General features: G+C 67.9%; 59 protein-coding genes and 1 tRNA gene (1 of these 60 only partly in view). 28 read left to right on the top strand and 32 right to left on the bottom strand.

Translation table 11 applies throughout. The features are described 5' to 3' along the window. The 5 genes in view from ROY82_12910 to ROY82_12890 are tightly spaced (each overlapping or abutting the next) and all read left to right on the top strand, a layout consistent with a single transcriptional unit that may run on beyond the window. A protein-coding gene (locus ROY82_12910; GenBank protein ID MDT3683361.1) for a monovalent cation/H+ antiporter subunit D crosses the window boundary here: on the top strand, positions 1 to 687 show its 3' end. The gene continues 984 nt to the left of window position 1, outside the view; the window shows 687 of its 1671 coding nt (coding positions 985-1671); its start codon lies beyond the left edge, outside the window; the stop codon is at positions 685 to 687. Next, complete coding sequence (locus ROY82_12905; protein ID MDT3683360.1) at positions 684 to 1166, top strand: Na+/H+ antiporter subunit E; 483 nt, start codon at positions 684 to 686, stop codon at positions 1164 to 1166. Before ROY82_12910 ends, ROY82_12905 begins: the two co-directional genes overlap by 4 nt. Further along, a complete protein-coding gene (locus tag ROY82_12900; protein MDT3683359.1) occupies positions 1163 to 1447 on the top strand; it encodes a K+/H+ antiporter subunit F in 285 nt (94 codons plus the stop codon). The genes ROY82_12905 and ROY82_12900 overlap by 4 nt, the downstream gene beginning before the upstream one ends. Beyond that, positions 1444 to 1908: a monovalent cation/H(+) antiporter subunit G gene (gene mnhG / locus ROY82_12895; GenBank protein MDT3683358.1), complete on the top strand. Its 465-nt coding sequence runs from the start codon at positions 1444 to 1446 to the stop codon at positions 1906 to 1908. The genes ROY82_12900 and mnhG overlap by 4 nt, the downstream gene beginning before the upstream one ends. After that, on the top strand, positions 1905 to 3137 hold the full coding sequence (locus ROY82_12890) for an MFS transporter (protein ID MDT3683357.1): 1233 nt from the start codon (positions 1905 to 1907) through the stop codon (positions 3135 to 3137). Before mnhG ends, ROY82_12890 begins: the two co-directional genes overlap by 4 nt. Positions 3138 to 3236: 99 nt before the next feature. Here the strand turns inward: ROY82_12890 and ROY82_12885 are convergent, their stop codons facing one another. The 5 genes from ROY82_12885 to ROY82_12865 all read right to left on the bottom strand — a co-directional run bounded on the left by ROY82_12885 (position 3237) and on the right by ROY82_12865 (position 9611). Further along, positions 3237 to 4007, bottom strand: a complete 771-nt coding sequence (locus ROY82_12885) for a PKD domain-containing protein (GenBank protein ID MDT3683356.1) — start codon at positions 4005 to 4007, stop codon at positions 3237 to 3239. Between the two features lie 143 nt (positions 4008 to 4150). Continuing rightward, positions 4151 to 5683, bottom strand: a complete 1533-nt coding sequence (gene nagZ, locus ROY82_12880) for a beta-N-acetylhexosaminidase (protein MDT3683355.1) — start codon at positions 5681 to 5683, stop codon at positions 4151 to 4153. Between the two features lie 4 nt (positions 5684 to 5687). After that, positions 5688 to 6803 carry an ABC transporter permease gene (locus ROY82_12875; GenBank protein ID MDT3683354.1) on the bottom strand — a complete coding sequence of 372 codons (1116 nt, stop codon included), beginning with the start codon at positions 6801 to 6803 and terminating at the stop codon, positions 5688 to 5690. After that, complete coding sequence (locus tag ROY82_12870) at positions 6796 to 7767, bottom strand: ABC transporter permease (protein ID MDT3683353.1); 972 nt, start codon at positions 7765 to 7767, stop codon at positions 6796 to 6798. Before ROY82_12870 ends, ROY82_12875 begins: the two co-directional genes overlap by 8 nt. Positions 7768 to 7844: 77 nt before the next feature. Then, complete coding sequence (locus tag ROY82_12865) at positions 7845 to 9611, bottom strand: ABC transporter substrate-binding protein (protein MDT3683352.1); 1767 nt, start codon at positions 9609 to 9611, stop codon at positions 7845 to 7847. Between the two features lie 208 nt (positions 9612 to 9819). Between ROY82_12865 and ROY82_12860 the strand changes: the two genes are divergently transcribed. The 3 genes from ROY82_12860 to ROY82_12850 are packed head-to-tail and all read left to right on the top strand — an operon-like array spanning position 9820 to position 12511. Next, complete coding sequence (locus ROY82_12860; GenBank protein MDT3683351.1) at positions 9820 to 10566, top strand: GntR family transcriptional regulator; 747 nt, start codon at positions 9820 to 9822, stop codon at positions 10564 to 10566. After that, positions 10563 to 11564, top strand: coding sequence for a GNAT family N-acetyltransferase (locus ROY82_12855; GenBank protein ID MDT3683350.1), 1002 nt, complete (start codon positions 10563 to 10565; stop codon positions 11562 to 11564). Before ROY82_12860 ends, ROY82_12855 begins: the two co-directional genes overlap by 4 nt. Positions 11565 to 11590: 26 nt before the next feature. Then, on the top strand, positions 11591 to 12511 hold the full coding sequence (locus tag ROY82_12850) for an N-acetylmuramic acid 6-phosphate etherase (protein MDT3683349.1): 921 nt from the start codon (positions 11591 to 11593) through the stop codon (positions 12509 to 12511). Positions 12512 to 12519: 8 nt separating this feature from the next. Here the strand turns inward: ROY82_12850 and ROY82_12845 are convergent, their stop codons facing one another. The 3 genes from ROY82_12845 to nirK all read right to left on the bottom strand — a co-directional run bounded on the left by ROY82_12845 (position 12520) and on the right by nirK (position 15607). Next, on the bottom strand, positions 12520 to 13578 hold the full coding sequence (locus tag ROY82_12845; GenBank protein ID MDT3683348.1) for an SCO family protein: 1059 nt from the start codon (positions 13576 to 13578) through the stop codon (positions 12520 to 12522). Beyond that, positions 13575 to 14357 carry an SUMF1/EgtB/PvdO family nonheme iron enzyme gene (locus ROY82_12840; GenBank protein MDT3683347.1) on the bottom strand — a complete coding sequence of 261 codons (783 nt, stop codon included), beginning with the start codon at positions 14355 to 14357 and terminating at the stop codon, positions 13575 to 13577. Before ROY82_12840 ends, ROY82_12845 begins: the two co-directional genes overlap by 4 nt. Before the next feature lie 80 nt (positions 14358 to 14437). Further along, entirely contained in the window at positions 14438 to 15607 is a 1170-nt protein-coding gene (gene nirK, locus ROY82_12835) for a copper-containing nitrite reductase (protein ID MDT3683346.1), read from the bottom strand. Between the two features lie 219 nt (positions 15608 to 15826). Between nirK and ROY82_12830 the strand changes: the two genes are divergently transcribed. The 4 genes from ROY82_12830 (at position 15827) to ROY82_12815 (ending at position 21194) form a co-directional block, all read left to right on the top strand. Then, positions 15827 to 16318: an Rrf2 family transcriptional regulator gene (locus tag ROY82_12830; protein ID MDT3683345.1), complete on the top strand. Its 492-nt coding sequence runs from the start codon at positions 15827 to 15829 to the stop codon at positions 16316 to 16318. Between the two features lie 22 nt (positions 16319 to 16340). Then, a complete protein-coding gene (gene mgrA / locus ROY82_12825) occupies positions 16341 to 17399 on the top strand; it encodes an L-glyceraldehyde 3-phosphate reductase (protein ID MDT3683344.1) in 1059 nt (352 codons plus the stop codon). 2 nt (positions 17400 to 17401) lie between these two features. Next, positions 17402 to 19057: a glucose-6-phosphate isomerase gene (pgi, locus tag ROY82_12820; protein MDT3683343.1), complete on the top strand. Its 1656-nt coding sequence runs from the start codon at positions 17402 to 17404 to the stop codon at positions 19055 to 19057. A 127-nt stretch (positions 19058 to 19184) separates the two neighbouring features. Beyond that, positions 19185 to 21194, top strand: a complete 2010-nt coding sequence (locus ROY82_12815; protein ID MDT3683342.1) for a S8 family serine peptidase — start codon at positions 19185 to 19187, stop codon at positions 21192 to 21194. A 138-nt stretch (positions 21195 to 21332) separates the two neighbouring features. Here ROY82_12815 and ROY82_12810 read toward each other — a convergent pair whose 3' ends face one another. Beyond that, positions 21333 to 21809: a hypothetical protein gene (locus ROY82_12810; GenBank protein MDT3683341.1), complete on the bottom strand. Its 477-nt coding sequence runs from the start codon at positions 21807 to 21809 to the stop codon at positions 21333 to 21335. A gap of 193 nt (positions 21810 to 22002) precedes the next feature. Here ROY82_12810 and ROY82_12805 point away from each other — a divergent pair, with 193 nt between their 5' ends. Next, positions 22003 to 22674 carry an HTH domain-containing protein gene (locus ROY82_12805; GenBank protein ID MDT3683340.1) on the top strand — a complete coding sequence of 224 codons (672 nt, stop codon included), beginning with the start codon at positions 22003 to 22005 and terminating at the stop codon, positions 22672 to 22674. A gap of 26 nt (positions 22675 to 22700) precedes the next feature. After that, a complete protein-coding gene (locus ROY82_12800) occupies positions 22701 to 24050 on the top strand; it encodes a hypothetical protein (GenBank protein ID MDT3683339.1) in 1350 nt (449 codons plus the stop codon). Between the two features lie 194 nt (positions 24051 to 24244). Here ROY82_12800 and ROY82_12795 read toward each other — a convergent pair whose 3' ends face one another. From ROY82_12795 to ROY82_12780, 4 genes are read right to left on the bottom strand one after another with little or no spacing between them, the layout of a single operon-like run. Continuing rightward, positions 24245 to 25141, bottom strand: coding sequence for a cytochrome c (locus ROY82_12795; GenBank protein MDT3683338.1), 897 nt, complete (start codon positions 25139 to 25141; stop codon positions 24245 to 24247). Positions 25142 to 25154: 13 nt separating this feature from the next. Beyond that, on the bottom strand, positions 25155 to 25415 hold the full coding sequence (locus tag ROY82_12790; protein ID MDT3683337.1) for a hypothetical protein: 261 nt from the start codon (positions 25413 to 25415) through the stop codon (positions 25155 to 25157). Then, on the bottom strand, positions 25412 to 26683 hold the full coding sequence (locus ROY82_12785) for a cytochrome c (protein MDT3683336.1): 1272 nt from the start codon (positions 26681 to 26683) through the stop codon (positions 25412 to 25414). The genes ROY82_12790 and ROY82_12785 overlap by 4 nt, the downstream gene beginning before the upstream one ends. Continuing rightward, positions 26680 to 28122 carry a cbb3-type cytochrome c oxidase subunit I gene (locus tag ROY82_12780; GenBank protein ID MDT3683335.1) on the bottom strand — a complete coding sequence of 481 codons (1443 nt, stop codon included), beginning with the start codon at positions 28120 to 28122 and terminating at the stop codon, positions 26680 to 26682. The genes ROY82_12785 and ROY82_12780 overlap by 4 nt, the downstream gene beginning before the upstream one ends. 290 nt (positions 28123 to 28412) lie before the next feature. On the opposite strand from ROY82_12780, the gene ROY82_12775 reads away from it, so the two are divergent. Continuing rightward, positions 28413 to 28631 (top strand): hypothetical protein, encoded by a 219-nt coding sequence (locus tag ROY82_12775; protein MDT3683334.1) that lies wholly within the window; start codon positions 28413 to 28415, stop codon positions 28629 to 28631. On the opposite strand, the gene ROY82_12770 is transcribed toward ROY82_12775, so the two are convergent. Further along, positions 28628 to 28819: a hypothetical protein gene (locus ROY82_12770; protein MDT3683333.1), complete on the bottom strand. Its 192-nt coding sequence runs from the start codon at positions 28817 to 28819 to the stop codon at positions 28628 to 28630. The two genes, ROY82_12775 and ROY82_12770, sit on opposite strands and share 4 nt — an antisense overlap. 38 nt (positions 28820 to 28857) lie before the next feature. On the opposite strand from ROY82_12770, the gene ROY82_12765 reads away from it, so the two are divergent. Beyond that, positions 28858 to 29535, top strand: coding sequence for a hypothetical protein (locus ROY82_12765; GenBank protein MDT3683332.1), 678 nt, complete (start codon positions 28858 to 28860; stop codon positions 29533 to 29535). Positions 29536 to 29793: 258 nt separating this feature from the next. Here ROY82_12765 and ROY82_12760 read toward each other — a convergent pair whose 3' ends face one another. The 4 genes from ROY82_12760 to ROY82_12745 form a co-directional block, all read right to left on the bottom strand. Continuing rightward, complete coding sequence (locus tag ROY82_12760; protein ID MDT3683331.1) at positions 29794 to 30015, bottom strand: helix-turn-helix transcriptional regulator; 222 nt, start codon at positions 30013 to 30015, stop codon at positions 29794 to 29796. Between the two features lie 2 nt (positions 30016 to 30017). Further along, entirely contained in the window at positions 30018 to 30470 is a 453-nt protein-coding gene (locus tag ROY82_12755) for a hypothetical protein (GenBank protein ID MDT3683330.1), read from the bottom strand. Between the two features lie 216 nt (positions 30471 to 30686). After that, positions 30687 to 31259, bottom strand: a complete 573-nt coding sequence (locus tag ROY82_12750; GenBank protein ID MDT3683329.1) for a DUF5655 domain-containing protein — start codon at positions 31257 to 31259, stop codon at positions 30687 to 30689. After that, positions 31256 to 32128 (bottom strand): helix-turn-helix domain-containing protein, encoded by an 873-nt coding sequence (locus ROY82_12745; protein MDT3683328.1) that lies wholly within the window; start codon positions 32126 to 32128, stop codon positions 31256 to 31258. The genes ROY82_12750 and ROY82_12745 overlap by 4 nt, the downstream gene beginning before the upstream one ends. Positions 32129 to 32358: 230 nt before the next feature. Here ROY82_12745 and ROY82_12740 point away from each other — a divergent pair, with 230 nt between their 5' ends. Further along, positions 32359 to 32724, top strand: a complete 366-nt coding sequence (locus ROY82_12740) for a VOC family protein (protein MDT3683327.1) — start codon at positions 32359 to 32361, stop codon at positions 32722 to 32724. A gap of 22 nt (positions 32725 to 32746) precedes the next feature. Here ROY82_12740 and ROY82_12735 read toward each other — a convergent pair whose 3' ends face one another. Further along, positions 32747 to 34012, bottom strand: coding sequence for a crosslink repair DNA glycosylase YcaQ family protein (locus ROY82_12735; protein ID MDT3683326.1), 1266 nt, complete (start codon positions 34010 to 34012; stop codon positions 32747 to 32749). 243 nt (positions 34013 to 34255) lie between these two features. Between ROY82_12735 and ROY82_12730 the strand changes: the two genes are divergently transcribed. Continuing rightward, positions 34256 to 34762 carry a hypothetical protein gene (locus ROY82_12730; protein MDT3683325.1) on the top strand — a complete coding sequence of 169 codons (507 nt, stop codon included), beginning with the start codon at positions 34256 to 34258 and terminating at the stop codon, positions 34760 to 34762. Between the two features lie 28 nt (positions 34763 to 34790). On the opposite strand, the gene ROY82_12725 is transcribed toward ROY82_12730, so the two are convergent. The 7 genes from ROY82_12725 to ROY82_12695 all read right to left on the bottom strand — a co-directional run bounded on the left by ROY82_12725 (position 34791) and on the right by ROY82_12695 (position 41626). Next, a complete protein-coding gene (locus tag ROY82_12725) occupies positions 34791 to 35138 on the bottom strand; it encodes a hypothetical protein (protein MDT3683324.1) in 348 nt (115 codons plus the stop codon). Beyond that, positions 35135 to 35923 carry a galactokinase family protein gene (locus ROY82_12720; protein MDT3683323.1) on the bottom strand — a complete coding sequence of 263 codons (789 nt, stop codon included), beginning with the start codon at positions 35921 to 35923 and terminating at the stop codon, positions 35135 to 35137. Before ROY82_12720 ends, ROY82_12725 begins: the two co-directional genes overlap by 4 nt. Beyond that, positions 35920 to 36981 (bottom strand): UDP-glucose--hexose-1-phosphate uridylyltransferase, encoded by a 1062-nt coding sequence (locus ROY82_12715; protein ID MDT3683322.1) that lies wholly within the window; start codon positions 36979 to 36981, stop codon positions 35920 to 35922. Before ROY82_12715 ends, ROY82_12720 begins: the two co-directional genes overlap by 4 nt. A 6-nt stretch (positions 36982 to 36987) precedes the next feature. Further along, positions 36988 to 37836 (bottom strand): carbohydrate ABC transporter permease, encoded by an 849-nt coding sequence (locus ROY82_12710; GenBank protein MDT3683321.1) that lies wholly within the window; start codon positions 37834 to 37836, stop codon positions 36988 to 36990. Continuing rightward, positions 37833 to 38951 carry a sugar ABC transporter permease gene (locus tag ROY82_12705; protein MDT3683320.1) on the bottom strand — a complete coding sequence of 373 codons (1119 nt, stop codon included), beginning with the start codon at positions 38949 to 38951 and terminating at the stop codon, positions 37833 to 37835. The genes ROY82_12710 and ROY82_12705 overlap by 4 nt, the downstream gene beginning before the upstream one ends. A gap of 236 nt (positions 38952 to 39187) precedes the next feature. After that, positions 39188 to 40420, bottom strand: coding sequence for an ABC transporter substrate-binding protein (locus ROY82_12700; protein ID MDT3683319.1), 1233 nt, complete (start codon positions 40418 to 40420; stop codon positions 39188 to 39190). Positions 40421 to 40492: 72 nt separating this feature from the next. Further along, entirely contained in the window at positions 40493 to 41626 is a 1134-nt protein-coding gene (locus ROY82_12695) for a hypothetical protein (GenBank protein ID MDT3683318.1), read from the bottom strand. Between the two features lie 308 nt (positions 41627 to 41934). On the opposite strand from ROY82_12695, the gene ROY82_12690 reads away from it, so the two are divergent. From ROY82_12690 to ROY82_12670, 5 genes are all read left to right on the top strand, one after another. Then, the gene (locus ROY82_12690) at positions 41935 to 42468 is read left to right on the top strand and encodes a hypothetical protein (GenBank protein ID MDT3683317.1); all 534 of its coding nucleotides are present in this window, start codon (positions 41935 to 41937) and stop codon (positions 42466 to 42468) included. 53 nt (positions 42469 to 42521) lie between these two features. Continuing rightward, positions 42522 to 43313 carry a nuclease-related domain-containing protein gene (locus ROY82_12685; protein ID MDT3683316.1) on the top strand — a complete coding sequence of 264 codons (792 nt, stop codon included), beginning with the start codon at positions 42522 to 42524 and terminating at the stop codon, positions 43311 to 43313. Positions 43314 to 43612: 299 nt separating this feature from the next. After that, positions 43613 to 44125: a hypothetical protein gene (locus ROY82_12680; GenBank protein MDT3683315.1), complete on the top strand. Its 513-nt coding sequence runs from the start codon at positions 43613 to 43615 to the stop codon at positions 44123 to 44125. Between the two features lie 1165 nt (positions 44126 to 45290). After that, positions 45291 to 46220 carry a restriction endonuclease gene (locus ROY82_12675; GenBank protein MDT3683314.1) on the top strand — a complete coding sequence of 310 codons (930 nt, stop codon included), beginning with the start codon at positions 45291 to 45293 and terminating at the stop codon, positions 46218 to 46220. 789 nt (positions 46221 to 47009) lie between these two features. Beyond that, positions 47010 to 47645, top strand: a complete 636-nt coding sequence (locus ROY82_12670; protein ID MDT3683313.1) for a hypothetical protein — start codon at positions 47010 to 47012, stop codon at positions 47643 to 47645. A 160-nt stretch (positions 47646 to 47805) separates the two neighbouring features. On the opposite strand, the gene ROY82_12665 is transcribed toward ROY82_12670, so the two are convergent. Next, a tRNA-Ile gene (locus ROY82_12665) sits at positions 47806 to 47881 on the bottom strand. 276 nt (positions 47882 to 48157) lie between these two features. Between ROY82_12665 and greA the strand changes: the two genes are divergently transcribed. The 4 genes from greA to ROY82_12645 all read left to right on the top strand — a co-directional run bounded on the left by greA (position 48158) and on the right by ROY82_12645 (position 51120). Beyond that, positions 48158 to 48613 carry a transcription elongation factor GreA gene (gene greA, locus ROY82_12660; GenBank protein MDT3683312.1) on the top strand — a complete coding sequence of 152 codons (456 nt, stop codon included), beginning with the start codon at positions 48158 to 48160 and terminating at the stop codon, positions 48611 to 48613. Positions 48614 to 48719: 106 nt separating this feature from the next. After that, positions 48720 to 49286: a hypothetical protein gene (locus ROY82_12655; protein ID MDT3683311.1), complete on the top strand. Its 567-nt coding sequence runs from the start codon at positions 48720 to 48722 to the stop codon at positions 49284 to 49286. Then, positions 49283 to 50257: an LptA/OstA family protein gene (locus tag ROY82_12650; GenBank protein MDT3683310.1), complete on the top strand. Its 975-nt coding sequence runs from the start codon at positions 49283 to 49285 to the stop codon at positions 50255 to 50257. The genes ROY82_12655 and ROY82_12650 overlap by 4 nt, the downstream gene beginning before the upstream one ends. Next, complete coding sequence (locus ROY82_12645; GenBank protein MDT3683309.1) at positions 50254 to 51120, top strand: LptA/OstA family protein; 867 nt, start codon at positions 50254 to 50256, stop codon at positions 51118 to 51120. Before ROY82_12650 ends, ROY82_12645 begins: the two co-directional genes overlap by 4 nt. Positions 51121 to 51127: 7 nt before the next feature. On the opposite strand, the gene ROY82_12640 is transcribed toward ROY82_12645, so the two are convergent. Continuing rightward, entirely contained in the window at positions 51128 to 51520 is a 393-nt protein-coding gene (locus tag ROY82_12640) for an Hsp20/alpha crystallin family protein (protein MDT3683308.1), read from the bottom strand. Between the two features lie 47 nt (positions 51521 to 51567). Here ROY82_12640 and miaA point away from each other — a divergent pair, with 47 nt between their 5' ends. After that, positions 51568 to 52641: a tRNA (adenosine(37)-N6)-dimethylallyltransferase MiaA gene (gene miaA, locus ROY82_12635; protein MDT3683307.1), complete on the top strand. Its 1074-nt coding sequence runs from the start codon at positions 51568 to 51570 to the stop codon at positions 52639 to 52641. Between the two features lie 107 nt (positions 52642 to 52748). On the opposite strand, the gene dnaJ is transcribed toward miaA, so the two are convergent. The 4 genes from dnaJ to ROY82_12615 all read right to left on the bottom strand — a co-directional run. Next, complete coding sequence (gene dnaJ, locus ROY82_12630; protein ID MDT3683306.1) at positions 52749 to 53921, bottom strand: molecular chaperone DnaJ; 1173 nt, start codon at positions 53919 to 53921, stop codon at positions 52749 to 52751. 92 nt (positions 53922 to 54013) lie between these two features. Then, positions 54014 to 54400 (bottom strand): DUF2089 domain-containing protein, encoded by a 387-nt coding sequence (locus ROY82_12625; GenBank protein ID MDT3683305.1) that lies wholly within the window; start codon positions 54398 to 54400, stop codon positions 54014 to 54016. Positions 54401 to 54494: 94 nt separating this feature from the next. After that, complete coding sequence (locus ROY82_12620; GenBank protein ID MDT3683304.1) at positions 54495 to 54914, bottom strand: hypothetical protein; 420 nt, start codon at positions 54912 to 54914, stop codon at positions 54495 to 54497. Next, positions 54907 to 55674 (bottom strand): DUF4097 family beta strand repeat-containing protein (locus ROY82_12615; GenBank protein MDT3683303.1); only part of this gene is annotated, 768 nt, incomplete at its 5' end. The genes ROY82_12620 and ROY82_12615, both read right to left, overlap by 8 nt.

The raw sequence follows: 55674 nt of genomic DNA, 5'->3' as shown, positions 1-55674 counted from the left end.
ATCGCCTCCGGCGACGCCACGGTCGTCTCCGGCGCGCTCTACTACCTCGTGGGCTCCACCCTGGGCATCGGCGTCGTCTTCTTGCTGTGCGAGCTGGTCACCCGCCAGCACGGCGAGGCCTTGGCCACGTTCGAGCCGGTGTTCTCCGACGATTACGAGACGCAACTGCGCGACGAGTTCGAGGGGGTGGAGCGCGGCGTGGCGCTGCCTCTCACCACCACGTTGGTCGGGGCGGCCTTCTTCTTCGTGGCGCTGCAGCTCGTGGGCCTCCCGCCCCTCTCCGGCTTCATCGCCAAGTTCGCGATCTTCAAGGCGGCGCTCGAGACCGGCGCGGGCGGCTACGGCAACGCGCCGGCCGCGCTGGCGTGGTGGGTCATCGGGGTCGTCACGCTGGCAGGCTTCGCCACGCTCATCGCCCTGATGCGCGAGGGCGTCAACCGGTTCTGGGCGGACCCCGACCTCGCTCCCGCCGCCGTGCGCCCGTTCGAGGCCGTGCCGGTCGCGCTCCTCGTGGCGCTTCTCGTGGCCCTGGCGGTGTTCGCCCAGCCCGCAATGCGCTACACCGCTGCCACGGGCCTGCAGGGCCCCGCGGGTTACGTGGAGGCCGTCCTTGGCTCGGGCGGCCCCGAACGGCCGGGCGGCCCCGGACTGCCGGGCGGCCCCGAACGGCCGGGTGCCGAGCCATGATGAGGCGCCTGGTTCCCTACCCGCTACTGGCGCTCGGCCTGGCGGCGACGTGGCTGCTCCTGCAGGAGTCGTTGGCGCCCCTCGACGTGGCCACCGCCTTGGTGCTCGGGCTGCTCCTCTCGCGCCTCGCGGTCCAGGCACCGCCTCGCATCAGGCGGCCGCTGGTGGCGCTGAGGCTCCTCTTCCTCGTCTTGTACGACGTCACGCGCTCGAACTTCGCGGTCATCGCGATAACGCTCGGCCGCAGCCGGAACGGACTGCGCTCGGAGTTCGTCAACGTGCCCCTCGACATCAGCAGCCCGGCAGCCCTGGCGGCCCTGGCCGCCATCATCACCGCCACCCCTGGCACTTTCTGGGCGGCCTACGACAAGCAGTCGAACGTCGTGACCATCCACGTCCTGGACCTGCTCGATCACGACGCTTGGGTTCACACGATCAAGCACCGCTACGAACGCTGCCTGCACGAGGTGTTCGAGTGACGGCCGCCGGTCTGCTGCACTGGGGGCTCGTGGTGGCGCACGCGCTACTGAGCGTCGCGTTCGTGTTGGCGGCGGCGCGTTTGTTCAGAGGGCCGCGCGCGCAGGACCGGGTGTTGGCGTTCGACGCCCTGTACCTGAACGGCGCCCTCCAGGCGGTCCTGTTCGGCGTGCGCGTGTCCGACGCGGCGTACCTCGAGGCCGCCCTGGTCATGACCCTGCTGGGGTTCGCGAGCAGCGCGGCGCTCGCCAAGTTCCTCATGCGCGGCGAGGTGATCGAGTGACCGGCGCCGATCTGCCCCTGTGGGCCGCCGCGCTGGTGGTCGCGCTTGCTCTCCTGGGCGGCATGCTAGTCGTGATCGGATCGTTCGGCATGCTCAGGCTGCGCTCGTTCTACGAGCGTGCGCACCCCGCCACCATCGCGCCCACCATGGGAGCGTCGAGCATCCTGCTCGCGAGCCTCGTCTACTTCTCCCTGGTCGAGGGGCGGTTCATGCCCAAGGCCCTGCTCGTCATGGTCTTCATCCCGCTGGTCAACCCCGTGACGGCCATGCTGCTGGCACGCGCCGCGCTCTCTCGCGACCGTTCGTTGGCGTTCGGCGCCCGCGTGCAGGTCGGGGACGCGGACATCGAGCAGCAGCGCAAGGCCCGGGAGCTTGCGGAGGCGATGGAGGAAGCGGCGCGGCGCCCGCCCGGTCGTGGCTCGGCCGCGAGGCCACCCGACCCCAGCGAGGACACCCCTTGAAGCGGCCTTACACGGGCCTCAACCACTGGCAGCTGCTCGGCCTCGGCGTGGGGGCGGCCAGCCTCGCCATCACCTGGGGCCTCTACAACATCTTCATGCCGCTGCTGCTGCGCGAGTTCCTGGCCTCGAGCGGCATGCGCGGGGCCATCATGGGCCTCGACAACGTCTTGGGCCTCATCCTGGTGCCCATCATCGGCGTCTGGTCCGACCGGATCGACGGGCCGCTGGGCCGGCGCCTGCCGTTCCTGCTGGTGAGCATGCCACTGGCGGCCGTTCTGTTCGCTGCCCTGCCCTTCGCGAAGGCCTCGTTCTGGACGCTCATGGCCGTGGACGTCGTCTTCCTGCTGGCGATGACAGCGTTCAGGGCGCCCCTGGCGGCCCTCATGCCCGACCACGTGGCTCCGGCCGGCCGGCCGCAGGCCAACGCCGTGCTGGTCATGCTGGGGGCGGTCGGCGGGGCCCTGGGGCTCCTCATCCTGGCGCCAATGGCCGAAATCGCGCTCTGGTTCCCCTTCGCCGTGGCCGGCGCCGTCACGCTGGCGGCGCTGTTCGCCGTGTGGGCGTCCACGCGGTCGCACCCGGCCTACGTCGAGGCTGGCGTCATTCAGGACGATGCGCCGGTGCTCGGTGCCCTCCTGAAAGACGTCGCGAGCCTCTTCCGCCAGCGGCAGGGCGGCGTGTTGCTCATCCTGACAGCCGTGTTCTTCGCGTTCTTCGGCTACTCCGCTCTCGAGGCGCAGTTCAGCACGTTCGCCACCGAGGAGTTCGGCTTATCCGGAGGCGACTCGGGGATCATCATGGGCATCACCATTGCGGGGTTCGTCGTGATGGCGCTGCCCGCCGGCCGGCTCGCCAGGCGCTTCGGCGAGCCCAACGTCATGCGCGTGGGCGCCGCGCTGCTCGCCCTCTGGATGCTGATAGCCGCGTTCACCGCCGTGCCCACCAGCCTGTCTATCTGGCTGGGCCTTGGCGGCGCCTCCTGGGCGCTCGTTCTGGTGCCCGCCTACCCGTTGGTCGTCAACAAGGGGGGCGACGAGCACGTGGGTTTCTACACCGGCATGTACTACCTTTTCGGCGCCGCGGCCGCGATCCTGGCGCCGGCCACCGTGGGCGCCATCATGGACCTCCTCGGTAACCGCGTGCTGTTGCCGGCCGTGGCCGTGAGCATGGTGTTGGCCACCGTGTCGCTGAGCATGGCGCTCAGGCTGCCGGTAGCGAAGGCCGCGTGAGACGCTGATCGTCTCACGCGGCCTTGGAGGTTGAAACCTTTTGCTTTCAGCGGCTCGCTTGCGCTAAGACCCGCCACGGACCTTCGCGCTCTGGGAAGTTCAGGGAACGCGGCACCTTATGTCGTAGCTCCACTTGGTTGCGGGGTCGGGGCCGAAGACCGTCACCTTGAACTCGTTCGACGCCGTCTTGCTGAAGAACGCATCGACGCTGCCCTTGCCACCACCGGCGAGGCCACCTGGGTACAGCTCGCTACCGTCGAAGTTGGGGGCCCCACGCCAGCCGGTATCCAGCACCTCGGTTCCGTCCGGGTACTCGACCACGATCTTGTCAGGGATCCGGATGGTGTCGTACTTGATGTCGAAGACGGCGCCGACCGGGACGCCGCTGATGTCCCAGACGTCGACGGTGACGCCGTAACCGCCCTGGGTGCTCGAACGCCACCCGTCGCACGACCCGAACGGCAGCTCGCGCTCGGGGTTGGCTTCGATGCCCACCGTTACCGACTTCGAGGCCAGCACGCTGCCGCCCGACTGCTTGGCGAGCACCGTGAGGCCGTAGACGTTCTTGGCGGAGTAGGAGTAAGTAACGGAGTAGGAGGCGGCACCGTTCACGACGTCCACCTGCTTCGCGCCCACGCCCTTGCCGTCGCCGAAGCTCCACTGGAACGTAACCTGGCTCACGCTGGCCGGGATGCTGGTGGCCTTGAACGTGAAGTCGTAGGCGACGTCGACCTTGCCGTCGGCGATCCCGTCCGGGGTGACGCTCAATACCGCGCTTTGCCGCGGTACCAGGCCCGGTTCACTGATGCCGCAAGAAACAACTAGTAGACCTGCGAACAACACACTGAATAGCAAAGCTAACTTTCTCATGGCAACTCCTTCGGTACGCAGCGGCGGATTCCGCTTGCTCGCGTTCGTTGCGCCGAATATAGCCGTCCAGGACTCACGCCGTCCTTATGCAAAACTTACGGGATTCTTTCTCGAACCAATAGTTCGTGCGCCGCTCGCCGCCCCTAGGCGAGGGAGCTGATGGGTGCCGGTAACGTGCCCACCGTCGCCTCGCCCATGAGCGCGTCCGCCACGGCCGCCGCCGCGCTGCCCCGGTAACCGAAGGCGAGCAGCGCCGGCCCAGGCAACAACTCCGCCGAGTACGGGTTCCACAGCGCGACGTGCGCGTAGGGCACTCCGGTGTGCCGCGCCCAGGCCGCCGCGCGCCGGGCCGTGGCCGCCTCCGCGGAGGCCAGGCGGGTGCGGCTGGTCGAGGCGTACAAGACGACCTGCGGCAGTGGGCTCATGCCGCCCAACCACGGCGTGGGGTCGCTCGTCTCGCCTGGCGCCAGCTCGAGCCGCGAGACGTCCACCCCTCGGCGCAGCAGCTCGGCGACCAGCTCGTCGGCCGGTTTGGCGCTGACCTGGCTGGCGGCGCTGGCACGCACTTCACCGCTGGAGAGGAACGCCACGCGCGTTCCCGGGCCGAGGCGCGGCAGGCGGCCAAGCGTGACGAGCCCCGTCTTGGTGGCGCGGGCCATCACAGCGCGGTCGGCAGCCTCGACCCCCTCGTCCATGCGGCCGCCAGTCGGCAACGCTGGGAACTCGAGCGCGAAGCGTGCCAGCCGCGCTCGGGCCTCTGCGAGCCCGGTGCCGGAGAGCTCGCCCGAAGCCAGCGCACCTTCGACCTTTTGCAACACCCTTCGATGTTCGTCGACGGGCCCCAGCGTGAGCGGCAGATCCACGCCCGCCTGCAGCGCCATGACAGCGGCCGTACCGGCGTCGTAACGCTCCGCGATGGCCCGCATGTCGAGCGCGTCGGTGACGCTCACGCCCTCGAAGTCGAGCTCCTGGCGCAGGAGGCCGTACATTGCCCGGCGCGAGAGGGTGGCGGGCAGGCCGGGGTCCAGCCGCGGTAGCACGATGTGCGCGCTCATCACGGCCGCCGCACCGGCGGCCACCCCGGCGCGAAACGGCACGAACTCGGTGGTGCGCAGCTCCTCCAGGGAGCGGTCCACGACGGGTAGGGCGAGGTGGGAGTCGGTGCTCGTGTCGCCGTGGCCCGGGAAGTGCTTGAGCGTCGCGCCCACGCCGGCCGACTGCAGGCCGCGCACGAACGCTGCCACGTGGCGCGCGGCCAGGGCTGGGTCGGCGCCGAATGAGCGGTCGCCTATGACTGGGTTGGCGGGGTTCGAGTTCACGTCGGCAACGGGCGCGAAGTCGAGGTTGATGCCGACCGCGGCCAGGGCCCGGCCGGTGGCGGCGGCCACCTCCTCGGTAAGGCCCACGTCGTCGGCCGCCCCCAACGCCATGGCGGGCGGCGGGAAGGGCACGTCGAGTAGGCGCAGCACCCCGCCGCCCTCCTGGTCGACGGCCACGATCAGGTCCTCGCCCGCAAGCCGGCGCACCTCCGCAAGGTAGTCGGCCAGGCGGTAACGGTCCGCCACGTTGCGAGCGAACAGGCAGATGCCGGCCACGCGCCGCTCGGAAAGGAAGGCGCGCTCGTCGGGCGTGAGCTCGGTGCCCGAGAGGTCCGTCATGAGGGGCAGCCGCGTCACGGGGTCACCTCGACCTGACGTCCGCGGCGTCTCGCAGCGCGTCGCCCACGAAGTTGAAGGCCAGCACGGAGACGACGATGAGCGCCCCCGGCGCCAGCAGCCACGGGTAGAGCCTGAGCGACTCGAAGTTCTGCGCGTCCTTGAGCAGCAGGCCCCACGAGGTCATGGGCTCCTTGACGCCCAGGCCCAGGAACGACAGCGCGCTCTCGCCGAGGATGTAGCCGGGCAGCGCGAGGGTGGCCGCCACCACCAGGTAGGAGGTGAGGTTGGGCACCACGTGCTTGACGATGATGCTGAGGTCGCGCACCCCGAGCGCCCTGGCGGCGGTGACGAACTCGGTCTCGCGCACGGCGAGGACCTGGCCGCGCACCACGCGTGCCAGTCCGGCCCAGCCGATGGAGGCAAGCACCACCACGATGCCTAGGTAGACGTACGTAGAGGGCCAGGTGCTGGGGATCACGGTGGCCAACGCGAGCAAGATAGGGATGCGCGGGAAGCTCAGGAGCACCTCGATGAAGCGCTGCAGCAGCTGGTCCAGCCAGCCGCCGTAATAGCCGCTGATGCCGCCGATCAATATGCCGATCGTGAAAGAGATGATGATGCCGATGAGCCCCACGGTGAGCGAGACCTGCGAGCCGACCAGCATGCGCGACAACAGGTCGCGGCCGAAGCGGTCGGTGCCCAGGGGGTAATAGTCGCCGCCGACGGCGCCGAACAGGTGCAGGTCGGTGACGAACAGTCCCAGGAAGCTGTATTTCTCGCCCTTGACGAAGAGCCGCAGGGGTAGGGGCTGGTCGAAGTCGGGCTCGAAGATCCGCCGGAAGGTGACGGGGTCGCGCTGCTGCTGCATGACGAAGGTGTGCGGCCAGGCCGGGCGCCCGTCCTGCCAGACCCTCACGGGCTGTGGGGGTTGGTAGACGGCGCGGTGCTGCGTGGTGATCTCGAACGGGGCCAGGAACTGCGCGGTGAGGGCCACGAAGTAGAGCACCAGCAGGATGACCCCGCCCAGCAGGCCCGTACGGGAGCGCGAGAAGCGCCGCCACGCCAGGCGCCACGGGCCCGGCCCGACCTCGTACTCGGTCGTCTGCACCAGCCCGCCCGCTGCGGTGGCGTCAGTCATAGCGGATCCGTGGGTCTATCCAGGCCAGGGCCAGGTCGGCGAGCAGGTTGCCCACGATGAGCAAGGCGCTGGCCAGGAGCAGGAGCGACATGGCCACGTACTGGTCCTTGGCGAGGAGCGAGTCGTAAAGGAGCGGGCCGATGGTGGGGAGGTTGAGGACGATGCTCGCGATGATGGTGCCGTTGATGAGTTCGGGCAGGCTCAGGCCGAGCATCGAGACGAGCGGGTTGATGGCGGTGCGCACCGCGTGGCGGTTGATGACGCGCCGCTCCGACAGCCCCTTGGAGCGTGCGGTGCGGACGTAGTCGGCGTTCAGGACGTCCAAGAGGTTGGCGCGCATCTGCCGCATTACCGAGGCCACGCCCGAGGTGCCGATGGCGAGGATCGGGATCCACATGTGGTTGAGGAAGTCGAGGAACTTGTCCCAGCTCCACGCCGCGCCTATGTACTTGGGGCTGAAGAGCCCGCCCACCTGCGTGCCGCCGGTCTGGAGCACCAGGGCTATCAGGAGCAGGGCGATGAGGAAGTCGGGCACGGCTAGGCCCACGTAGCCGATGAAGCTCGCGATGGCGTCCGTGAAGCCGTTGCGCCTCAGGGCCGTGAAGATGCCGAGGGGCACGGCCACCAGCCACGAGAACAGCATGGTGATGCCGGCCACGACGATGGTCCAGAAGAGCCTCTCGCCGATCACGGTCGATACGGGGCGGTTGGCGAAGAAGCTGTAGCCGAAGTCGAGGCGCGTGACGATGCCGCCCACCCAGCGGAGGTACTGCTCGTAGAGGGGCCTGTCGAGGCCGAGCTGGGCGTTGATGCGCGCCACCGCGTCGGGGCCCATGCGCGGGTCCTCCAGGTAACGGTCGGTGAAGGAGCCCGGCGCCGCCTGGATGACCACGAAGCACACCACCGACACGAGCAGGATCGTCGGCAGCATCATGAGCACGCGCCTGAGCAGGTAGGCGAACATCGGCTGGTCCCCAGTCTAGATGGACCGGGCCGGCACAAAGTGCGTGCCGGCCCGGAGCGCTGCTTGTCTCGCTGCCGCTACTTGACGAAGTAGAGCGGCACGGGGTTGTAGCCCGGGATGACGCCCAGGTTGTAGACGAAGTTGCCCACGCTGTTGTGCACGGCCGCGATGTTGGCCGGCTTGGCGATCATGATGACCGGCACCTTCTCGGCGTTGATGCGCTGCCACTCCTTGTAGAGGGCCACGCGCGCGTCGCGGTCGACGAGGGTGGTGCCCTGGTCGAAGATGTCGTAGATGCGCTTCTCCCAGTCGGCCATGGCGGCGAAGTTGGGCGGGCCGCCCGGCTCGGCGGGTTGCGTGGAGCGGTGCCAGTAGTACAGCGAGCCGCCAGGCTGCCAGATGGGCTTGCGCAGCTCGGGGTCGGGCTGGTTGCCGAGCGCGATGATGATGGCCTGGTAGTCGCCGGCGAGGCCGGTGGAGAGGAGCGCCGAGCCCTGAACGCCGACGAGGTTGGCCTTCACGCCGATCTTGGAGAAGTCGTTCTGCAAGATGGTGGCCATGTCGGTGTAGGTGCTCGAGTCGGAGTTGTAGGTGAGCGAGAACTCGAGGTCCTTGCCCGAGGGCACGTTGCGCACGCCGTTGCCGTCGGTGTCCTTGATGCCGAGGGCGTCGAGGGCCGCGCCCGCCTCGGTGAGGTCGAACGGCAGCATGAGGCTCTTGGTGTCCTCGTAGAAGGTGCCGTCGGCCGGTGCCGTCGGGGTGCCGGGTATCTCGGCGAGGCCGTTGTAGACGTCGTCGATGATGCGCTGGCGGTCTACCGCGCGCTCCATGGCGCGGCGGAAGGCCACGTCGGAGAACACGGCGCTGAACTCGGGGTCATCGAAGTTGAAGGCGAGGTGAGGCGGCGAGCCGAAGAGGGCGGGGCTAGTCACCACGCGGAAGTCGGCGCCGGCCACCTCGCGGCTCTTGAAGTCGGGGAACTGGGCGCCCGAGATGTTGAGTGTGGCCAGGTTGCCCGCGAGGAACTGGGCGGCCTGCGCCTCGTTGCCACGCACGATGAGGTAGTCGAGCCGGTCTGCGTAGGGCAGGGAGGTGCCGGCCGCATCGACCTTCCAGTAGTTGGGGTTGCGAACGAGGCCGACCTTCTGGCCCGGCACGTAAGTGTCGTACATGAAGGGCCCGGTGCCGACGACGTCGGAGAGCGGGGTGGCGGTCGACCAGGCGTTGTTGATATCGGCCTGCTCCGCGCCGCCCTCGACCGAGAAGGGCAGGAGCTTGTGCTTCGGCAGCATGGGGAAGCGCTGCTGCAGGAGGAACGCCGCCGCCGGTGCCGGCAGGGTCATGACCACGGTGTTGTCGTCGGGCGCGGCGAAGGTAACGGGGCGCTGCTCGCCGTCGACCGTGAAGACGAACGCGGCGGCGTCACCGGCGCGGGCCTCGGGGTTGGCGATGATCTGGGTGTACGTGAAGACCACGTCGGCGGAGGTGAAGGGCGTGCCGTCGTGCCACGTGACGCCCTGCCGGAGGTGGAAGGTGTACACGGTGCCGTCGGGGCTGACGTCCCAACTGGCGGCGAGGGCGGGCTCGATGGCGTAAGTCTCGAGGTTGAACTCCACGAGCGGGTCGAACACCACGCCCGTCAGCGTCTGCGTGTTGTTGTCGATCTGACCGTAATACAAGAAAGTAGGCGGCGAGTCGGCCAGCCCAAGGGTCAACGTGCCCCCGACCTTGCCCGGGGTCATGCCGAGGCCGGGGTAGTCGACCGTCTTCGGCTGCGCGAAAGCAGCCCCGGCAACGGCCAAAGCGGCGGCCAGGACTAGCGTGACTATCGTCTTACGAGCCATTCGTGCCTCCTCTGTCGAACGTCTTCAGTATGCGCCACCAGAGTAGACCACTGCAAGACCACTCGGATGAGACGCGGCGCACGGCGCCGGGAAACGCCCTGACGGCGCCGGGCCGCCTCGTTGACCCAGTGGTATAGGAGTGGTACATATAGGTGCGTCTTAATGTACCCGCTCGGGCGCCGCGCGCCGGAAGGGACCGTCAGAGGCCATGAAGCTCAGCGACATCGAGATCGATAGAACGCTGCCTACACCCGCGTACCTCCAACTCAAGGAGCGCCTGGCACGCGCGATCGAACTCGGCCTGCTGCGCCCCGGCAGCGCCCTGCCCTCCGAGAGGAGCCTCGCTTCGTCCCTCGGGCTCTCGCGCATGACCACCAGGCGCGCCTTCAAGGAGCTGGAGGAGGCCGGCCTCGTTCAGCAGCGGCAGGGCTCCGGCACCTACGTCAAGGGCCAGCCCCTCCTGCAGATCATCGACCGGGTCGTCGGCTTCACGGACGAGGCGCGGCACTTGGGGCTGCGGCCCGGCTCGAGGCTGCTCGGGGCCAAGGCGGTGGCCGCGGACGATCAGGCCGCGGCCGCGCTGGGCGTGCGGCCGGGTGAGACCGTCTTGTGCGTCAGCCGCCTCCGCACTGCCGATGGCGAGCCGCTCGCCCTGCAGGACGCCTACCTCCCCACCCACCTGCTCGAGATCTCGATCGAGGAACTGGAACGCTCCGGGTCGCTTTACAAGACGCTGGAACGGCAGTTCGGCATCAGGCCGCGGCGCGCGCGGCAGACCATCAGCGCCCGCCTGCCCACCAGGCACGAGGCGAAGGTCCTGGGCATCGGCCGCGAAGTGCCCGTGCTCGCGCTCGAGCGCACCACCTACGACGCCGACGAGCGCCCTTTCGAGTACGTGCGCAGCGCGTACCGCGGCGACCTCTACCGCATGGCCCTCGACCTGAGGGCCCAGTGACCGCGGCCGCGCCCAACGCTGAGGAAGTGACGCTGCGCACCCTGAACGGCGCCGCCGTGGCCTTGGTGCCGGAAGTATGGCGCTCCGCCTGGGAGGGCCTGGGGCGCGAGCCCTACCCGCTCGAGGACCGCGTGTGGCGCGAACGCCTTGCGCGCCACCACCAGCCCGAACTGCTCATAGGCGCCTTCGCGGACGAGCACCTGGTGGGCGCTGCCTATGGCCGTCTCCCTGACGGGGTGGCGTGGCTGCCGGCCGACGTCGGGTGGGTCTCCCTGCTGGCCGTGGCGGGGCCATGGCAGGGCAGCGGCGTGGGGGGCCGGCTCCTGTCCGAACTCCTCGCACGTTTGCGCGCCGGTGGCGCCAAGCGCTTCCGCCTCGGTAGCGACGCCAACCACCTCCTTCCAGGCCCACCGCAGGAATCGTTCGCGGCCCTCTGGCGCCTGGCGCGGCGTGCGGGCGCGCGGTTCCTCGCGTCCGAGCACGACCTGCACGTCGACCTGCGCCTGCCGCTGCCCCCAGCCCCGTTGCCGCCGGGCTGGACGGTGCGCGCCGACGAACCCGCGGCCGCCCTCGAGTTCGTGGCGCGCGCCTTCCCCGGCCGCTGGGCCCACGAGGTGGAGGCCTACCTGGGGGCGGGGGCGACCGTCCTCACCCTAGCGAAGGCAAGCCCGGGAGGCACCGGCCCTTCGGCCCTGGCCGAGGGCTTCTGCGCTTTGTTCCAGGGCGACGAGGCCCTGGTCGCCCCCAGCCTCTACTGGCGCAGGGCCGTCGCCGCGAACGGTGGGGCGGCCAACGTGGCGGGCATGGGGCCCCTGGGTGTGTCGGAGTCGGCCCGTGGGCTCGGCCTCGGGCTGAGCCTGGTGCGCGCGGGCGCGGCCTGGCTGCAGGACCGCGGCGCCACCGACCTGCTCATCAACTGGACCACGCTCACTACCTTCTACGGCAAGCTCGGCGCCAGGGTCTGGCGCACCTACCAGCGCGCCGAGGGCCCACTGTGACGGCTCCGGGCGAGGAGGAAGCGAACATGCGGCCTGGCGACTCCGACGCCACTCCCCTGCCAAGCACCACCGAGGCCGCCGTCGCCGACTACTCCGGCCTCGATGCCTGGCCGGCGTCCGACATCCTCGCGGCCATCGTCGACTCTAACCGGCGCGCGGTCGAGGCAGTAGCGCGGGCGCTCCCCGACCTGGAGCGGGCGACGGCCGGCGTCGAGCGGCAACTGCAGCGCGGCGGCCGCCTGGTGTACGTGGGAGCCGGGACCTCGGGGCGCCTTGGCCTGCAAGACGCGGCGGAGCTGGCGCCGACGTTCGGCTTCGACCGCGCCGTCACCCTGTTGGCGGGCGGCGCCTCGGCGCAGAGCACGGCGCAAGAGGGTGCGGAGGACGACGAGGCGGCCGCGGCCCGCGAGGTGGACGCTTTACGCGTGAGCGGTAACGACGCGATGATCGGCGTGGCCGCGAGCGGCGGCACGCCTTACACCATCGCCGCCCTCAAGCGCGCCCGCGAGCTGGGGGCCTTCACCGTGGGCATCGCCAACAACCCGGGCGCCCCCCTCCTGGAGGTGGCCCACGTCGGGGTATTGCTCGAAACGGGTCCGGAGGTTCTGGCCGGTAGCACGCGGCTGGCGGCCGGCACGGCGCAGAAGGTAGCGCTCAACGCCCTCTCCACCACCGTGTTGGTGCGCCTCGGCGGCGCCTACGAGAACCTCATGGTGGGTATGCGCGCCGTGAACGCGAAGCTGCGCGCGCGAGCCGTGATGATCGTGTCCCAGGGGGCGAACGTCAGCGAGGCGGTGGCCGCGAAAGCGCTGGAGGCGGCCGGCGGCGACATCCGCAACGCCATCGTCGCTTGCAAGGCAGGCGTGAGCTCGGAGAGAGCGGCCCTGGCGCTGGAAGAACACGACGACAACGTGCGCGAGGCGCTGCGCAGCTTGGGCGCGCAGTAGCCCCGGCGTCAGTTCCTGAAGGCGCGGATGGCGTCGACCGCCGGGTCGAGCGCCGCGCCGAGCCCCTCGATGCGAGCCTCGGGCACGCCCTGCTCGTCCAACACGGTCACGAGGTTGCTGTGGGCGAACATCCCGTTGCCCGCGTCACGGTACTGCACGCCCAATAGGGTCGCGAGTTGGCGCGTGAGAAGCGGGCTGCCCACCAACCAGTGCCAGCGGCCCTTGTCGAGGCCCCGCTCCTGGGCGTAAGCGCGGAGCTTGGCGGGCGTGTCGCGCGCCGTGTCGAACGACACCATCACGAACTGCGTCTGCTCGGCCACTTCGGGGGGAAGCGCCGCCTCGATGTCCTGCGCCGACTTCACGAGCAGCGGGCAGGCCGTCGTGCAATCGCCGTAGAACATCACGATCACGGTAGGCCGGCCCCGCAGTTCTCCGAGCCGGAACTCGGCGCCGTCCTGGCCCTTGAACGTGCCGCCCAGGTGGAAGAGCGAGGTGCCGGGTAGCTTGGTGGCCGCGAGGGGCGCCGCGTGCGCGGCGTGTGGGTCGGTCGTGTACGGGTCGGTCGCGTGCGCGGCGTGGGGGTCGGTCGTGTGCGGGTCGGTCGCGTGCGCGGCGTGGGGGTCGGTCGCGCGCGCAGCTTCGGGGTCGGTCGTGTGCATGTCGGGCGTGTGGGGTTCGGCCGAGCTGGCAGTGGTGGGCGTCGCCGCGGCGTTGGTGGGAGCGGCGTTGGTGCCCACAGTGGTCGTGGCAGCGGTGGTGGTGGCAGAGACAGCGGCCGCTGGCGTGGCAGTCGCGGCCGCAACACTCGGCGCAGTGGCCGCATTAGGCGTGGCGGCCGCGCTCGGCGCCGTCCCGCCCTTGTCCTCTCCCCCACAAGCGGCGAGCGAGAGCGCGAGCAGCACCGCAAGCGTTGCCAGCGACAGCCTTCCGGCAGACGGCCTTCCGGCAGACGGCCTTCCGGCAGACGGCTTTGCGGCAGACGGCTTTGCGGCAGACGGCTTTGCCGCCGACAGCTTCTCGAAGATCCGGTTGGACGCGGCGGTGAGGCGCACTAGGTACCCCCTCAAACGGCGCAGCGGAAACCCAGGCCGCCGCTGGAATAGGCGCCGTTCAGCCCCGCCCTGAACGCGTAGCGGAGGAAGGCGGCGTAGTCGCTCTTGTCAATGGCGCCGGCGCTGCCGCCGCCGCACACGAGTTGTAGCCGGCGGTCGCCTTCGCTCCGACTGTCGCCCGTGTTGAAGCTCGAGCCGATGTCGAAGACCCACTCCCAAACCAGGCCGTGCAGGTTCTTGACGCCGTAGAAGTTGGCGTCGCCCTGCCCCACGGGCCCGGGTTGGTGGCTACGGTTGGCGGTGAGGACTAAGATGCGCTCGTTGAAGCCGGGCTCGTCGCGCCCGCGCGGGCCTTGGTAGCCGGCGTTGGCGACGAACTCCCACTCGGCCTCGGTCGGGAGCCGGCCGCCCCTGGCCTCGCAATAGGCTGCCGCCGCGAACCAGGACACGCCCGTTACGGGGGCAGCCGGATCGAGGTCGCCCAAACCGAGTTCGGCGGGCCAGGCGGCGAGGTAGTTCTCGTTTGCGAACACCTCGGGCACGTTGCCCCGTTGCCATTCGGGGTGGGCCTCGAGGAAGCGGAGGAAATCGGCGTTCGTCACGGGAACCACGTCGATGCTGAACGGGGCGACCAGGGTCGGCCCCTCGTCGGCGACGGGGAAGAGGAGCTCGACGTCGCCCCCCTTGACGCTGACCATGTTCGGCGCGGCCGCGGCCGAGCCCACGAGCCAGGCCGTCGCGATGGCAACCACCAGCCTAAGCGTGCGGCTCAGTGTTCTCGCGGTACTCGTCATGCTCGGTGCCTACCGTTCGGGGAAGTGGCGGTCGGCCGCTTGCAGGCGGCCGCTAACGGGCGGCCGCCACCAGGCGGACGTTACTGTTCGGAAGCGGGGTCGAAGGGGCGGATGTCGGTGCGTTCGGTGAAGATCGAGGGGTCCTTGTCGCCGACGACGACCAGCTGACCCACCGCACCCTTGTTGAACGCCCTGAAGATCGCGTGATCGACGAGGTTGTAGGTGCCGGGCACGTTCACCTTGAACTCGACCATCACGGCTCCGCCTGCGGGAACCGACGTGGTCTGCACGTCGTGGTTCACCAGGCGCCCACCCTCGACGTTCACCGTGTCGAAGATCTCACCGATCACGTGGAACGAGCTGGTCAGGTTGGGACCACCGTTGCCGAAGAAGATGCGCACATCGTCGCCGACGTCCGCGAAGAGCGCGTTCTCGCCCACCAGCGAACCGACCGAGCCGTTGAAGACGACGTAGGCGGCGTCTTCCTTGATGGCGCGCTGAATGTCGAAGTCCTGGAGGCCGCGCTCGCCGAAGTCGCCCTTCGTGTAGAAGTCGCCCTGCACGACGTAGAACTCCTTGTCGACGGGCTTGAAGCCCTCCTTCGGTTCGACCACTATGAGGCCGTACATGCCGTTAGCGATGTGCATGCCGACCGGCGCCGTGGCGCAGTGGTAGATGTACACGCCCGGGTGCAGCGCGGTGAAGGAGAACGTGGCCTGCTGGCCAGGGGAGATGAGCGTCGCCTCGGCGCCGCCGCCCTGGCCCGTCACCGCGTGCAGGTCGATGTTGTGCGGCATGAGGCTGTCGGGGTGATTGCGCAGCGTGAAGGTCACGTAGTCACCATGGCGAACCCGGATCATGGGGCCCGGAACGGTGTCACCGAAGGTCCAGAAGCGGTACTCGACGCCGTCGGCCAGCCGCATGACCTTTTCGGTCACGTCGAGGACGACCTCGACGTGCGCGCGGTAGTCGCGGTCGGGGGCGGGCGCCGCGTTCGGCGCGAAGCCTAGAACGCCCTTCACCACGGGCAGTTCGTCGACCGGGACGAGGTCCTCGGGGTCGGTCAACGACACGTGCAAGGTGTTGGGCTGGTTGATCGTCAGGTCATGGGAATGGCCCGTGCCGGCGTTCGAGGTGGTGGCCGCATCCGCGCGATTGCCGAATAGCGCTATTCCAGCGGCAAGGGCAACGATGATGGCAGCGATGCCGTAGATCGCTCCGAAGTGGACGTTTCCGCGCTTGTCTCGCATGTCTTGCTCCTCCGTCGTGCGTTCTCTAAGTTCGATGGTGAGGGGCACCATCAAACACGGATGTCTGACTCCAAGTTAGCTCTCGCCCTGGCGCTTGACTAAGGACAGATGTCCTGATTGCCGGGCTCAGGTTAGCCGATTAACCACGCTCCTGGACGACGCCTATACCTGCGGGCATAACTGGACACATACATCCGCGTTTCCTGCTACCGTTTAGACGTGGCCCAGACCGCCGTTGACTCACCCTTTCGGACCATCCTTCGCAAGGAGGAGAGCTACGCGATCCACGCGCTCATCTACGCCGCGGAGAACCCCGGGGCCGCTGCCGCCAAGATCGCTCGCGACCTCCACATGCCCGCGGCGTTCCTGGCCAAGGTCTTGAGGCGCCTCGCTCAGGCCGAGTACGTGCTGAACCGCCAGGGGCGGAACGGCGGCGTGACCCTCAACATCGACCCGTCCAAGGTCTCGCTCCTCGACGTCATCGAGACCGTGTCGGGACCGCTCATAGTAGACACGTGCCAGACCAAGACCCGGTGCCCCACGCAGCAACGCAAGGGTCACTGCCGCCTGAACGTGGCATGGATCGGCACCTCGCTTGCCATCCGCGAAGTGCTTGACGGGGTGCAGCTATCGCAGCTCATCGACGACAGCGAGACCCCGGCGCTCGGCAGCGCCAAGGCAGGCAACGGGCGCATGAGCGCGGAGGCCTGACGGGTAAGGGCTAACCTGGGGCATGAACGACGCCCCGACGATGACTTACGCCCGCACCGGCCGTTCCGGCCTTCTGCTACCCAAGGTCTCACTAGGACTCTGGCACAACTTCGGCTACGATCGGCCGCTCAAGACCATGAGCGACATCCTCATGCGTGCCTTCGAGTTGGGCATAACGCACTTCGACCTGGCGAACAACTACGGACCGCCCGCGGGGTCCGCCGAGAGCAACTTCGGCAAGATCCTCGCCACCGACTTCGCCGGCCTACGTAACCGGTTGGTGATCTCCACCAAGGCGGGCTACGACATGTGGCCCGGCCCCTACGGCGAGTGGGGCTCGCGCAAGTATCTCCTTTCGAGTCTGGAGGAGAGCCTGAAGCGCATGCGGCTCGACTGGGTAGACATCTTCTACAGCCACCGGTTCGACCCCGACACGCCGCTCGAGGAGACGCTCGGCGCCGTCGCGAGCGCAGTGCACCAGGGCAAGGCGCTGTACGCGGGCATCTCGTCATACTCGGCGGAGAAGACCCGCGAGGCGGTCAAGATCCTCCGTGAGGCCGGCGCGCCCCTGCTCATCCATCAGCCGTCTTACTCCATGTTCAACCGCTGGATAGAGCACGGGCTGCTCGACGTGCTGGGCGACGAGGGCGTGGGTTGCATAGTGTTCTCGCCCCTCGCACAGGGGCTGCTCACCTCGCGCTACCTGCGGGTCGAACCCAGCGACGTGGAGCACACGCTGCCCGCCGACTCGCGCGCCAGCCGCGCCGACTCCTTCAAGCCCAAGATGCTCACGCCCGAGGCGCTCGAGCGGGTCCACGCCCTGGCCGACATAGCCAAGAGGCGCGGCCAGACGCTCGCCCAACTCGCGCTCGCCTGGTGCCTGCGCGACCCGCGCGTGACCTCCGTCCTCATCGGCGCCTCCAGCGTGGCCCAGCTCGAGGAGAACGTCGGCGCGCTCGCCAACCTCGAGTTCAGCGACTCCGAACTGGAGGAGATCGAAGGCCTAGCGGTCGAGGGGAACATCAACATCTGGCGGCGCTCGAGCGAGGCGGGCGGCGAGCCGCCGGCACAAAGGAGGTAAGCGTGAAGCGCCATCCGGATCGTAACGCCGACGCCTGGGAGGCGGTGGGCCGCCACCAGCAGCAGATGAAGGACGTGCAGCTCGAGGACCTGTTCGCCGGCGACGCCAAGCGCTTCGAGGCGTTCTCGCTGCAGGCCGGCGAGCTCTTCATAGACCTCAGCAAGAACCGCATCACGAGCGAGACCGTGAAGCTGCTCCTCGAACTGGCGGCGGCGAGCGGCGTGGACGAGCGCAAGCGCGCCATGTTCGAGGGCGAGCACATCAACCTGACCGAGGACCGCCCCGTGCTTCACGTGGCGCTGCGCAACCGCTCCAACACCCCGATCTACGTGGACGGCCACGACGTCATGCCCGAGGTGAACGCCGTCCTGGCGCAGATGGAGCGCTTCGCAGGCGCCGTGCGCGGCGGTGAGTGGCGCGGGTACACGGGCGAGCGCATCACCGACGTCGTGAACGTGGGCATAGGCGGCTCGCACTTGGGGCCGCAGATGGCCGTCACCGCGCTGCACCCCTTCACCACGGAAGCCCTGCGGGCACACTTCATTTCGAACATCGACGGAGCGGCGATGACCGACGTGCTGGCGGGGCTGCGGCCCGAGACCACGCTGTTCATCATCTCGTCAAAGACCTTCACCACGCAGGAGACGATGACGAACGCCCACACGGCGCGCCGCTGGCTCGTCGAACACCTCAAGAGCGAGGAGGCGGTGGCGAGGCACTTCGTGGCCGTGTCCACGAACCTCGCGAAGGTGGCCGAGTTCGGCATCGCCAAGGAGAACGTGTTCGCCTTCTGGGACTGGGTTGGCGGGCGCTACTCGCTCTGGTCGGCCATCGGCCTGTCGATCGCCTTGGCCGTGGGGTTCCGGCGCTTCGTGGAGTTGCTCGAGGGCGCCCACGAGATGGACCAGCACTTCCTCAACGCTGAGCCGGCCCGGAACGCGCCCATGCTCATGGGCCTGCTGGGCGTGTGGTACGGCAACTTCTTCGGCGCGCAGAGCGCCGCCGTGCTGCCCTACGACGAGTCGTTGCGCTACCTACCGAGTTACTTACAGCAGGCGTTCATGGAGTCGAACGGCAAGGACGTGGACCGCGCTGGAAACCCGGTGACTTGGCAGACGGGCGCCATAATCTGGGGCTCGCCCGGGACCGACGGCCAGCACGCGTACTACCAGCTCCTCCACCAGGGCACCAAGCTCATCCCGGCCGATTTCATCGCGCCCGCGAAGCCCCTGCACCCGCTGGTCGAGCATCACGACATCCTCCTCTCCAACTTCCTCGCCCAGACCGAGGCCCTCATGCTCGGCCGCACCCCGGACGAGACGCGCGCGATGCTCGTCGAGCAGGGCGCGCCCGCCGAGCGCCTCGAGCTCCTGACGGCCGCGAAGTCGTTCCGCGGCAACCGGCCGACCACCTCCATCCTCATGCCGCAGCTAACGCCGCACGCGCTGGGCAACCTGATAGCGCTTTACGAGCACGCGATCTTCACTCAAGGCGTAGTCTGGGACGTCAACAGCTTCGACCAGATGGGCGTGGAGCTCGGCAAGGAACTCGCAACGAACCTCTTGAGCGAGGTCCGTGCGGGCGCCGCGAAGCCCGGCGCGCACGACGCGTCTACCAGCGGCCTGCTGGCACACATCGGGGAGTTGCGCAGTAGCTGACAGAACGTTGGATGAAGGCTCGCTTCACGCGCTTGTCACGGAACGGGCCGGCGAGTGCGATATCTAAGGTGATAGCCGCCGGCGCCCGGACTTCCTTGTCAGTGGGCGTGGCACGAACGGAGTTCACATGAAGAGGGACGCCAACCCCACCCCTCGTCCGTCCGCCCGCAGGTGGGTCCTCCTCGCGCTGCTCGGCACGGCCGCCCTCGTGGTCTTGGCCGGCTGTGTGCAACTGGGGCCGCGCCCCGATGTGCGGCTGAAGACCCCGACGCTCGAGATGAACGGCTTCACCCAAGCGACGGCGCAGGTCATAGGTTCGGGCGACTGGGAGCTGGAGGTCGTTCCGGACAACTTGGCCGCCGATGGCGCGATCGTCGTCTCGCCCAGCCAGGGTAACGGGGACGCCTACGTGACGGTCACCGTCGATCCCTCCCGCATGCCCCGCGTGGACGTCGGGTTCAGGCTGAAGCTCACTGCCAAGTGGCGCGGCCCGGACATCGTGGTCATGAGCCAATACTTCACCTTCTCCTTCCCCGAGGTCACGGGTCAGGCGGTGGGCGGACCGGCCAGCTCGGCGCTTGGCGTCGCGGAATCGGCCCCGGACACCCTGTCCACCGCGGCGTTCGAGCCCTCCACCGACGAGGCCCTCGCCTCGGCCCCGGTCACCACGCTGATGGTCGGACTGGGGTCCGAGGGCCTCGTGCTCGGCCAGGACGGCGTGGCCGGCGCGCCCCTCGCGGCGGCCAAGCTGGCGGTCGCCTCCACCCTCGGGAGCCTGGGCCTGGCGGCTTCCACCGACTCGTTCGACGCGGCCCGCCTCACCCTGGTGGACGTGCCCACCGCCGACGCCGTTCGCGTGGCGGAGGCCCTGCGCGCCACGCCAGGGGTCCGCTACGTGGAGTTCCCGCGGCGGCTGTATCCCGCAAGCACCGACCCGCTCCGGTCGCAACAGTGGAACCTCGACCTGTTGGGCGTGGAGCCCATGTGGGGCGACGCGGGCGGGGCCGGGGTGACCATCGCCATCCTCGACCAGGGCTTCCTCCCGTCGCACCCCGACCTGCGGGACAACGTGGCCGGGACCTACGACGCTGTCAGGGGCGGAAGCGACATCACGGTCACCAGGGCGGCGTGCGAGACTCACGGCACCCACGTGGCGGGCATCGCCGCGGCGGTCGCCAACAACGGCCTCGGCGTGGCAGGCGTGGCGCCGTACGCCAGGCTGCTGCTCGTGAACCTTGGCGACGACGCCACTAGCGATTGCACCATGAGCACGACGGCCCTCGTCAAGGCCTTGGATTACGTGGCCAACGGCGGCGAGCCGCTGGCGGACGTCATCAACATGAGCCTTGGAGGTAGCGGCGACCTCGGGAACGCGGTCCATGACGCGATCAAGGCAGCGGCCGGCCTCGGCATCAGCCTGGTTGCGGCGGCGGGCAACGACAAATACAGTTGCCCCGACAATTTCACCACCAAACCCGTCTCCTACCCGGCCGCCTACCCGGAAGTGCTGGCCGTGGCCGCAACCGGCCCAGACGAGCAGCGCGCCTGTTACAGCCACATGGGAAGTGAGATGTTCATCGCGGCCCCCGGCGGCACGCCGGCGGAGATGATCCTCAGCACCATCGCCATCTTCGACGCCCAGGGCCGCCTGGCGGGACCCGACTACGGCACCATGTCGGGCACCAGCATGGCGTCCCCCGCCGTGGCAGGCGTGATCGCCATGCTGCGCAGCGCCGACCCGGGGGCGAGCGCCGCGCAGATCGCCGACGCCATCGCCACCACGGCGGTGGACAAGGGCACCACGGGCCGCGACCCGGAGTACGGTTGGGGCTTCATCAACCCGGCAGCCGCCTACAACGCGCTGATCGGCACTCCGCCGCCTCCCCCCGCGCCCGTTCTCGATCTGATGCTGCGCGTTCCCGGCTATCCGGACGCCTTGCTGGACGCCGACCGCAAGTTCACGCTCATAGACGCACTGCCGGGACCCCTCAAGATCGAGGTCGGGAGCGACGACAACGGCAACGGCGTGCTGGGTGAAAGCGGTGAGTGGTACGGCGAGCAGACCATCACTGTGGCCCTCGGCACGTCCGAACCGCCCTTGAACCTGGTCAACGTAGTGGTGACGCAGGTTCCGTAGCCGTTCCAGACTCTGTCAGGACGGATAGCGCCACGTTTGGAAACGTGGCGCTATCCGTTCTGCTTGCTTGTGCCGTCGGCCGACCATTCGGTCAGGCGCGGCGCTCGGGTCGTTTCGGGTTCTGGAACTCCTTATCCGTTACGGGTTCAGGAGCTTCTGGTCCGTAGCCGCGTCAACGAGCACGAGCCTGATGTGGTAGTGCGGTTCGGCCATGCCGGGGTGCCCGCCGTTGTAGGTGATCTCCACGTGGTCGACTGTCTTGCCCGTCTTGGCCAGCACGCCCGTGGCCAAGTCGGACCAGTTGGTCGCCGTCTGCATGGCGCTGATGGGCACCATGAAGAGGACTTCGACGAGGCTACCGTCCGAGCCGTACGAGAGCCAGGGGCCGACGGGTGCGTTCGCCGGGTCGATGAACAGGGCGCCCACGCCCGGGATGAAGTCCGGCAGGGGAAGCAGCGTCGACACACTCACGTACGGGGCCGGAGGCGGCGACTTGGCTAGTTCTGCATCCTGGGCAGCGGCGAACGGTAGGACGAAGAGGGCGAGGACCGCCAGGCCGCCAACCAGGCGACGACCGAACGAACCTCTCGAGCTGACTTCTTGGTGGTAATTCATGACCTCTCCCTTCGATGTTCTTGGTCGCACGGACGCTCAGCAGGGCGCTCGTTCACCTCGACGAGATTAGCACCCAAAATCACTAATGTAAGGTACATATGTTATTGTTCAGGCCTAGCGCCGGGCGTGTCTCCGTGAAAGGCCCAGCCGCCGGGGTAATGTTTCACGTGAAACATCGGGAAGGAGTGAGTCCGTGACGCAAGGAAAGGTTCCTACGGCAGCGCAGCAACCGCCTCCTAGCACTCGCGAGGCGCTCCTGCAGCAACTGCTCCACACCAAGCCGGAGGGCCTGACCCTCGACGAACTCGCGGCCCTGCTGGGCGTCACGCGCAACGCCGTGCGCCAGCAGGTAACGGCCCTGGAGCGCGACGGGCTGGTGGCCCCGATCGGCCTGAGGCCCAGCGGTCGCAGGCCGAGCCGGACCTACGGGATGACCGAGCGGGGCCGGGAGACGTTCCCACGCCGCTACGACATGCTGTCGCTGGGCATGCTCCGGGCGCTCCGGGACCGCCTCGGGGACGAAACCGCCGAGTCGGTTCTCGCTACCATGGCGGACGACCTGGCCGCCGAGCTGTTGCCCGCGCTCGAGAGACTCGACGCACCGTCCAGGCGCGCGGCAGTGATCGAGAAGATGAACGAACTCGGATACCACGCGCGCCTCGCGGCGGACGGCGAGTCCATCGAGGCAATCAACTGCATCTACCACCGCGTTGCCCAGGAGACGCGCGCCGTTTGCCGCTTCGACGAACGGTTGATCTCGCTCCTATTGGGAACCGAGGTGCGGCTCACGTCCTGCATGGCGGACGGCGAGGGCAGCTGCGCGTTCGCCGCGTTGGCCTCGCTTGACGAAGCCCGCCCGTCCTGACGCGGCGTTGCGGTGATAATGACCTGATGCATTCACCGCTAGCTCTTGAACGGCGCCGCGCGGCCGTGGGGGCGCATGCCCGGGCGTTATCGGCTCTCACCTTGGCGTTGCTTCTTGTTCTGCCGCCATCGCTCGCTTTCGCAGCCGACCCAACACCGCCACCGGCCGCACTCGACCTCAGGCCCGTGGCCGTGCCGGTCCCGCTGGGTCCGGGCAAGGTCATCGACGCGTTCCAGTTCGACTCGGCCTTCACCAAACAGAGCACCGCGGGCAGCGCGGAAGCGGACCTCGCGGAGGTTCTCATCGGCACGCGCTCCCTGAAGGTGACGACCGACGGCGACGGCGCACAGGTCAACATCCGGGCCCGCAACCTGGGGCCGCTCGACCTGAGTGGGGCGTTCCTGAAGCTCGGCCTGAAGCTGAACGGCGTGCAGCACCTCGACTACCTGTACGTGTACTTGAGCACCGACGGCTTCGAGACCTACGACGCGTTCCCCGTCCTTACCGGCCGTAGGGACAAGGCCGACACTTACGCCCTCGACGACGACTGGTTCACGATCACCTCCAGCTTGGGGCTGACCAGCGGTGGCACCGCACCGAACATCGACCTCAGCCGGGTGACCGACATCCAACTCAGCCTCAAGGACCAGGGCGACGGTCCGGTGACGGCTTGGTTCGATGTGCTGGCGACCGTGCCGCGCCCGCCCCGCGGGAAGGTCTCGCTGGTGTTCGACGACGCGCGAGACGGCGCTTTCCGGTTCGGCCTACCACTGGCGCAGGCCTTGGGTCTCAAGGCGAGCATCGCGGTCATCGTCGACCTGATCGGCCAACCGAGTTTCATGACCCTGGAGGAGTTGCAGATCGCCGAGCGGTTCGGGGGTTGGGAGGTCATCGCGCACCACAAGACCCCCCTGGAGTCCGGTGGCCTCGACACCCTCTCGGACGAGGACCTGGTGTCCGAGTTGGCCGGCGTGAAGTCGTGGATACTCGAGCATGGCTTCAGGCGCGGTGCCGACGTCATCGCCTACCCATACGGCGGCTTCGACGAGGCGTCGCTCGCGCGCGTCCATGAGTACTTCGCGGCGGGCCGAACCATCGTCCGTTCACAGGGGCTCGAGACCTGGCCACCGGCGGACCCCTACCGGTTACGCGCGCTGAGCGTCTCTCTCCTCGACACGCCTGCGGTCATCAACGCGGCCATCGACCGCGCGGCCAGGGAGCACAGCTGGTTGGTGCTGGTGTTCCATCAGATCGTGCCCGAGGTGAGCGACATAGACACCTGGTACTTCAGCCAAGACCTGGCGTCGGTCTTCGCGCACCTGGCCGGCGCCGACGTGGACGTCGTACTACTGTCGGACGCGGTGTTCGGCCGCTGAGCTTGGGGGCCGCTCGGCTCGGCGTAGAACGCGCCATTGGGTTCAGCGTGGGGCGCGCCGTTCGGTTCGGGGTGGGGCCCTCCGTGCGGTTCGGCGTGGGGGGCCGCCGTTCGCTGCGGCGCCGGGAGCGCCCCGTGCCGCACCGCGCGGGGCGCGCCGCGCTGGGCGCTCCCCGCAAGCGTGCACCTGCTCGACTATCTCAAAGCGCCTACCTGGTCGGCGGTAACGGTGGGGGCCGAGTTGCCGAAACTCGTGCGCTCGTGGTTCACGACGGCGGCCACCTCCTCGTCCGTCAGCTGTCCCGCGAACGCCGGCATGGCCGCGGCGTAGCTGACGCCGTCGATGGTCGAACCCTGTTTGCCGTGCAACACGGTACTGATGTGCTCGGTAGGGTCGGCGGCGGTCACGACCGGGTCACCCGCCAACGGCGGGAACACGCCCGGCAGGCCCTGTCCGCCGGCCTGGTGGCAGGCCGCGCAAAGGTTGGAGTAGAGGGCCTCCCCTTTGGCACCGCCCTGGCCCGTGGGCGCGCCGGCGGGCCCGCCGACTGCGCCAGGAGCCTGGCTCGTCTGGGCGGTGGTGGAACTGAACGTGGGCGTGGACGCGAAGTCGGGAGACGGGTTCCAGTGACGCACCCCGTAGAACACCCCGAAGGCAACGATGAACAAGACGAGCACCCAAGTCCAGGTGGGGATGGGCGCCGGGGTCTCGGCGCGCGACGGTTCCCAGTACTTCTCGTTCGCGCCGCCGTAGGCGTTGACGAGAATCTGCACCTTCCCGTCGAGGACGTCGCCCGGGGTCAGGCCGTGTAGGGCAATCCCCGGGCCGTTCCGCACCGTGAAGGGCACGACGCGAACACCTTTCGTGCCGGAGGAGTCGCGCGCCTCGATGCGCAGGACGTGGTCTCCGTCGTCCAGTTGCGTGGAGTCGAGCTCGAAGCTGACCGGCGGCCGGTAGCTGACGATGGGCTCGGTGCCGCCGTCAAGGTACACGTCGATACGGCTAAGGTCTTCCCTCGACGCGGCGTTTTCGCCCGGGCCGACTGGAACGCCGCCCGGAAGGCCGCCGGTCTCGTTTCGCTCGTCGCTCATGGCAGAAACCCCCTCACCGGTCGTCCCGCAGGATCCGGCGCTTGATGTGGCCGGCGCCGGCTTCGCCCGGTTTGAAGAAGAACTTGATCGTGAAGAACGTGACGAGCAGCGTGATGATCACGCCCGCGACCACGAGGACGTACTCGTAGCTGCCCGCCGGGTCGGCAACGTGGTGGCCGGCCGGCAGCAGCGTGAAGTGCTCGAGGGGATCGGTCCCTCCGTGGCCGTTCATCTGGTTCTGAAGCGTGAGAACCAGGCTGAGGAACGTAGTCATTGCCCGCCTCCGCGCAGGGCGGCCACGTCCGCAGGGGTCACGAGCGGCGCCGAGTTACCCCAACTGGTCCGTTCGTGGTTGACGACGGCGGCGATCTCCTCGTCGCTGAGCTGTGCCGCGAACGGCGGCATGGCCGCACCGTACGTGACGCCGTTGATGGTCGAGCCCTGCTTGCCGTGCAGCACCGTGGTCACGTGCTCGGTGGGGTCGTCGGCCGTGACCACCGGGTCGTCCGCCAGCGGCGGGAACGCGTTCGGGATGCCCTGCCCCGTGGCCTGGTGACAGGCGGCGCAGTGGGCGGTGTAGGTGGCGCTGCCCAACTCCTCGTCCCAAGAGATCGGCGCTTCTTCTGCGGCGGGGGTAGTTGCCTCCTCGGCTGCGGGTGGAGCGGGAGTGGTCGGTTCTTCAGCGGTGACCGGCGCGGCCGGCTCTTCGGCGGCGGCCGGCGCGGCCGGCTCTGGCGTCGCGGCTGGGGCCGGGGCGGCTTCCGGCTGCTCCGGCGTGGCCGGTGCTTCCGAGGCTTCTGGCTCGGCGGCGGCTTGCGGCTCGGCGGCCGGTTCGGGTTCGGCGGCGGCTTCCGGCTCGGTCGCGGCTTGCGGCTCGCCGGCCGGTTCGGGCTCGCCGGCCGGCGCCGGCTCAGCGGCCTCCGGCTCCAGGGTAACTGGAGCGGCGGTCAAGGACGGTTGCTTCAGCGAGAGCAAGTAAGCCACCAGGGCCTCGCCCTTCTCGTTGGGAACCACCAGCGAACCGTCTTTGGGCGCGAAGTGGGCGGGCACCGGCACCGCGGTCTTGCCGCTCGGCACCGTAGTCACGCGGTCGAACAGCCAGGGGTAGGCGGGCATGACTGAGTCCGGCACCACCGAGCGCGGGTTGTAGAGGTGCATGTACTGCCACACGTCGCTCGACTGCCTGGCGCCCACGTTGGTGAGGTCGGGTCCGGTCCGTTCACTGCCGAGCACGGCCGGGGCGTAAGGCGCCCACCATGAGCTCGGGGTCACGTAGGCGTAGTCGCCGGGGGCGGAAGGCCGGCCCCAAACGGCGTCCATCTCGAGGGGGCGCACCTGTTGCGTGTGGCACGCCACGCAGCCTTCGGCAACGTAAACGTCGATGCCGCGCTGCACGATCTCGGTCATGGGCTGCGCCCCAGGCATCGGTTCCGAGTTGTTCTGCACCCAGATGGCCGGCAAGATGCCCACGATGAGCGACAGGCCGATGAAGCCGAAGCAAATGACGCTGAAGAGCAACCAGTGGTTCTTGTGGAAGTTCACTGCGCTACCTCGGCCACCGGCGCCTTGGCGGGGCTGGTGGCGGGACGGGGGCGCATGGTCCACATGTTGTAGGCGAATATGCAGTGGCTCAAGAACATGAGCGTGCCGCCCACGGCGCGCCAGAGCCAGTACGAGGCCATGGCCTTGACCGACTCGATGAACGGCGATCCGCTCATCCAGCTGAGTCCCTGGATCGTGCCGCCGAACATGAGGGCCGTCGCGTAGAGCACGAGGCCGACGACGGCGAACCAGAAGTGCACCCCTACCCAGAACTGGGGTGGTTCGTGGCCGGTAAGCCGGGGAAGGATGCCGTACAGGGCGCCCCAGATGAGCAGCACCACGAAGCCGTACATAGTGAGGTGCGAGTGCGCCACGGTGTAGTTGGTGAAGTGCCACAGCCCCTGCACGCTGCGGAGCGCCTCGAGCGACCCCTGGGCGGAGAAGAGGAAGTACGAGATGACCCCCGCCAGGATGAACGGCAGGCTGTACGAGCGGGCGATGGTGCGGAAGCTCCCACGCATGGTGAGCAGGAAGTTGCCGGTGCCGGCGGCAAGCGTGATGATCATGCCGACGCTGAAGATGATGGCCACCGTCTGCAGCCACCACGGCGTGGGCGCGAAAACGAAGTGGTGCGCCCCGATGAGCGAGTAGAAGACCATCTGCGTCCAGAACGCCAGGACGCCCAGGGAGTACGAGTAGATGGGCTTGTTCAACAACTTCGGCAGCACGTAGTAGGTGAGGCCGAGCACCACCGGCGTGAACCACATGCCCACGCCCATGTGCATGTAGTAACCCTGGATGACCGTCTCACTGATGGCGTTCTGTTGGTAGAAGGGTATGTAGGCGATGACCAGCAGTGGGATGGTCCAGAGCAGGCCGCCCATGATGTACCAGTTGGAGATGTAGATCTCCTCGATGCCCCGGTCGGCGATGGTGCGGATGAAGTTGTAGGCGATGAGGATGACGCCGGTGGCGAACACTGCCTGGACGGGCCAGATGAACTCGCGGTACTCCTGGCCACCGTTGTTGATGCCGGCCATGAGCAGCAGGTCGCCCGCCAGCACGGCGATGTTCACGAGCCAGAGGCTGACCCAAGCGAGCGGGTAGGACCAGAGCCGCCGCTGGCTGGTGCGGGGCACGACGTAGAGGGCCGCCGCCATCATGGCCAGCGAGGACCAGCCCCAGAAGACGGTGTTGGTGTGCACGGGACGCAGCCGGCCGTAAGACAGCCACGCGATGTGTTCCATATCGGGGGCGGCGAACTTGAGGCTGAGGTAGAGCCCGATCAGGGTGCCCCAGATGAGCCAGACGGTGGCCCACGACGCGTAGGAGTAGATGAGCCGCGTCCAGGCGGTGTCGGTGTCGGCCACCGGTTCGACGCTCGTCTTGCTGATGGCTAGCGGTCGTCCGACCCTGAGTACGGGGGCGTTCTGCGCCATCAGCCGGGCCCGCCTTCCCTGTCGAAAAAGTGGTCTTGGTGCGCGCTCGAGTCAGAGATCACGTTGCCTCCCGTTTCCACGTCATGCGGCGCTGCCGGACACCCGGCGGCCCCCGAACGACGAGTGGCAGCCAGCGGCGAACCAACGTTCGCAGGACGAGGTGCTTTCGGCATGATAGTCGTTCGCGGTCGTTCTAGGACCGATTCGTCGATTGAACGTCGGTTGGCAAGTTGAGTGCCTTGACTTGGGTCAAGGGCGTGCGGCTGCGGGCGCTGCGCCGAGACGACCGTGTGAACGACATCGTTCCGAGGCACTTCGTACAGACGGCGAACCGCGCCGGCATCGACGAAACCCTTGCTCGGGAATGGATGGCGGACGTCGCCGCGAAGGTTCCTACTGCGATCCAAGCCGTCACCCCTGCAGGGCACGCTCATGAAGCCACGGCGCTTCTTGACGCGATAGCCACAGGGATGGCGAAGCGCTCGGCCCTGGTGGGGATGGGCGGCTAGGGCTTCACGAACGCCAGGACCCAGCGCCCCAGCGCCGCAACGCGAGCGTGCTCGGCCGCGCCCGCTTCGTGTGGGACGACCGGCCGCGACGTTATCCACCGCCAAACCCACGTCGGCATGCCGCTCATCACGCCGGCCGGCGCGTTCTCGCCCGAGCCGCCGCCAGTCAGCGCCTCGGCGGACTTCACTTAAACCAGATTTAAGAGCTCGCCAGTAACTTCGGCACATGAGAACCACTGGACTGCTAGCCCTAGCCCTCACGGTCGCCCTCCTCTCGGCATGCGGCGCCCAACCCCAACCTCAGCCGCAGGCCGAAGTGGTGATCACCTCACCGCAACCCGACCAGGAGTTCGTCGCAGGTAGCGCCATCCTCGTCGAGGGAAGCGTGGTGGACGGCGCCGGTGTCAAGGTTACCGTCGGTGGAGGAGCGCCGGTCACGGCCACTCTCGCCGCCGCCTCGGCCGGTAGGCGCGCGTGGTCGGCGGAACTGGCGGCGCCTGCGCCGGGTAGTCACACCATCACCGCCACCGCAACCGGGCTCGCGGGTGGGCCCAATACCGCGAGCGTGGCCGTCAAGACCACCGCGTTACGGGCATCGGGCAGGTGGGACGGCGAGTTCGGCGTTTATGACGGCACGCCCGAGCGCGAGAAGATAACCGGGGGCAGCATGGTCGTCTTGTACAGCAACAACTGGTTCCGCATGTTCTTCGGCGCCATCGAGGTGACTGGCACGACCGACGACTGGGACCTGATCGACAAAGAGGGCTTTCGTATCACGGGCACCTATCACGCCGCGGGTGAGGCGAACAGGGACGGAAACGTGATGTCCGAGCCGTTCGTCGAGTACGACGCGGTCTTGGCCGGTGGGGAGATCATCGAGGGATACGCGACTAACGAAGACTGAGCGCCTGCGCTTTGGGGGCGTCGTGAGCCAGCCAAAGTTAGTAGCGGCGCTCCCACCGCTTCCACCCGATCGACATCACTACGCTATCTGCCTTGCGTCTCGTTCACGATCACGGGCATCTGTCCGCGCCAACGCCGCCGGGTCGCTGGGTCAGCCGTGAGCTCGGCCATGAACCGGGCGACGTTCGCCATGCTCGTCTTGCCCGGCCGGTGGCGCGAAGCAGCGAGACGCCGGTGCGCGGGGTGTCGGAGGCCGTTACTACTCCTCCTCCGGGTAGCCGAACACCCGCTCCAGCGGAACGCCGAACGCACGCGCGATCTTGAAGGCCACCTCGAGCGAAGGGGAGTAGCGACCCTGCTCGATGGCGATGATGGTCTGGCGCGTCAACCCGACCCGGTCGGCCAGCTCCGCCTGCGTCATCTCGCCGGCGGCGAAGCGCAGCGCGCGGATGTCGTTCGTCACCCGCGTCGGCTTGGTCATGGCTAGAACCCCCGGCGGTACGCGACGAGCCTGACCACGGCGCTCACCAGCCCACTCAAGACCAGCGCCGCGAACGCGCCGTTGGCGATCCAGAAGTGCGGCACCTCCAGCATGGCCAGGGCCAGCACGCCGACCGTCAGCGACGACACCACGTAGAACCCCGCGCGGTCGCCGCGCGCCCCGATGGAAGCGTCGCGCTCGTCCTTGCGGTCGATGGCCTTCGCCGAGCCGCTACTGGTCACCTCGGCCCTGATCGCCGCACCAGCCGTGAGCACGACGGCACCCACGATGTTGCCGACGATCATCGCGACCACGGCGATGATCAGCGGCCGCTGATACGCGATCTGGTCCACGGGGACCCGGCCGAACCCACCGAACGCGGTCCAGCCGTACCAGGCCGCCGCCAACAGCGTGACTACGCCACTCACCCACGTCGTTCTCTCTTCTTGCGACATCGTCGCCTCCTCGAGGGCCGGGGCCCTTGGCGTCAAACATCCTTTACATCAGGAGTGTAAAGAACAGGCGACTTCATGTCAAGTATCTTAGACATCGGTGGGCGTACGCCTCGCCACCACTTGCGCCCAGGAAAGAACGCGCCGGCATGGTGAGCCTCGGGGCCTCCAGCCTCGCCCCCAAGCGCGCCCCGCACCCATCGGCGCGTCAGCGCGGCTTCACGCGGCCGCTTCGTACGCCGCCCGCACGTACCCCACGAACTCGTCGTCCGCCTCGTCCGCCGACGTCAGGTACACGCGGTGCGTGCACATCTGCCCGGCCGGGAGCGACTCCAAACGCTCTGTCGTCGCGGCGCCGCGGTGGTTGATGCCCACCTCGAGCCGGCCACGCGAGCCGGGGCCCACCGTGGCGAACTGCTTCGCCCGGCGGAGGCTGACGTACGCCTTCTTGGGCGCCACTTCGAACTGGCCCATGCCCTGCAGCCGCGCGAGAACGGCCTCGTGCAGCGGCCGCAGTTCTGCCTTCTTACCGGCGTAGATTGCGTCAAGAGGATCGGCGGGCGAGGCGGCGACGCCGGTTGCGGCCTCGAGACGCTCCCGGAAGTCGTGCACCAGCATGTTGGCGTGGCCGTGGCCGAGGCCGAGCTTCTCCTTCAAGCGTGACACTAGCTCGCCGTGTTTCAACGTGCCCCAGCCACCCATCATCTCGAAGATCTCCTCGACGGACATGCCCGTCTGGGCCTCGACGTTCGCGGTGGCGGTCCGTACGTACTTGCTGGCCTTGTCGGTCATGCTCGCTCTCCCTCCACCACCTTGCGGATTGCCTCCTCGAAGCGGCCGAGGTCGCCGTGGAACCTGATGCCCCGCTCCTGCTCGTCGTCGATGGGTCCGACGATTACCCTGGACGACCGCAACACCGAACCCGCCTCGGTGGCTTCGATGGCAAGGGCCGTGTCCATCACGGTGCCGGCATGAAGGCGCGAACGGACCGCGTAGCGGCGCGGCGGGTCCCATTCGGTCACGTGGCCGTAGAAGTAGCCGCGCCCGTCGCCCCAATCCTCGTACTGCGCCCCACCGACGCGCGGCTCGAGCACCACGCGCTGCACGCGCTTCTCCCCGTACGTGTACGGGAACCACTTCAAGACCTGCTCTGCGTCGGTCAGCGCCGCGAACACGCGCTCGGGCGGCGCGGCGAAGCCGAGCTCGTTCTCCATTCGTATGACCCTCACCGATTCGTTCGCCATGGCCTCCTCCTCCAGATGCCGCTTCAGGGCGGTCATCTCGCTCGCGGCCGCGTCCGCGAAGCGGCCGACCCAACGTTCGTAGAACCCACGCAGCGGGGCCGCATTGATGTGGTTGAAGCGGTGCCGGCCGCGACGCTCTACCAGAACGATGCCGGCGTCCGTGAGCACGTCCAAGTGCTGCATGACGGCGAAGCGGGAGAGCTTCGGCAGGTGCTCAGCCAGCTCGCCTGTGGTCAGGGGGCCGCCCCTTAGGGCGTCGAGGATCTGGCGGCGCCAGGGGCTGGCGAGCGCTTTCCAGAAGGCGTCTGCGGCTCGGTCTGGGTCGGCGGATCGGCTAGGTTCGGCCCGCGTGGCGCCGGTGAGTCCGCCCGCGTAAGGAGAAGCGGCGGCGTTCGCGGCCACGAGACTGCTGGACATGTGATGTTTATATCACATGACGCCCGACATCGCGCCAGAAGGCGAAGGGCATCGGTGCAACAGGCACCCTCGCCGCGATCGCACCGGGCAACCACCGTAACCGCGTTCGCACCGGGGCAATCACCGTCGCGGCAGACACACCGGGGTAATCCCCGTCGGGCGCAACCACGCCGGGGTAATCACCGTCCCCGCCGCGGTCCAGCCGTTCCATGTGCCATCCTGAGGGCCTCATGCAGCCCGACGCGTTCCTCACCTTCCTGCCCACGCACGACCTCGACGCCGCCGACGGCTTCTACCGGGGCGTCCTCGGCCTCGAACTCGTCCGCGATCAGGGGACGTGCCGCATCTACCGCGTGCGGGAAGGCGCCTACGTAGGCTTCTGCCTCGGGAGTCCCGTCATCCCGGGACAGCACCGCGTGTTCCTCACCCTATTGGTGCGCGATGTGCAAGCCGCGTACGACGAGCTCACCGCGCGCGGCGCTCGGCCCAGCACGCCCGTCGAACACGTGGCGGCGTTCGGCATCACCCGCTTCCTCGTGCGCGACCCGCACGGCTACCTGGTGGAGGTGCAGCGCTTCGACCAAGCGCTGCCGTAGCCCCGCACGACCGTTGACCCGATCACTCCCCCGACGAGGCGGCCACCTTGCGCACCTCCTTGCGCAAGGCGACGGGGCGGATGGCACTCACGTCCAGCCTCTCGGCCGCCAAGAAACGCCGGAGGTTGGCGAAGCCCCGCCCCAAGGCGGTAGCGAAGGCCGCGTCCTTGCCGGTGGCGGGCTCCTCGAGCCAGAAGCCAAGCACCTGTAGCGTGTTGGTCGAGCGGTCGAGCTTCAGGTCGGCGCGTGCCACCAGCGCGTCGCCCCAGAGGATGGGTAGGACGTAGTAGCCCCACTTGCGCTTGTCGACGGGCTTGTAAACCTCCCACACGTAATCGAAACCGAAGACCTTGGCGGCTCGGCCGCGCGCCGACACCGGGTCGAGCGGGGCGAGGAAAGTCACGGCGTCGCTAGTGGTGAGGCCCACCGGCTGCCAGGCCTCGGGTACTCGCCCTGAAAGTAAAGCCTCGAGCAGAGGCAAGTCGGTTGCCAGCAGGTGCTGCTTGCCGCGCCGGCCCTCCACTTGAACGGCAACGAGTAGCCCGTCATGGGTCAGTTCGTCGAGGAGTTCGCGGACCTCCCCCACGCGGTAGGCGCCGGGAATGGGGAAGGCGCTGCCGCCCCGGTCGTGCAGACCCTCGAAAGCCACGCGCTTGAGCATCATGAACCGCTCGGCCTCGTGCGCCGGCGCCTCGCAGATGAGCTCGGCCGGTGCGATGCGCTCGGTCAGGTCGTAACTGCGCTCGAAGCGCTCGCGGCCGTGGATCATCACCTCGCCCGTGCGCCACAGGTGGTAGAGCGCCAGCGCGCTGTCCTTGCGGCCGCGGTAGCTGTTCACGCGGTTGCGCGAGGCCATGGCGAAGTCGCGGTTGCTCACTGGGCCCTCCTCGCGCACCACGGCCCGCATCTCTGCCAGCAGGGCGGCGTGCGCCTTGGCCCAGTCGGTATGTTGCGGCTCCTGTGCGGCCTCCACCATGTAGTGACGGAAGTAAGGCAGCTCCTCCATGGGACGCACGGCCAGCCAACCACCCCAATCGAAGAACTTGCGCTCGTCGTAGGTCGGCTGCTGCCAACTCTCCGGCGCGTAATCGGCCACGCGGGCGTGCAGCATCAGGTCCTGGCTGCGCGCCGTGATGTTCAGCGGGTCGAGCTGCAGGTGCTCGACGGCGCGCATCGCCTGCTCCGTGCCGCTGCGACCAGCCCAACGGCGCCCCGGCCACAAGCCCTGGCGGCCGAGGATGAAGCGGCGAGCAACGGGCTCGGGGATCACGAGGGGGTCTGCGGGCATGGCGGCACTATAAGGGGCGCAACGCTCGAACCCCGGCCTCCCTCGAAGGCCCCCGCTTAAGGGGAAATTAAGCGGCTTTCCGTAACCTCGATGCATGAGATCCACAGGATTGTTGACGTTCCTAGGTTGGGACGCCGCCCATCTTGCGTGCGGGGGCATCGGCTACGGGAAAGACCGTTTGGGAGGGCAGGCGATGACGAGCACCTATATCGGTGGCTCCGAGCCCCGGAGAGGCAGCACGAAATGAAACAGGTGGTCGTTGCGATATTCGCGCTTGCGGTGCTGTCGGTAGGGTTCGCCGGCGGATGGAACTTCGTCGAAAGGCATGACGACGCCCGCGACAAGGACACGAGTTACGTCCTGCTGAGGTCCGAGAACTCCGAAGACGGCAACGTCGTCGTCAGGTGTGACGGAGGCGACTGGCTGGAGATGTACGTCACCACTGCCGAACTACACATATCGAGGACCGAGCAAAAAGAGCCTGATAGCGCCACCTTCTGGTACGCGGCGACGACGTGGCAGTTCGATTCCGAGGCAGCCGTTACGGAACTGCTGAGCGTTGCAGTCAGTAAAGATGCAGTCTTCTTCAGCGGCGATGCGCTCGGGCACTTCCTGGCCGGCCTCGTGGATGGCGCAAGGCTCGAGGTTCGGGCCATGGGCGTGGCTGGGAACCAACTGACCTACAACTTTGACGTGACGGGTGGAACCGATGCCCTGCGCAACTTGAGTTGCATCTCGATCAACTTCTAGGCTTGCCGCCCCGGCCGCGGGCGGCCGGTTACGGCGTCAACGTGCTGGCCCCAGCGGCGGCATGGCACAAGTACAGTGCCGGACTCAACCCCGTGTCCGCCTCGTAGCACGCGGCCACCGCCTCCATGAAGGCCGCGGCGCCCGCCTCCTCCACCAGGGCCACAGCCGAGCCGCCGAAGCCTCCGCCCGTCATGCGCGCGCCGTAGCACGCGTCTTGGTCTCGAGCGCACTCGACCATCTTGTTGAGGGCGTCCGTGGTCACGTCGAAGTCGTCCCTGAGGCTGTCGTGGCTCTCGTTCATGAGCCGCCCCATCGTCGTCGCGTCGCCTTCGCGCAACGCCTCGGCGGCCTCGAGCGTGCGGGCGTTCTCCGTCACCACGTGCCGGGCACGCCGGTAGACCGGCTCGGGGAGGCCGGCGGCCCCGGCTTCGAGCCGCTCGAGGGTGAGGTCGCACAACGCCGGCACCCGGTAGTGGCTCGCCGCCGCCTCGCCCGCCGCTCGTTGTAGCCGGAGTCGGTGTGAGAGTGGCGGGTGGCCGTGTCCATGACCACCACGGCCGTGTTCGGCGGCAGCGTGACCGGCTCGGTCGCGAGCGTCCGGCAGTCTATGAGCAGGGCGTACCCCTCGCGGCCCGCCGCCGAGATCAGTTGGTCCATGATGCCGGTGTTGGCCCCGACCCAGCCGTTCTCGGCACGCTGGCCGAGGCGCGCCATCTCCTCCTCGTCCCAGGGGAAGCCCGACACCTCGTGGAAGGCCCTCAGCGTGGCGAGCTCCACGGCCGCCGAGCTCGAGAGGCCGGAGCCGAGCGGAACGTTGCCGCCGAGGACGCCTTCCCAGCCCGCCAGCGAGTAACCCGCCTCCTGCAGCGCCCAGGCGACGCCCTTCACGTACTCGAGCCAGCCCTCTCCCCGCTCCAGGCCATCCAGCTCGAAGGTTCCCGACGCGCCGAAGTCGAGGGCATGGACCCGCACGCTGCGATCGGAACGGGGCCGCAGCGCGACCCACATCGTGCGGTCGATAGCCATGGGCAACACGAAGCCGTCGTTGTAGTCGGTGTGCTCGCCGATGAGGTTGACGCGCCCGGGCGCCCGCACCACCACCTCGGGCTCGCCGCCGAACCGTTCGCGGAAGGCGCCTAAGACGCCCGCTAAGTCGCTCATCGGCCCGCCGGCGCCTCGAGGTAGTGCCGCCCCGATTGCTCGCGGAGCCTGGCCGCGGCACCCTCGGGGGTGAGGTCGCGCTGCGCCTCCGCCAGCCACTCGTAAGACGCGACGAACTTCTGGACGCTGGCGCTTCGCAACAGGGGCGGGTAGTAGTGAGCGTGGAGCTGCCAGTGCGCCCCACCCGTACCCGACGGCGCGCCGTGCCAGCCGGAGCAGTAGGGGAACGACGTCTCGAAAAGGTTGTCGAACTTGACGAACATGATCTTCAGGACGCTCGCGAGGGCGTCCCGCTCCTCGTCGGAGAGGTCGGTGAGGCGCGCCACCGCCCTGCGCGGCAGCACCAACGCCTCGAAGGGCCAGTAGGCCCAGAAGGGAACGACGACCAACCAGTGCTCGTTCTGGGTCACCACCCGCTCGCCGCGCTCGGCCTCGAGCCGCGCGTAGTCGATGAGCAGCGGCGAGCCGTGCGCCTCGAAGTAGCGCCGTTGCCGGTCGTCCTCCTTGGCCACCTCCACCGGTAGGAAGTCACTCGCCCAGATCTGCCCGTGCGGGTGTGGGTTGCTTGCCCCCACGATCTCGCCCTTGCTCTCGAAGATCTGCACCCAGCGCCAGCGCTCCTGCAGCTCGCGCTGCTGCGCCACCCAGAGGTCGACGACGGTGCGTAGCTGGGACGGGTTCATGAGGGCGAGCGTGAGGTCGTGGCGCGGCGAGAAGCACAGGACGCGGCACTCGCCCCGCACCGACTCGAACCGGAGGAGCCCGTCAGCGCGGGCGGCGGGCGTGTCCGGCAGCAGGGCCGCGAAGTCGTTCTCGAAGACGAACGTCTCGGTGTACTGTGGGTTCCTCACGCCCCCCGCCCGCTCGTTGCCCGGGCAGAGGTAACAGGTCGGGTCGTACTCGGGGCGCCGCTCGCCGGCCGCGGCTACCTTGCCCTGCCAGGGCCGCTCTGTGCGGTGCGGCGAGACGAGCACCCAGTCACCCGAGAGCGCGTTGTAGCGGCGGTGCGGATGTTTCTCGAGGTCGAACCTCGCCGGCTCGAGCGTCGGGTCAGCCAAGCGCCCTCATCCCTTCACCGAGCCCGCCAGGAGCCCGCGGATGAAGTAGCGGCCCAGCACGATGTAGATGAGGAGGGTCGGTAGGGCCGCCAGGATCGCCCCGGCCATGGGCAGGTTCCACTTCACCGCCTCGCCCCCCGCAAGCTGCGCGAGCGCCACGGTGATCGGCTGCGACGCCTGGTTCGTGAGCGTGACGGCGAACAGGAACTCGTTCCAGATCTGGGTGAACTGCCAGATGATCACCACCACGAAGCCCGACACCGACAGCGGGAACATGATGCGGGCGTAGATGCCGAAGAAGCCCGACCCGTCGATCTTGGCGGCCTCGAGCATCTCGTCGGGGATCTCGGCGTAGAAGTTGCGGAAGATGAGGGTCGTGATCGGCAGGCCGTAGACGATATGGGTGAGGATGAGGCCCCAGATGCTCCCGTAGAGCCCCACGCTCTTGAGGAACTGGAAGAGCGGGATGAGGATCGCCTGGTAGGGGATGAACATGCCGAAGAGCATGAGAGGGAAGACGATGCCGGCGCCGGGGAAGCGCCACTTAGAGAGCACGTAGCCGTTCAAGGAGCCCAGCATGGCGGAGCCGACCGTCGCGAAGACGGCCAGCACCAGCGAGTTCCGCAGCTTCGGGGCGAACGCCTGCCAGGCGGTGACGAAGCTGCCCCAGCTCCAGGGGTTGGGCAGGTTCCAGGTGGTCGCGAGTTGGATGTCGGTAGCCTCCTTGAGGGCCGTCACCAGCACGAGGTAGATGGGCAGGAGGTAGAAGATGGTCGCCAACACGAGGAGGAGGTAGACGACGGGCCGCCAGGGGCTGCGGCGCTTCTGGATCCGGGGCAGCGTGGTGAGGCTCATCGCCGCACCTCGCTCCGCAGGCTCGTCCACAGGTACGGCACGATGACGGCCGCCACCATGACCAGCAGCACCATGGCGATGGCCGCGCCCTCGGCGAACTGGTTGCCGCGGAAGGTGCGGAGGTACATGAGCAGCGCGGGCACGTCGGTGACGGCGTTGTCGGAACCCGCCATGGCCCAGATGAGGTCGAAGATCTTGAGGCTGATGTGGCCCAGGATGATCATTGCCGACAGCGTGATGGGCCCTAGCAGCGGGAGGATGACGTGGCGGTAGAGCTGCCACTCGCTGGCGCCGTCGCTCCGCGCCGCCTCGCGCAGCTCCTCGGGCACGCCGCGCAGGCCCGCCAAGTAGAGCGCCATCGTGTAACCGGACATCTGCCACACCGCCGCCAACACGATGCCTATGAACGCGACGTTGAAGCCATGCAGCTCGCTGTAAGGCAGGAACGTGAGGCCGGGGGCCCCGAAGCCGCCCCAGACGCCGAGCGCCAGCGCCACCACGCCGAGGGTCGCCCCGCGCCCGCGGCGCTGGTTGCGCCACGCCCGCCAGGCGAAGATCAGCAACACCAGCGCGACGATCACGGCGAGGTAGGCGGGGAGGTGCCGCCAGTCGAAGCGCCACACCTGTTGCCTGGTGGTGAGCCACGGCAGCTCGAGCTTAGGCAGCCCGACGAGCGTCGGCAGGACGTTCAGGCCGCCCTGCGGCTGGAGCATCCAGCGCCAGATGGTGCCCGTGACGATGAACGCCAGGGCGAATGGAAATAGGAAGATGGTGCGGAACACGGCCTCCCCGCGCACCCGCTGGTCGAGCAGGATGGCGAGGCCGAGGCCGAGGCCGAGGCAGCCGACGAGGAAGAACAGCGTGAAAAAGAAGGTGTTGACGAGGTCCTGGCGGAACCGCGCGTTGAAGCGCGAGGTGAAGAGCCCCACGTAGTTGGCCGCGCCGACGGGCTCGAGTTGCGGCTCGAGGGCGAGCGCCTGCGCCGGGTTGCTGCCCCAGTCGGTGGTCGACACGTAGGCGGTGCGCCCGATGAAGCCGTAAACGAAGATCGCCAACAAGATGAGCGAGGGCAAGAGCATCAGGAAAGCCGTCACGCGGTCGCCGTGGAGCTTCACGTCCTACCCCTCGTTTCTGCATGGCGCGCGCTGTGGCGCGGGCAATGGTGCGGAAGTTGGACCCTCGTGGAACTTGGACCCTAGCGGTACTCGAACCCTCGCGGTACTCGGACCCTCGCGGTACTCGGACCCTACCGGTACTTGGACCCTACCGGTACTTGGACCCTACCGGAAGGGGTGGCTCGCACCTAAGGACGCGCCACCCCTACCAATCAGTTCAGCCCGTCAGGACCGGGCTAGTTACCGATGTGAGCACGCCCCGCAAGCTCGGCGGCGAGGCTGGCGGCCTCGGCCGCGTCACGGTTGCTCAGGAACGTCTCCATGACGGTCGCGAAATCGCTCATGAACGTCTCGTTGGCAACGGCGCCGTGCACGAGCGAGCCCACCTGGGTGTCGCTCTGGTAGTCGGCGGCCGCAGACTTGCCGTAGGCGTTGTACTTCGAGAGGTCGCTATCGAGGCGCGGCGAGATGGAGCCCTTGAGGGGGTTGAAGATGTCTTGCCCCTTCTTCGAGCCGACCAGCTCGAGCCAGGCCAAGGCGTTGTCGCGGTCGGGGGCGCCCTTCGGCAGGCCGAAGGAGTCTGCGAGCAGTATGAACACCCCGTCGGTGCCGGGCGAGGCGGCCCAGGCGAAGCCCGTGCCGGGCTCGAGGCCGAGCGTGGTGGCCATGTAGCCGGCCGCCCAGTCGCCCATCACGTTGAAGGCCGCCTGGCCGTTAGCCACGCGGTCCGTGGCCTGCTGCCAGGAGAGGCCGGTGAAGTCGGCGTTGGTGCAAGCGAGGACCTTGTCGAAGGTCTCCCAGACCGCTTGGGCCTCGGGACTATCGAAGGCGACCGAGCCGTCCCACAGGCCGCGCCAGCCGTCCGGACCCATCTCGGCGACCGCAACGGACTCCCACAGGTGCTGGACGGTCCAGTTCTCGCCAATCACGAGCGGGGTGACGCCGGCCGTGCGTAGGGCCGGGCACGTGGTGGTCACGAACTCGTTCCAGTCGGCTGGAACCGTGACGCCCCACTTCTCGAGGTTGGCCGGCACGTACCACAGCACGTTCGAGCGGTGGATGTTGACGGGGACGCTCCAGATGCCCTTATCCGTGGAGATGAGGTCGAGGAGCCCTTGCGGGAAGGCCGTCAGCCACCCCTGCTCCTTGAAGAGGCTCGTGAGGTCCTCCATGCGATCGGCGACGACCCACGTGCCGATCAGTTCCTGGCCGGCATGGACCTGGAAGGAGTCGGGCGGGTCGCCCCCCAGCATCCGGGTCTTGAGGACCGCGCGGGCGTTCACGCCGGAGCCGCCGGTAACGGTGGCGTTGATGACCTCGACGCCCGGGTGGTCCGTTTCGTACTGCTTGATCAGTGCTTCCAAGGCCGGACCTTCATCGCCGGCCCACCACGAGAAGATCTCGACGGAGTTCTGCGCGAACGCTGCCGAGAGTACAAGCGTCGCCAATAGGACGAGTGCCTTTCGCATACGACCTCCTAATGCTTCGTTGTGAAGCTTATCACAGCCGTATCGGCTCAGACTGCGGGCCTTAAGGAGAAATTACGCCTGGGTGGGGTACCAGTCGGCGCCCAGCCAGGCCCTTGCGACCTCGGCCACTTCGTTCCTCGGCCCCCACCAGACGTGCATCTCGAACAAGTCGGCGACCGTGGGCTGGTGAGGCTCGAGCGCCCGACCGAGGACCTCCAGCTCACCGAAATCGCCGTGCCGGCCATCGTCGTTGTAGACGTAGGCGCTGTCCCCTTCATGATCGGCCAGGGCCGGCGGCTGTTCCAGGTAACGGCTGGAGGGCAGGTCGAGGAAGCGGCGCAAGTAGAGGTAGGCTCGGTCTTCCCCCAGCTCGTGCCCATCCGCCTCACGCCAGTAGAGCAACTGGCCGCGGTGCTCACCGCTGCGCACGCCCACCTTGTAGCGCTGCCGCCCGTCGACCTTGAGGTACAGGTGCTCTGCACCCCGTTTACGGTGAGCGTCGTCGATGGGCTCGAAGTAGTCCGTCAACCGCGCTCCCGCGCTGCCCGGCACCCAGGCGACGCCGCCCGCCGGCACCTGCGCTATGACCCAAGCCTGGCACGGCACCGTGCCGCCGTCGGAGGCCGTGCGCTGCAGCCGGACCTCCCGCGTCCAACCCAGGTGACGGACTACGGGCCTTGGGGCGCGTGGCCGCAGCGGATCGGCGGCACTTGGAGCTCCCCGTCGCAGGGGGTCGGCGGCACTTGGACCCACCCGCCGCAGGGGATCGGCGGCAGGGGCTAGGCGCTGAACCACGTCCAGCTGCAGCCTTTCGTTGCTGTCGCGCGCGACCAGCTCCAGCGTCTGCCTGAAACAGCCCGGCTCGCTCCGGTCGGCGGCCCAGGCGCCAGGGTCCATCGCCGGCTGCAGCTCGTAACTGCCGTCGAAGTCGCGCCTATCGTGGATCATGAACCGGATCTCGGGCGCCAGCCACAGCCGTTCGCCGCCCGTGTTCCAGTCCCGCTCGGTGAGTGCCCCGCCTGCGCCGGGAGCCCCGGCCGGCGTCGGCTGCAGCGCCGGCGAGACCCATAGGAGCGGGCGGCCGTCCTCGTCGAGCGGTATTGCCCTTGCTCCTCGCATGGAGGTGAGGAGGTGGCCGGCGCCACACGGTAGGAGCTGAGGCTCCATGCCTGCCGAGCGCCAAGCGTCCAGCCACGGGTGGGTCATGGGGTGAGGATACCGGCTTCTCGACTTCTGGCTCGCTGAATCGAGGGGGCGGTGAGTGTTGAAGGTGAGAATGGCGCGTCGTTCGTCTGTGCGCTATTCGTCTGTGAACGGCGAGGGTACATCGCCCGGGTTGGCCCTCCGCGTGCTGGCCCTCTGGCCCCAACGTTGGTCGCCACGCGACCTCGTCGTCCACGCAGCGAGCCTCTGCGCCTCCATAACCCGGTTACGCTCCAGTTGATAGCGGCAATGGACCCTACGCGCCGGTCCGCACGCGGCTCTATCGTGGTAGGTGAAAGAAGGCAACCCTCATGCAAGGGAACGGTTCACCGAGCAAGAGCCCCGGTCAGGTTCACCAGCAGCGGCCGTCACGCGCCGCCGCTAAGAGCAGACCCGCCGCCGTCCACGTACTGATCGTGCTGTTGCTTCTCCTTGGCATCAGCGCACTGGGAGGTGGCGCCGGCCTGATCATCGACCCATCCGGTGACGCGCTCGGAATGCCTGTCTCACTGTTGGCCGGCAGTCCGTTCCATGACTACCTCGTGCCGGGCGTGATCCTCTTCGCCCTGCTGGGGGTCTGCCCCATACTCGTGGTGCCGATGCTGTGGTTCCGGCCGAAATGGGCGCGAACACCGAGGGTTTCCCTCAATGTCGCGTGGTTCGCCGCCATGGGTCTCGGCGCAGCGCTCATCGTCTGGATCTTGGTGCAGATGACCATCCTGCGCTTCTTCTTGCAGCCGATCCTCCTGGCGCTCGGCGTCGGCATCATCGGCGTGGGCATGTTGCCGGCAGTGCGTCGGCATTACGGTCACGGCGGGCCGGGTTCGGAGGCGTCCGAGGGTTGAGCGGCGGCGGAAATATCGCCTCTCTCGCCGCGCTGCCTTATTAACCTGTACTGGTGGATAAAGCTGAGAAGCGGTCCCCATTGCGGGCACCGCCTGTTCGCTTGCCGGGTCAGTCGGTTTCCGAAGAGATCGAGCGGGTGCGCGATGTTGCACTCGGAGACAACTTCGTGCTACTTGCAATTACTGCCGGCGTGACGGCGATGACTGGCGTGCAGTGGTTGCTTGGGACACCACCGAAGGTGCTGTTCTTCGTATCACTAGCCTCTTTCGTGGGGAGCCTGGTGTACGTGGTCCCGCGCATGAAGCGGGCGCGGGAGCAAGTGAGGCGCCTGCGGCAGGGACAGGCAGGTGAGCGGGCCGTCGCAGAGTACCTGGACACGTTGCGCGACCCGAGCGTCCGAGCGCTGCACGACCTCGTGGGGGATAACTTCAACGTCGATCACGTGGTGGTGGCCCCACAGGGCATCTTCGTACTCGAGACGAAGACTATCTCGAAGCCGGTGAACCGAGACGTGCGGGTGGTATTCAACGGCGAGCTCGTGACGCTGGATGGTTACGTGCCGCCCCGCAACCCGGTGGTGCAAGTAAAGGCCGCGGCGACGTGGGTGCGGCGCTTGCTGAAGGAAGCCTTGGATCGCGATTACGCCGTGCGGCCGGTGCTCTTGTTCCCGGGATGGTTCGTGGAGAGGACGGAGGCGGCGAAGCGCTCGCCGGTCTGGGTGCTGGAGCCGAAGGCGTTCGGGCCGTTCCTGCGTAAGGAGCCGGTGGTGCTGAGCGAATCGGAGGTGGCTCAGGTGGTGTACTTCCTGAAGCGCTACAGCCGGGCGACGCCGGAGCGGGTGTGAGTGGTTGCTTGGGTGGTTGGCCACGGCCGCCTTCGGGAATACGAGGCATCTGCTGAGCCTCAACGACTGCAGTAAACGCCTGGCTGTGGTCTCGGCGGGCATGGCGTCAGCAGGCGCGAACGGCTGCGCGCCTTCGGTATGGTGAAGTTATGTACCCGAGTCGGCGTCGCGAATCCGTCGGCGTGGAGGCTTTGGCTCAGCTCTTGGAGCAGCGGAAACCCGTACTCGGGCTTTCCGACTGGTCGATCCGCGTGGAGCTCGTAGACTTCGCGCGTGAGTTGCAGAGCGGTGACGCATGAGTGGACATCGTGGAGAAGAGCGCCCCCGTAATGATGACCCGGCGGCCGTTCCGCGACGAGGAGCGCGTATGGCTGCACGAGCTGGGGCACGTCGTTCTCTGGCCTCTCGACCAGGTGGCGATGGACCTGGCGGGCACAGCAGCTTCCGGCTCACGCGAGCGGGAGTTGGCCGGGGCAGCGGTCTTCCGCGCACTGGAGCCGGTGACCGGGCGGGTCACGGCAGCGCTCTTTAGGGCCGCAGGCAGAGTTAGGGCCAACTCGCTCATCCCGGACAGGACGGATTGGGTCTTGCCTCGATCCGGTTTCGAGCGAGCATTGGAGCTCGTACCCTTCGAAAACACGGTGCCGCTGCAGCATCTACACAAGCCCTGTCTTACATATACGCTCCTCGGCAATCGCCTAGGCTTGAAACTCGGGAACGCCAGCCCCGAAGAGCAAGAACGTGCCCTACACATCCTTGCCAAAGACCTACGAGCCGCAAGCGCAGAGATCAAACCCCAAACAAACAAGTAGGCGCTGGACGGAGGAGCTCGTAAGTGGGAAACACTAAGGGCGCACCGAGACGAGCTTGCCTACCTATCAAACCGGTGACCTTTGGAACCACCCCATTTCGCCGCCGGGGGTGACCGCGCCGTACACGGTGTCGAGGATTAGGGTGGCGCCGCCGGGTATCGGTAGACCCAGACGCAAGCCATGGGCCTTCGCTGGGACGGTGCTAGTACCAGTCGAGACCACGATACTCCCGTCGCACTTGATAGCGCCCGTCGCCCAGCGCTTCGAAGTACTTGCGGTATGTCGGGCTGTGTCTAATACTTGCGGCGTTGGCCAGCGTGACGCGAAGGTGGGATTCACGCACCGGCCAGCCACGCCGTCTAACGAACTCCCGTATTGTGCTGACCGTCAATGGTTCGCGGAGTTCACCGCGGTTGACGGCCGCGACGATCTCTCGGTTTAGCCCTCGTCCAAACTTTGCCATGACCGAACACCTCCGCCATATCGAGAGCAAGAGTAATGCCAGGGATGGATTCCGCCCTGAGCACCGTCGACCGGCACGTTCTCAGTTGCCTATTGTGAGGATACTCAGACCATGGGCCAACAAGAACTCCAACGCCAAACGCAGGAACAACGGGAGGGACACCTGTGGTAGGCGGAGCACAAGACTACGGAGCTCCAGACCTACGAGCCGAAGTTGCTTGAGGTCGCCCACCGCGCCCCAGCGGCTCTAGGCGCCAACCCACTATGGGCGGCTGAATGCGGCGTAGTGGTGCACCACTGCGAAAGCGGCGCCGGCCTCACCACCTGAGTGTTCACCAAGAGCCTTGCCTGGATACCAGCACACCCGGCCAGCGCGCTGGTGGGCGTGGTCGGAGAGATCTGTTGCCGCAACTCACGCTGCGACCACCCGGGCTCAAACAACTAAGACCGCTTCCGAATCCTCTGTGTAGACCTGGCCAACCACCAGCCCGCCACCGCCATCGTGCCCCTGACCAAAGCGCTGCCCGGATCGACAATGCACTGAGTACCACGGCCGCCTTGGTGCGGGCCCAGCCGCCCCGAATGCCCGCAAGAATGACGCCCGCACGGCTCCGTCATGCCCCATGAGCGTGCAAACAAGGTACACCACTATTCCGTGGTCAGGTTCCCTCACGAGGACGCGTCTGTTAGCCTAACTCCACTCATGGCAGTTCCCACCTACGACGAGTTCTTCTTGCCGCTACTCACCCTGCTCACCGAGCGCGACCACGTATCGCTCACCGAAGCCAAGGACTTGCTGGCCAACCGCATGGGAGTCACGAGCGACGACCGCCACGAACTCCTCCCCAGCGGCCGGCAGCGGCGCTACGACAACCGCGTCGGCTGGGCACGCACCTACCTGACGAAAGCCGAGTTGATCAGGGCCGTAAAGCGCGGGGTCTACGAACTCACCGACACCGGCCACCAACTGATGGCCACTAAACCGGAGGCCGTGACCGTCAACACGCTAATGGCAATCGAGCCGTTCCGCGCCTGGCGCGAAGCCTACAAAGGCCCAACTGAGGCGACAACCGCAGCCTCTAGGCCCATCACGGCCGACCACGCGGACACACCCGAGGAAGCCATCAGCGCCGCCCACGTACAACTCCGCCAAGCGCTTGCGTTGGAGCTCGCCGAAGCGCTTCAGAACGTAACGTGGCAACGCTTCGAAGAGATCGTCGTCGACGTACTCCTGGCCCTCGGTTACGGCGGTAGCCGCGCGGGCGCCGGGCACGCCTTCCGCAAGAGCGGAGACGGTGGCGTCGACGGCGTCATCAACGAAGACCGCCTCGGCCTCTCCAAGATCTACGTGCAAGCAAAACGCAAAGCGCCCGATTACCGCGTATCACGCCCCGACGTGCAAGCCTTCGTCGGTAGCCTCATGGGACAAAAAGCCAAACAAGGTGTGTTCATCACCACCAGCGGCTTCACTCAAGAAGCCCGCGACTACGCCAGCAGCCTTAGCGACCTGCGTGTGGTGCTCATCGACGGCGAGAACCTAGCCGAATTCATGATTGACCACGACGTGGGCGTCAGCGAGCAAGAACGCTATATCATCAAACGCCTCGACCGCGACTACTTCGAGGAAACGTAGGCGGGCGCCGGCGCTAGAGGCGCCGTTCCCCATTGGTGCAGAATCTGCGAGCCAGGTGCCACCAAGTTGCAACCATGGTCCCCACGTGAAGTAAGAACGTGTGTAGCGTAATGGCAGAAATGCCGTCTAGGACTTGGTAAGGCCTTCTGGATCTCGACCAACGACCAATCGATTGCCAGTGGCGCCCTCTCACCGCTTGGCTAAGAACCCGCGCGACCCGATTCTAGCAACGAGACCCCGATCACGGCGCGCGGCCCGCGGCTTGCTACCCCGACCCCTTCGACCATCTCGCGGAAGTGCGCTTGCGGTTACGGTCCCCAGTAGGGAGTCGGGGGCCCGTCAGCGCTCTTGCTCCTAGGCCAGCAGGAAGTGCACCCCTGCAGCGAAGCTGCTACAGCTCTACCGGCCGTGGCCGGCCTGTATGTGGACAATTCTGGCCCGAATCAGACGCTGCGGTCGGTTCGCCCGGGGCATGCTCACGAGTGCGGGTTGAAGCGTGTCGACGCCACCCAAGATGACATCGGGCCACCCGACCACCAAGGGCCTCGAGAAGACCAAGGAAAAGCTGCGCCAGGAGTTGACGGAGGCAAACGCAGCGTGAGGCTGTCAACCCAGCGCCGGTAGGGCATCGACCACGTACGGCGTGATCGCCCGCGCGCGCTCGGCGTCGAGCACTCATCTCACCGCTTCCAACCCCGCGTAACGCTCGTGTCACGCCTCACCTCGCACGATGATCCAACCCACGTAGCTAACCGCGAATGTGAGCGCCACGAACACCGAGGAGGGCCCATGCCACACGATTCGACACGAACCGGCAACTTCCACGTTCATCTCGGCCGCCCTGCCCCGCCACGGGGCCGGTCACCTGGCAGGACGAGGACGGGCGCACTGGCGTTTTTCGTCTTGGCGCTGCTTCTTGCAGGCTGCGCCACACCGCCACCAGGAACCCTGCCGCCTCCCTTGCTGTCGTGGACGTTCGACGCAGACCTCGATGGCTGGGAAACCGGCGTGGCCACCGGTGAGGCCTGGGGCACCGCCGAGTGGAGTTCATGGTGCGGGAGTGACCGCAACGAAGGTTGCGTCAAGTTGGACGGCACGGGTGACCCGGGTAACCCGAACGCGTGGATCTACCGCACTCTGAAGCTCCCACAGGGCGCGACCACACTACGTGCCCTGACTACCGCCCACGACCGAAAGGGCGCCGATAGCCTTTACCGTGTGCGGCTCGTGGACGACAGCGCGGTCGAGCACGTACTGATCGACTGGTCGACGTCATCGAGCTCCGAGAACGCGTACCACTGGTTCCCCATCGAGGCTGAAATCGCGGCGTTCGCAGGTAAGACCGTCACGCTGTACTTCGAAGGCGCCGACAACGGGCCCGGCTCCAACGAGCAGAGGTATTACGACGACATTGCCATCTACTGACGCGGCGCGGATCTCGCTATCGGTGGGCGTCCAGCGTCTTAGGTCCCGGAGCATGACGGTGCCACCACCATGCTCACCGCGCAGATCAGCAGGTTAGCCGGTCGACCTCCATAGGCGCGAAGGCGTCGTTCCAATGGAGTGAACGGAACTCGTGATCAGGTGGTGGGCCCTGCTGGATTCGAACCAGCGACCAATCGATTATGAGTCGACTGCTCTCACCGCTGAGCTAAGGGCCCGAGAGCGTTCTTGGCGCCGGCGACGCGAGTGCGGCGCCGCGCGCGGCGTCGATTGTAACAAGCCGGAGGGGTGGGCGCTTGGCGGGGCGGTTCGAACGATTCACCGCTCGCCCGGCCCGAGCCGATCTGGCAGTATAATCCTCCCCGGACGTTGCCCGGCGGCAGCCGGTGGCCCAGGCTCTGCGCCTCGCCGGCCTGTCGAGACGGCTTCGGGCGCGTTCGCGCCGGCCGTGCCCGGCGCAGTTAGGGAGCATAGTGGCAAAGGAACCGATCCGGATGACCGCTCGCGGTCTAGAGAAGCTGAAGGAAGAACTCCGTTACCTGAAAGAAGACAAGCGCCAGGAGCTATCCGAGTACATGGGCGCCGCCCTGGCCGACGGTGACCTGCGCGAGAGCGCCGCGTACGACGAGGCCCGGCTGCTCCAGAGTGCCAACGAGGCTCGCATCGCCGACCTGGAGGAGCTCGTCCACCGCGCCGTCGTGGTGGAGCCCGAGGTCGGGGCCGAAGCCGTCGCCCGCCTGGGCGCCTCCCTCACCCTGCAGTCGCAGGAGGGTGAGAACGTCGTGTTCCACCTGGTCGGCACCCACGAGGCCGACATCCTCGAGGGTCGCGTCAGCGACGAGTCGCCGCTCGGCATGAGCCTCGTCGGCCGCCGCGCGGGTGACTCGGTGACGGTGCAGATGCCACGCGGGGCCGCCGTCTACCAGGTGCTGGCCGTTTCTTTCGACTGAGCCAAACGCGTAGGCCCGCCAGCGTGCAACGGCGGTGGCGGTCCGTTAGCGTTCCGTAAGCGCCGGAGTCACGTTTCTCAGTGCCTCGCGCTGATAGATTCGCTTCATGGTGCGTTGGGCGACGATCTCGTTCGCAGTGGTGGTGATGGTGCTCGTCGTCGTCGCGCTGTTGCCCGGTCGCGAGACGGCCGTGCCGGACGCGGCCATCGAGTTGCAGTCGGCGGCCCTCACCCTTTACCCGCAGTCCGACCCGACCGCCGTCTGGTACTTCTCCGCCCCTGAAGCCGAATACTTCCCCGACCGCCAGGAGACGACCCTCGTCAAGGTCGACGACGGCCGCCGCACCGTCGACGGCGTCACCGACTTCACCCTCACCGCCGAGAGCGTCACCATCGATCGCAACGACGACCTGAGGGGCGAGCACATGCACGCCCACCTGGTCGAGGACGACCTGGACCTCGACATGACGGGGAAGGGCTCGCGGCTGGTCCTCATCAACCAACGCGCGGGGCGCTTCGAGGTGCCGCACGCCGTGATGTCGGGCCCCGACCTCGGTGATAGTGTCTTCGAGGACATGCGCATCAGCTTCGATTTCACCGACTTCTCCGCCGGAGGTCCTGGGACCGTCGGCTACGCTCAGTTCGTCGTCGACTCTCCCGGGAGGAACCCTTGATCAGACCGTTCCGCGTGCGCTGCGGCGCGCCGTGCCAGCTGCTCCTACTGCTAATCGTCGTCGCGTGGATGGCGGTGCCGGCGTTGGCGCAGGAAGGCCAGGCCGAGGCCCCCAGCGAGCGCCGCATCATCACCATCGACGGTTCGGGCGGTACGCAGAGCGGCAACCTGCGGGCCGGTCCCATCATCTACGATCACCCGGAGCCTTACGGCATCAAGGCCACCGTCTCGACCCTCAAGATCCTCGGCCACCATGCCGAGCTCACGGCGCCCGCCGGCACCTCGATCACCAAGGGCGGCGAGCGCGTCGCGGCGTTCACGGGCGGGGTGCGCGTGGAACGCGGCCGCCTCACCGCGACCGGGCCGGGCCTCGAGTACAGCGAGGCCACGGGCCTGGGCGTGCTGGCGGGACGCGCCGAGGTGATCGTGGCACCCGAGAAGGACGGGGGCGACGAGGTTCAGATCGGCGCCGACGAGGTGGCGTTCTACGTCGACACCGACCGCTCGACGAGCAGGGGCAACGTCGAGCTCGTGAACGGCAGCCAGTCGGCCGAGGCCGACCAGCTCATCTACGAGGAGGACCGCGAGCTGGGGGTCCTCACGAGCGAGGGTGGCCAGGTGAGCATCACGCGCGTCGACGACGACGGCAGCCTCACGGTCATCACCGCCGACGAGATCCGCGTGCTCACGGGCTCCAAGCTGCTCTACGCCCGCGGCGACGTGACCGTGGTGGACGGGCACATCACGAGCAGCGGCAACGAGGTCTTCTTCGACGACCACTCGGGCATCGCCGAGGTCATCGGCACCAAGGACACTCCCGCGCGGGCCGTCGACGCCGACTCGGGCGCCACGCTCGTCACCGACCGCATCCAACAGGACGTCGAGTACGACTTCTTCGAGGCCATCGACGCCTCGCTGCCCAGCACCTACGACGTGAGTGACTTCGAGCTGACGGAGCACACCTCGGAGTGAAACTCAGGCGCGGCGACCCAGGTAGTGCCAGTCGCCGCGTCAGCCGCACGCCGCGTGCACCGCGCGGGCCAAGTGCGCGCCGCGCGGCGCTGCTCATCGCCCTGGCCGTGGCCGCCGGCGGCGTGGTCGTGGCGCAGACGAGCACGACCTTCACGATCAAGCGCGAGGACACCGAGATGGTCGTCACGAACCTCGCCAAGGCGGCAGACGGCGCCCGCACCATCGGCAACAACCGCAACTGCGTCGAGGGCGAGCGCATGACCATCGTCTACGGGCCGGCCCCCGGCCACGTCGAGACGCGGGTGGAGGACGCGCTCCTGACCTCGCGCTTGGCCGTGATCACCACGCCCGACGACGCCGCGGAGCATTCCGGGGAGGAGACCCTGGAGCTCACCGGCGACGACGTCACGTTCTCTCGCCCCGGGTGCATCGAGGACCGCACGCCGCCGCAGGCCCCGGCGGTGACCCTCGAGCAGGGCAAGACGACCGTCGTGGGCACGCGCTTCTACCTGGACCGCGAGACGGACTTGGGCGAGATGACCGGCCCGATCACTCTGGAGCGCGGGGCAGAGGAGGGCAAGGAACCGCTGCGCGCGACGGCCGACGCGATGGAGTTCGCCGTCGGCGAGCAGAAGGCTACCCTCACGGGTAACGTCGTGGTGGTGGACGCCGACCGCAAGACCACGGGTGAGCGGCTGGAACTGGACGAGGACGCCGGCACCGCGGTGCTGACGGGCAACCCGGCGCGTAGTGTGAAGGGCAACGACGTCCTCACCGGGCAGCGGTTGCTTTACTACCTGGACACCAGCGACGTGGTCGTCATCGGCAACGTCACGGGCGAGCTGGAAATAGACCTGGATTGATCCTCGCTCAGCCTTCGGCCAGCTTCGGGAGCGTCACGACCAGTACTCCCGCCGCCAGGTGGGCAGTCGCCTGCTCGGGGTCGACGGGGCCCGGGAGCGGGAACGTGCGCTGGAACGGGCCCACGCTGCGCTCGGAGAAGATCGTGCGGCCACCAGCGAAGGGCGGTTCGCGCAACCCGGCGATCAACAGCTCGCCGTCCTCGACCGCTATCTCCAGGTCGGCCTGGCTTACGCCCGGCACCTCGAGGTGAACCTGGAACGCGTCTCCGCGGTCGATCATGTCTGCACGCGGCTGGCTGCTCGCGGTGGCACTCGTGCGGACGGCCAGTTCGTCGATGTGATCCCGGACCGCCAGCAGCTCCTGAACGTCGCCCGCGGTGCCGTACTTCTCGAGCTTCATGGCGCGAGTCTAGCACCCGAGAATGGGACGTCTGTTAGCGTTGCACCATGCCGATATTCGCCGTCCGGAACGAGAACTCGGGTCAAGCGGATTGTGGCACCGGGGCCTGGGCATCGGCCGGTGAAGATGTAAGTGTGCTGCAGGCAGGTGATCCAGGCGGAGGCGGCCTAGAGCCAGGGGCGTCGCCCGGCGGTGGGTCCCTGGGACCGGCCGGCGGCGCGGGGCTGGTCGTGCCGCAGTTGGCGGGCCCCACGGCGTCGGGGAAGAGCGGCGTGGCCATGCGCCTCGCCAGCGAGTATGGGCTCGAGATAGTGTCGGCCGACGCCATGCAGGTCTACCGCGGCATGGACGTGGGAACGGCCAAGGCCACGCCCGAGGAGCGTGCGGCGGTCCCGCATCACCTGCTCGACGTCGTAGATCCCTCGGAGCCCTTCTCCGTGGCCACGTACGTGGAGTTGGCCGAGAACGCCATCGCAGACGTTCTCGGGCGGGGCGGCACGCCCATCGTGGTCGGCGGCACCGGCTTCTACCTCAGGGCCTTGCGCGAGGGGCTCTCCACGCTGCCGACCGCCGACCCCTCGAAGCAGGCGCCCCTGTGGGAGGCGGTCGCCGCGGGCCGGCTGGCGGAACTCGATGCGGAGCTGCGCGCCGCGTCGCCCGCGGACGCGGAGCGCGCCGCCATGAACCCGCGTCGGTTGGTGCGTAGCCTCGAGGTGCTGCGCGCGACGGGGCGCCCACCCAGCGCGTTCCCGGTCAGGCCACCGCGCTTCGCCTACCGCGCGGCGTACCTCGCTCCGGGCATGGACGTGCTGCGACCGCGGATCCGTGAACGCACCGCACGCATGTTCGAGATGGGACTGGTGGCCGAGGTGGAAGGGCTCCTGGCCCGCTACCCGGAGCAGCCGACGGCGCTCCAGGCGATCGGCTACAAGGAGGTCGTGGCTCACGTGCGCGGCGAGGCCACCGAGGCCGAGGCGCGTGCGGCGGTGACGGCCGCGACGACCCGTTACGCCAAGCGTCAACGCACGTGGTTCGGCGCCGAGGCGCCGGAACTGCGGTTGATGAGCACCGGGGAAGACGCCTACGAGCGATTGCGGGCGTGGCTGACGGAGCGGCCCTGAGCCTCGTTCGGCGCTGACGCCCAGCTCAACCTCGGGCCGCAATTTAGCCCGAACCCGGCTCCACCTGGACCTTGCTCAGCGTGGCCCTTGCTCAACCTGAACAGTGCTCAGGCCGAGACCGCCTTGTCTTCCGGTTCCTTCTCGCGATCACCGGCCTCGTCGGCTTGGGGCTTGCCGCGCCCGCGCCGCTTACCTTTGAAGAAGTCGCGCACCTTCTCGACGACCGTCTCGGTGTCCGCGATGGTCTCACCGACCTCGGCCGCGTAGGCCTCCAGGTGCTCGCGCGCCGCCGGCGAGAGCTTGCTCGGCACGACGAGTTTCACCTTCACGACCTCGTCGCCGCTGCCGGACTGCCGTAGCCGGGGCATGCCCTTGCCCCGCAACCGGAACTCGCTGCCGGGTTGGGTGCCGGCGGGGACGTCGACCTTCTCGCTGCCGTCGATGGTGGGCACTTCGAAGGTGCCGCCCAGTGCGGCCTGCGCCAGGCCGACCTCGAGCGTGAAATGAAGGTCGTCGCCGGCCCGTTCCAGGAAGGGGTGCGGCTCCATCTGGAGGTAGAGGTAGAGGTCGCCCGCCGGCGCGCCGTCGAGGCCGGCGTTGCCCTCGCGCGGCACGCGCAGGCGGTAGCCGCCGTCGATGCCCTTGGGGAGCGGGACCGAGACGGTGTCGCGGCTGCGCTCCCTGCCTCGGCCGTTGCAGACCTTGCAGGGCGTGGTGATGATCTGGCCCTCGCCGTAACAGTCGGGGCAGCTGCGGGCCGTGATGACGGAGCCGAATATCGACTGCGCCTGCACCCTCACCTGGCCGCTACCGTTGCAGCGGGGGCAGGTCGACTTGCCGCCCGAGCCAGGTTCGGCGCGGTCGCCGTGACAGTGATGGCAGGCGACGAGGCGCTCGACCTCGAGCTCCACCGTGGCCCCGTCGCGCGCCTGCTCGAGCGTGACCATGAGCTCGGCTTCGAGGTCCTCGCCCGGGTGTCCATGTGCGCGGTTGCGGCCCGCTGAAACGTTGGTTCCGAACACCGAGGCGAAGATGTCGAAGATGTCGCCGCCCATCGGTAGCCCCTCGTCGACGCTGCCGAAGCGGTCGTAGCGGGCGCGCTTCGACTCGTCGGACAACACGGCGTAGGCCTCGTTTATCGACTTGAACTTGTCCTCGGCCGCCTTGTCACCCGGGTTGCGGTCGGGGTGGTACGCGAGGGCGAGCTTGCGATAGGCGGCCTTTATCGTCTTGGCGTCGGCGTCTTGTGGGACCTCGAGGATGGCGTAGTAATCGGGCATGCGGCGGTAAGTATACCGGAGCCTTCCCGCGCGCCTTGCGGCGCAAGTTGCATGTGGGCTCGACCGGCGCCCGACCGGAGCTCAGTGGACGCTCAGCCCTTCTTGGCCACCGCCTGCAGGCGCTTGGAGGCCTCTTCGGCGTCGATCTCGCCCGACTCGAGCATGTCCAGGATGCTGGCTCTCTGCTCCGCAGCGTCGGACGCGACCTCGTAGCCGAGCGCAAGCAGCAGCTTCTCGAAGCGCAACCGTACCGTGGGGTAACTAAGGCCGAGGACGCGCTCGACCTCCTTGAGGTTGCCGCGGACCTTCACGAAGATGCGCATGAACTCGAGCTGATCGCTCGCCAGCAACGCGAACTCGTTGGGCGTGAAGCGCCCCTCGATCACGACGCCGCTGTCTTCGCACTCCAGGCGCGTGACGGTCAACGGCCCGCCCGTCACTGGACACGACGTGGGCATGGGCAGTCTCTTCATGGTCATGGCTTGAACTCCGTCTGGCTTGGTGCCGTCCCGCGGCCTCGGCGGGGCATCGCCACGAACGCTGCAAGCTGAGAGGATGCCGCCGAGGCGCAACTCATACGATCTCCACGACGATGCTGGTCTTGCGCCCGCCCACTCCGTCGTCGGCCTCCACGTCCACGAGGCGGCCGTCGGGCACGTCGTCGCCCAGGTCCTTGAGCAGCTGCGCCAGGTCGATGCCTTGCATGGACAGTTCGGCGCTGGCGTCGGCGGGCAGGAAGCGGCTGGCGTACTTCGCGAGTGCCAGTGGGACGTTCACGCGCACCTTCGCGGCGTTCTCCTCACCGTTTCCCGGCGCGTCTATCGAGATGCGCAGGATCCTCGCGCTTCCCCTTGCCTTGGCGGGAGGGAGCTCGCCGGCGGGCCGCGGCGCCTGTGCGCCCACGGCCTTCAGGAGGTCCGTCGCCGCGTCCACCGTGATGTGGCCCGCGGCCAGCATGTCGAGGATGCGCTTGCGGGCTCCTTCGTCACTCATGTTCCTCGCCACTCCTGACCTCGATGCTGCCTGCCGTAACCCATAAGTCGAGCGTGGCGCGACCGGTGCCTAGCGTGCCCGTGACGTTCTCGCTCACGAGGTTCCGCTCGGTCTTGAACGGCTCCGAAGCGGTGATGTCGCCCATGGAGACGTTGCCCTTCACCGTCACGTCGGAACCGGGCAAGAGGACGGCCTCGATGTCCCCGACCTTGGCCCGCACCTGGTGTCGGCCCGGCTGCGGCTTGAGGCTCAGGTAGACGTCGCCCGCGAGGGTCGTGAAGTCGACGCCGCGGAGGCCGTGGGCGTCGATGTCGCCCGCGGACAGGGTGCCCCTCAAGTACGGGACGTCCTTCAGGTCGATGTCGCCGACCATCTTCGCTAACTCCAACCCGTAGCCGTCCGGCAGCACCACCTTGAAGTTCCCGGCGCGCACCTTGCCGAGCAGGCCCCCTAGGCCACCCTGGCCCGACCGGGAGGCCAGCCGGTAACCGTCGTCGGTGGGCTCCAGCGCGACGTTGCCCGCGTCGGAGGTGGCGATCGGCATGGAGAGGCTCGGGTCTACGGTGACGTCGAGGTCGCCGGCCATCAGTTCCACACGCAACCACTTGGTGCCCGGGGGCGCGTAGTCGGCTTGCGGTTCGTGGTCCGCCTTCGGGTGGGGCGTGGTGGCTGCTTCCGGCTCGTTCACGTGAGGTATGGCTGCCCGTTCCGGCTCGTCGAGGCGGCGCGGAGTAGCTGATTTCGGCTCGTCGAGGCGGGG

Origin of the sequence: Truepera sp. (assembly GCA_032027045.1) — a bacterium.
In the GTDB taxonomy this organism is placed as follows: Bacteria; Deinococcota; Deinococci; order Deinococcales; family Trueperaceae; genus JAAYYF01.
This window is presented reverse-complemented; position numbering and strand designations above follow the sequence as displayed.

Coding starts and splice junctions, on each gene's coding strand:
- dnaJ (MDT3683306.1), bottom strand. CDS start 53,921: ATGCCCGATTACTACGCCATCCTCGAGGTCCCACAAGACGCCGACGCC.
- ROY82_12695 (MDT3683318.1), bottom strand. CDS start 41,626: ATGACCCACCCGTGGCTGGACGCTTGGCGCTCGGCAGGCATGGAGCCT.
- ROY82_12640 (MDT3683308.1), bottom strand. CDS start 51,520: ATGAAGCTCGAGAAGTACGGCACCGCGGGCGACGTTCAGGAGCTGCTG.
- ROY82_12810 (MDT3683341.1), bottom strand. CDS start 21,809: ATGAATTACCACCAAGAAGTCAGCTCGAGAGGTTCGTTCGGTCGTCGC.
- miaA (MDT3683307.1), top strand. CDS start 51,568: ATGCCGATATTCGCCGTCCGGAACGAGAACTCGGGTCAAGCGGATTGT.
- ROY82_12755 (MDT3683330.1), bottom strand. CDS start 30,470: ATGTCGCAAGAAGAGAGAACGACGTGGGTGAGTGGCGTAGTCACGCTG.
- ROY82_12735 (MDT3683326.1), bottom strand. CDS start 34,012: ATGCCCGCAGACCCCCTCGTGATCCCCGAGCCCGTTGCTCGCCGCTTC.
- ROY82_12865 (MDT3683352.1), bottom strand. CDS start 9,611: ATGGCTCGTAAGACGATAGTCACGCTAGTCCTGGCCGCCGCTTTGGCC.
- ROY82_12625 (MDT3683305.1), bottom strand. CDS start 54,400: ATGACCATGAAGAGACTGCCCATGCCCACGTCGTGTCCAGTGACGGGC.
- ROY82_12870 (MDT3683353.1), bottom strand. CDS start 7,767: ATGTTCGCCTACCTGCTCAGGCGCGTGCTCATGATGCTGCCGACGATC.
- ROY82_12710 (MDT3683321.1), bottom strand. CDS start 37,836: ATGAGCCTCACCACGCTGCCCCGGATCCAGAAGCGCCGCAGCCCCTGG.
- ROY82_12720 (MDT3683323.1), bottom strand. CDS start 35,923: ATGAGCGACTTAGCGGGCGTCTTAGGCGCCTTCCGCGAACGGTTCGGC.
- ROY82_12700 (MDT3683319.1), bottom strand. CDS start 40,420: ATGCGAAAGGCACTCGTCCTATTGGCGACGCTTGTACTCTCGGCAGCG.
- ROY82_12670 (MDT3683313.1), top strand. CDS start 47,010: ATGCCACACGATTCGACACGAACCGGCAACTTCCACGTTCATCTCGGC.
- ROY82_12885 (MDT3683356.1), bottom strand. CDS start 4,007: ATGAGAAAGTTAGCTTTGCTATTCAGTGTGTTGTTCGCAGGTCTACTA.
- ROY82_12875 (MDT3683354.1), bottom strand. CDS start 6,803: ATGACTGACGCCACCGCAGCGGGCGGGCTGGTGCAGACGACCGAGTAC.
- ROY82_12620 (MDT3683304.1), bottom strand. CDS start 54,914: ATGAGTGACGAAGGAGCCCGCAAGCGCATCCTCGACATGCTGGCCGCG.
- ROY82_12675 (MDT3683314.1), top strand. CDS start 45,291: ATGGCAGTTCCCACCTACGACGAGTTCTTCTTGCCGCTACTCACCCTG.
- ROY82_12760 (MDT3683331.1), bottom strand. CDS start 30,015: ATGACCAAGCCGACGCGGGTGACGAACGACATCCGCGCGCTGCGCTTC.
- ROY82_12795 (MDT3683338.1), bottom strand. CDS start 25,141: ATGAGCGACGAGCGAAACGAGACCGGCGGCCTTCCGGGCGGCGTTCCA.
- greA (MDT3683312.1), top strand. CDS start 48,158: ATGACCGCTCGCGGTCTAGAGAAGCTGAAGGAAGAACTCCGTTACCTG.
- ROY82_12905 (MDT3683360.1), top strand. CDS start 684: ATGATGAGGCGCCTGGTTCCCTACCCGCTACTGGCGCTCGGCCTGGCG.
- ROY82_12790 (MDT3683337.1), bottom strand. CDS start 25,415: ATGACTACGTTCCTCAGCCTGGTTCTCACGCTTCAGAACCAGATGAAC.
- ROY82_12690 (MDT3683317.1), top strand. CDS start 41,935: ATGCAAGGGAACGGTTCACCGAGCAAGAGCCCCGGTCAGGTTCACCAG.
- mgrA (MDT3683344.1), top strand. CDS start 16,341: ATGAACGACGCCCCGACGATGACTTACGCCCGCACCGGCCGTTCCGGC.
- nirK (MDT3683346.1), bottom strand. CDS start 15,607: ATGCGAGACAAGCGCGGAAACGTCCACTTCGGAGCGATCTACGGCATC.
- ROY82_12745 (MDT3683328.1), bottom strand. CDS start 32,128: ATGTCCAGCAGTCTCGTGGCCGCGAACGCCGCCGCTTCTCCTTACGCG.
- ROY82_12815 (MDT3683342.1), top strand. CDS start 19,185: ATGAAGAGGGACGCCAACCCCACCCCTCGTCCGTCCGCCCGCAGGTGG.
- ROY82_12850 (MDT3683349.1), top strand. CDS start 11,591: ATGCGGCCTGGCGACTCCGACGCCACTCCCCTGCCAAGCACCACCGAG.
- ROY82_12860 (MDT3683351.1), top strand. CDS start 9,820: ATGAAGCTCAGCGACATCGAGATCGATAGAACGCTGCCTACACCCGCG.
- ROY82_12655 (MDT3683311.1), top strand. CDS start 48,720: ATGGTGCGTTGGGCGACGATCTCGTTCGCAGTGGTGGTGATGGTGCTC.
- ROY82_12780 (MDT3683335.1), bottom strand. CDS start 28,122: ATGGCGCAGAACGCCCCCGTACTCAGGGTCGGACGACCGCTAGCCATC.
- ROY82_12740 (MDT3683327.1), top strand. CDS start 32,359: ATGCAGCCCGACGCGTTCCTCACCTTCCTGCCCACGCACGACCTCGAC.
- ROY82_12800 (MDT3683339.1), top strand. CDS start 22,701: ATGCATTCACCGCTAGCTCTTGAACGGCGCCGCGCGGCCGTGGGGGCG.
- ROY82_12730 (MDT3683325.1), top strand. CDS start 34,256: ATGAAACAGGTGGTCGTTGCGATATTCGCGCTTGCGGTGCTGTCGGTA.
- ROY82_12750 (MDT3683329.1), bottom strand. CDS start 31,259: ATGACCGACAAGGCCAGCAAGTACGTACGGACCGCCACCGCGAACGTC.
- ROY82_12765 (MDT3683332.1), top strand. CDS start 28,858: ATGAGAACCACTGGACTGCTAGCCCTAGCCCTCACGGTCGCCCTCCTC.
- ROY82_12840 (MDT3683347.1), bottom strand. CDS start 14,357: ATGACGAGTACCGCGAGAACACTGAGCCGCACGCTTAGGCTGGTGGTT.